The following is a 55,607-nucleotide window of genomic DNA, read 5'->3' as shown; positions in this document are numbered from 1 at the left end:
CAGTGTTCGCGCCGCGATGGCCGCACCCGCGGCGCGCGCCTGGTACTTGCCCTGATGCGTGAGCAGTGCGCGGCCGTTCGCGTCGCCGACCGCGTAGAGCCAGTCCGTCTCCGCGACGAGCATCGTGTCGTCGACCGCGAGCGGCGTGGAGAGACCGAGCTCCTCGAGCCCGAGCCCATCGGTGTTCGGCCGCCGCCCCGTGGCCACGAGGACCTCTTCCGCTGTGATCCGGGCCCCGTCTGCAAGTTCCACCGACACCGCCCCGTCCGACCCGCGGTCGACGCGCTGAGGAGCGACCCCGGTCCGCACTTCGACGCCCGCATCGGAAAGTCCCTCAGTGACCAGCGGCCCGACGAACGGCTCCGCACCACCCAGGATCCCGCTTCGCGACACCAGCGAGACGTGTGCGCCGAGTGATGCGAAGGCGAACGCCATCTCGGTGCCGGCCACCCCTCCGCCGATCACGATCAGGCTGCCCGGCACGCGGGAGGCGGAGGTCGCCTCCCGCGTGCCCCAGGGCGCGGCGTCCGCGAGTCCGTCGATGGGAGGGAGCACGGGAACCGAACCCGTGGCGAGCGCCACGGCCGAGCAGGTCAGCTCCCGCCCGTCGACTTCGACCCTGCCGCGACCGATGAGCCGGCCACGCCCCCGGATCAGTTCGATCCCTGCGCCGGCGACCCATTCGGCCTGGCCCGCATCGTTCCAGTGACTCGTGAACGACGTCCGGCGGTCCAGAACCGCCTGCACGTCGAGTTCGCCCGTTACTGCCTCGCGCGCGCCGGGAACGCGTCGTGCAGCGCTGAGCGCCTGGCCGCTCCGCAGCAGCGCCTTCGAGGGCATGCACGCCCAGTAGGAGCACTCCCCGCCGACCAGATCGGATTCGACGAGCGCAACCCGCAACCCGCGCTGCGCCGCCCCGTCGGCGACGTTCTCACCTGTGGGGCCTCCCCCGATGACGATCAGGTCGTAGTCCAGCTCGGAATTCGCTTGCGGTGCCATGCTGCATTCTCTCGCATCCCGACTGCGGTGGACAGGGGTCGCGTCAACACGTCTCGTAGGTGTAGCCGAGTTCGCCCGGTGCGACGAGCTCACGGTCGCGCAGGATCGTTGTGGGCGGGGTCTCAGGGTCCGCGCACACCTCGGCGAATGGCTTGGGCAGTTCGTCCGTGTACTCGATGTTCATCACGGCGTCCCCGTAGACATCGGAGTAGGCCGCGCACTCCTCGAACGCCGCGCACTCCTCGCTCACCGCGAAGTCGAACCCGGCCTGCTCGCGCAACCAGACGGCGTGCTCCGCCGCGTTCTTCTGTCCCGCGGCGAGATCTGCGGCGTGCGCCGCATCGACGAGGTCGGCAGCGACCAGCTCCGCATCGGCCCGGCTGATCGCCCCGTCCGATCGGGTGAAGGTATCCAGGTTGTCGAACTCGACCGCTGCAAACCCCGCCTCGTCGCACCCCGAAATCCAGTCCGAGACTCGAGCGACGACGATCTCGCGTCCGGCCTCCGTCGAGATGTCGAGCAGCGCCTCGTCGGGCCAATCCGGGTCGTACACGATGTCGCCATCGCTGCGCAGCACGGCCTCCTCTGGCCAGTCGTCGACCTCGCCCGGCTGCGTCTGGAAGCCGTTGAGGTAGCAGATCGAGTACGCGCCTGGCACCGCCGGAGCGGTTCGGTCGCGCGTCACCATGGTCACGCCGTCCGGCAGTGGGTACGCCGCGCCGAGCTGATAGTCGAACTCCGCGCCCACGGGAAAATCGAGTGCTGATCTGTCTGTCTCAGAGGATGGCACCTCCGGAGCGGCGGCCCCTGAGGAGCACCCAACCGCACCGAGGAGACACCCCAGCGCCACCGCGCAGATCAGTGGACGACTCAAGCGGTCCACCCTCATGTCAGCACACTCACCCTCGAACCCTTCACGGTTCGAGGCCCTGTTCCGTGCGCTCGCGAGCCACTCGCTCCCCCTCTTCCCAGGACCCCACGTGCTGCACGCGGCCCGCGAGCCCGTGGGCTTCGATGTCGGCAGCGCTGTAGATGCCTGCCGGGTCGATCACGTAGAGGTACTTCCCCTCCGAGCAGAAGGCACCGAGTACCTCCGACAGCATGAGCAGCGCGACCGACTTCGCCTCGATCACCTCTGCGAGGTCGACCACCACGTAGCGTTCGGACACGCTCTCGGACGACATACGGCGGACCACGGTTTCCGCTGCGACGAAATCGATGGTCCCCTGGAGCCGGAAGTACGCGGCGCTGCCGATGTCGTTCTCGACAGAGGTGTTGGTGACCGCCTCGCGCACCGCGAGATGACCGACCTCGGGAATGCGCATGAGATGCAGACCGAGGTCGCGCGAGAGCCGTTCGCAGGCGGCGACGGCGCGGACGCTGTTGCCGTGCCGATCCAGTCTCGGAGAGAACGCGGCGATGCCGATCCGCCCGGGTGAGGCGCCGACGATGCCCCCGCCGACGCCGCTCTTCGCGGGAAAGCCGACGGCAGAGACCCAGTCGCCCGCGGCGTCGTACATTCCGCAGGTGGTCATCACCGACAGCACGTGCCCCGCGGTGTCCTCGTCGATCACCCGCTCCCGGGTGACGGGCTGCACGCCGCCCGACGCGAGGGTCGCACCCATGACCGCGAGATCCTCCGTGGTCACGAGCACCGAGCTCTGCCGAACGTAGCCCTCGACCGCCACCGTAGGTTCCGCGGCGAGCGCCCCGCCGGCTCGCAGGATGTTGGCGATGCCGAGGTTGCGGTACGCGGTGTCCATCTCTGACGCGAAGACGTCCTCGGCAACGGACAGGGGGCGACCGGCGCATGCGGAGAGGAACTGCAGGACCTCCGCGAATTTCTCCTCCGCGCTCTCCCCCGGCACGAGCGCGAACGCGGCGATCGCGCCGGCATTGATCATGGGGTTGGCAGGACGACCGCGGTCGTCGACCGAGATCCGGTTGAACGCGTCGCCTGACGGCTCGACCCCGATATGCTCGAGCACGTGCTCGAGGCCCCGTTCGCGAATCGCGAGCGCATAGGTGAAAGCTTTCGCGACGGACTGGATCGTGAACGGGAGATCGGAGTCACCCGCCGCGTAGGTCTGCCCGTCGAGCATCGAGATCGCGATGCCGAACGGGGCAGGATCGACCTGCGCGAGTTCCGGGATGTAGTCGGCGAGCTCACCGTCCGTCCGCTCCGCGATGCTGTCGAGAACGTTCTGCAGGTACGGCTGAATCGGTGAGCGCATGCGTCCACTCTAGGCGGGGATCAGGCCCTCCGGGCTGTCTCCCCGTACAGTAGAGGCCGATGTTCCCCGATACGCGCTCCGTCACCGATCCGCCGACCGAGGCGGAGGGTCCAGACGCCGAACCGCAGACGACGCTTGTGCAGGCACCGCTCCTCGCCGAGCAGACCCGCGATGCGTTTCTCACCGAGATCGCGGGGAGCGGTCTGACGCTCGATCCGGCGCAGCGCGAGGCGGTCGCCGCTCTCAGGCGGCCGACAGTGCAGGGGTGGTACCTGTGGGGCGGCGTCGGGCGCGGGAAAACGATGCTCGCCGACGCGTACTTCCGGTCCATCCCGACTTCCGCAAAACGCCGCGTCCACTTCCACGCATTCTTCCGCGAACTGCACGCGCAGATCATCGCCGGGCGGCGGCCGATCGAGGAGACGATCGCCGAGATGCTCGCCGGCGACCGCGCCGTGCTCTTCGATGAGTTCCACGTCCACGACGTGGCCGACGCCGTCTACCTCGCGCGGACGTTCGAGGTGATCCTCGAACTCGACATCCTCGTGATCGCGACCTCGAACTACGCCCCGGCCGGACTGCTGCCCGACCCGATGTTCCACGACCGGTTCCTCACGACGATCGCGCTCATCGAGCAGCACCTCTCGGTCGTCGAGGTGGGCCAGGGGCCGGATCACCGTTCCGTCGATGTCGCGCCGCGCACGGGAGGTTTCGCCCGCAGCACGTGGACGGTGCGAGGCGGAGGGCCGGACGCCGGTGAGGCAGAAGTTCGAGACGGAGCGCCGACCTTCTCCTTCGCCGCGCTCTGCGAAGCTCCGAAGGGCGCCTGGGACTATCTCGAGCTCGCAGAGCGGCACCCGCGTATCGTCGTGTCGGGCATCCCGGAGCTTCACCGCCTCGACCCGCAATCCGCCGCCCGCTTCTGCGTGCTCATCGACATCCTCGCAGACGCCGATATCACCGTGGACTGCATCGCGTCGGGGCACTGGCGCGAGCTCGGGGACGTCGCTGAGCCGCCCGCTGACCTCCCCCGAACGATCAGCCGCCTCTCCCGATTCTCACTCGGCGCGTGATCCGCGCAGAGTCTTTCATGCTGACCGAGGCACCGCCCCGCGCCACGTCACGAGCGCCCAGAGCGCGAATACGAGCAGCGTGAAGCCGCTCGCGACGCCGCTGACCACCGGGATGAGGCCCACTGAGCCAAAGCCCCCGAGCCCGAAGCCCGCAACTCCGAGCAGCGTGATGACCGCGCCGAGGAGATGAAATCGAGCCAGGTCGAACGCCCGGGCCAGGGCGAAGAAGTGCGTGCCGACCACAACGGCGACCCACGCGACCCCGAACTCCGGGTACCCGAAGCGAGCGAGCAGTTGGGCACCGCCGATCAGCGCGATCGCTTCGATGCCGACGATGACCCAGTAGCTTCGCGGAAAGCCTCGTGAGCTCGCAGGCGGAGCATCCCCCTGTGGTGAACGCCGCCCCCGCCCCCGGGCAGAGAGGGCCCGCACGGCAAGCCACACGATCACCGCGAAGAGGACGGCGGCGCTCCCGATGACGAGCATCTGGAGCACACCGGGGAGCGTTCCGGAGTTCACGCCCACGAAGACGAGACCGAAAGAGCCCCCGATCATGGATCCGATCTCCACCCCGCGCACGGACGAGTCGGGGCGCTTGTCATCCATCGCGGGATCCCCTCCCCTCGCTCGCATCGCCCTCGAGCTGCTCGATCAGTTTCAGGATCCGGCGCTCCCGTGTCGCCTCGGTGGCGGCGGTGAGCACCGGATGCAGTGCACTGTATCGCGCACTCCCGGTCAACCGCTCGAAGGCCTGTCGTGCCCGTGGAGCCGCATCGAGCGCCGCCTCCAGCTCAGGAGGCGCTTCTGCCGACGCCGGCCCCGCGTACGCACGATCCCACCTGCCATCCGCCCGAGCGCGCTCGACCTCGGTGAATCCTCGGTCCCTGAGACGCCCCTCCGCGATGCACTGCGTCACGATCTCGACATTGCGCTGCGACCAGATCGACCGTGGCCTGCGCGGGGTGAAGCGCTGCAGGTAGGTGGTGGCGTCGCGCGATCGGCGCTGCCCGTCGATCCACCCGCTGCACAGCGCTTCGACAAGGGCCTCCTGGTAGTTCAGTCGAGTGGGCTGCGTCACGCCCTTCTTCGCGAGGAGCAGCCAGACTCCGTCCGAAACGTCCTCTGACTGGTCGAGCCAGTCGCGCCACGCGGCGGCATCGCGCACGGTGAGCGGACTGGAGACGGAGTACTCGGTCATGCCTCCAGGATGGCACGCGCGTACGACATCGGGCTCAGCCCTGCCTCCCCTTGAACCGCGGGTTCTGCTTATTGATCACGTATACCCGGCCGCGACGCCGGACGACCTGCGCTCCCGGTTGCTGCTTCAGCGATTTCAGCGATGCTCTGACCTTCACGACCGACTCCTTATTGATAATGGATATCATGAAGAAGATAGCAGAGTCATCAGCCGAGGAGAACACATGAGCAGTAGAGACGTGACCGTCGTCGTCGGGGCGTGCGGGCCAGAGCGCCAACGGCTCGCGAGAGCACTCGCGACGGAAAGCTCGCGAGTGCTCATTCCCGCCGGCCGTCTCACGCGCGAGACGCACCCGATCGAGGCCGCTGCAGCAGCCATCACCGACGCCGGGGCGGCCGCAGGCGTCGTCGTGGAATTCGACGCGACGACCGCGGTCACCGAAGTGATCGGAACACTCACCTCGCTCGAGGGGGGCGGCAGTCTCACGGGCGTGGTGTGCGTGGTCGACGCCCTGCACCTGCTCGACGACCTCGCCGTCGACGACTTCGTCGTCACCGAGGTCGACGCGGATGGCACCATGCTCGACTGCACTGCCCGAGCATTGCTGACGGTCACACAAATGGAGTTCGCCTCCGTCGTGATCATCGTGAACTGGGAGGCCATCGCCACCCGAGAACTCTCGATGATCATGGCCGTCGTCAGCCACCTCAGTCCACTCGCACGCCTGCGACTGGACGGGTCCCCGACCGCGACGGTCTTCGCGTCCGCCCCCTACCAACGGGAACAAGAACGGGCCGGGTGGATCGGAGTCCTCAACGGCGACGCGGAACCGCACATGACCGACCCCCGCGTCTCCGCGATCCGCTACGAGCACCTGCGCCCGCTCCATCCCGGCAGACTTCAGGCCTTTCTCGATCGCATCGAGGCCGGCGCATACGGGCAGGTCCTCAGGTCGGCGGGGTTCTGCCGATTCGCCACGCGGACGGGACGCGTCCTGTACTGGGATCACGTCGGGAGCACCATCGAGTTCCGTGAGGCAGTTCCAGACGACCATCACCCCGAACGCGACGACGGAGACTTCCCCGCCCCGGGCCAGGAGCTCGCGTTCATCGGCATCGACCTCGACCCGACGGCGATCCGACTGGCGCTCGATGCCGTCGCGCTCTCCGACGCGGAATTCACCGCAGGGCCGGGGGCATGGGCAGCATATAGCGATCCCTTTCCCCGCCCCGCGGAGGCACCCCAAGGAGACTGAGCACCGCTGTCACGCGCCCTGCGGCGGCTCTGCAGGAAGGCTCGATTAGACTGGATAGAGCATTTCCCTCAGCCCCCGGCCGTTTCCCTGGGGCGCGTGTACGACAGGCACAGGAGGCCTCCACGCCATGAGCACGACCGCTGACCGCGCGTCCACGAACTCACCGAACCCGGAGCACACCGCCCCGCAGGAACGACGAGAGATCAAGCCGCCGGCGGCGTCAGGCGTGTGCTTCGCCGATGGCGCACGCGTACCGAATGCGACGGCAGCGTCGCAGGACGGCCCCGAACACACGTCGATCCCGCAGCAGTACGACGCTGTGCTCCTCTCGGCGTTCGGCGGCCCCGAGGGGCAGGAGGACGTGCTCCCATTCCTCCGCAACGTCACCCGCGGCCGGGGAATCCCCGACGAGCGCCTCGAAGAGGTCGCCCATCACTACCGACACTTCGGCGGAGTGAGCCCGATCAACGGCCACAACCGCGAACTGCTGACGGTGCTCCGCAAAGCGCTCGCCGCGGCCGGCATCGATCTGCCCGTGTACTGGGGCAACCGGAACTGGGCTCCGTACCTCGATGACGCGCTCCGCGAGGCCGCAGCCGACGGGGTGCGGCGCATGATCGCCATTCCGACGAGCGCCTACTCGTCGTTCTCCTCCTGCCGTCAGTACCGGGAAGACTGGGCCGACGCACTGGAAGCGAGCGGCCTGCAGGAGACGATGCAGATCGACAAGGTGCGGCAGTTCTTCTCGCACCCCGGATTCGTCGAGCCGTTCATCGAGGGTGTCCGCAGCGGCGTCGCGCAGGCCATCGGGGCCGGGAATCGGCCGGAGGACATCGAGGTCATGTTCTCGACCCACAGCATTCCCTCTGCAGATGCCGACCTTTCGGGGGCCGGACTCTTCCCCGAGGTCGACGGTGGCGGCTACGCTGCGCAGCACCTCGCCGTCGCGGAACACGTCATGGCCGAAGCGGCTCCGAACATCTCCTGGCAGCTCGTCTACCAGTCCCGTTCTGGCCCGCCCTCGCAGCCCTGGCTGGAGCCGGACATCAACGACGCCATCGAGGCGCTCGCGGACCGCACGGCCGTCATCATCGTGCCGGTCGGCTTCGTCAGCGACCACATGGAGGTCATGTGGGATCTCGACAATGAGGCCACCGAGACCGCGACCGCGCGCGGCCTCTGGGTGACCAGGACCCCGACTCCCGGCGTGCACCCGGCGTTCGTCGACGCACTCGTCGACCTCGTCGAGGAGCGTGTGGTCGGGCGCCCCGTCGGTGAACGGGCGAACACCACGCGGATCGGTCCTTGGTTCGACGTCTGCCGACCGGGCTGCTGCGAGAATCCGCGCCTCGGCTTCAAGCCGGCGATCGCCGGGCTGCAACCGTAGGCCGTCGGAACTTCGCCTCGAACGGTCAGGCTCGTTCGCGTTCGAGCAGCGCTTCCTTCACCGGCGTCCCCCAGGCGAAGCCGCCGAGAGATCCGTCGTTCCTGAGCACGCGGTGGCACGGCACGAAGAGGGCTGGCGCGTTGCGGGCGCAGATCGACGCCGCAACTCGTGCCGCGGTGGGCTTGCCGAGGAGCGTGGCGAACCCCGTGTACGACAGCGGCGCGCCCGGCTCGATCCGACGCAGCGCCGCCCAGCCCTGCACCTGAAGCGCCGTTCCGTGCTGCCTGACCGGCACGGCGGTGATGGCAGCGACGTCGCCGGAGTAGTAAGCGGCGACGGCGTCCGCCGCGCCAGTGGTGCCGGTCACGAGCTGCGCGGGCCGCAGCGAAGCGTGCGCTCGGACGATGAGGTCGGCGACATCGGATGTCCAGCCCGAGGCGAGGACGCGTTCATCCTCGTCGCTCACGATGGTGAACGGCCCGTCAGGGGTGGCGACGGTCTGCACGGTGGCGGTTGCGGTGGCGGTGGCGGTCGTCATGGTGTCTCCTGTCGTGGAGTGACTGAGGTGGTCCCTGTCTCGCTCCAGAGCCGGGTAGTGAGATAACTGCGCCAGGGGGCCGCGCGCTCGGCCCAGGCCAGAAGCCCGCGCTGATCAGACGGAAGACCCCTGGCCCTGGCGCCGGCGCGCATCGCGCTGTCGCCGGCGAGGAGCACGTCGGGATCGCCGAGCACGCGCATGCGTACGTAGTCCGCTGTCCACGGCCCGATCCCCCGGCGCTCGAGCAGGCGACGACGCTGATCGCGGCCGTCGTCACCCTGACCGAGTTCGAGCGTCCCTGCGGCGAGCGCGGCTGCCGCGGCGGTCACGGCGCGTCGGCGGGCCTCTGGCCCCCTGAGGGTTTCATCGCCATGCTCGGCGATCTTGGCCATCGTCGGGAAGAGCGTGTCAGGGGTGTTCTCCCCCGGCTGTTCGGTCGCTCCTCGCGTCGGGGCCGGCCTGCCGAGCTCCGCCACGAGCCGCGTGAGGGCGGTCCGAGCCGAGGCGACGGAGACCTGCTGCCCGATCATGGTGCGGATGAGCGTCTCGTGCGCGTCGACGGTGCCCGGCACCCGCACCCCTGGCGTCTCGGCGATCAGCGGTGCAATGGCCGGGTGTCGGGAGAGCGCGGCATCGACTGCGAGCGGATCGGCATCGAGGTCGAGGAGACGCCTGGTGCGCGCGACGGCCGATCCCAGGTCAGCGAGGGTCGCGAGCGAGGCCCGCATGCGGACCTGTCCCGTCTGCCGACCGAGCTCGAGTTCCAGCAACCCCGGCCCGCCCGGCAGGTCGAGCGTGCGACGGTACCCGAAGTGGGTGACCTGCTCGACTCCGGGGATCGCCCGCGCCGCGAACCAGGCAAGGAGACCCGCAGCGTCGAAGGGCTCCCGTACCGGCAGCAGGAGCGTGATCGCCCCGGGGGCCGGATCCGCTCCGCGCCTCCGTGCCCTGAGTTCGGTCGGGGTCATCGCGAACACCTCGCGCACCGTGTCGTTGCACTGTCGCACGCTCCCGAAGCCTGCGGAGTACGCGACATCGGCGATCGGCAGGTCGGTGCTCACGAGGAGTGTGCGGGCGGTGTGGGCGCGGTGGGCGCGAGCCAGGGCGAGCGGCCCGGCACCGAGCTCGGCGATGAGGAGCCTCCCGAGATGGCGCGACGAATAGCCGAGGCGGGCGGCAAGGCCGCCGATACCCTCGCGCTCCACGACTCCGTCGGCGATGAGGCGCATGGCTCGGCCGACGGTATCGCCGCGCAGGTTCCACTCGGGCGACCCGGGCACCGCTTCCGGCAGGCATCGCTTGCAGGCCCGGAATCCGGCCTCGTGCGCCGCGGCGCTGGTGCGGAAGAACGTCACGTTCGACGGCTTCGGCGTCCGAGCAGGGCACGACGGCCTGCAGTAGATTCCCGTCGTCCGCACACCCGTCACGAACTGCCCGTCGAACCGGGTATCGCGCGCCTCGACGGCGCGGTATCGCTCGTCGAAGGTACTGGGTGTGCTGTGCATACGCCTAGCCTGCCATGGCCGACCGGCTCGGATCAGCGGGAATCGGACACCACGGCCTGAGCGATTCTCCGAAAAAACCGAAGTCGCGTGATCTGTTGCCGTCGCGGCCCGAGTCAGCAGTGAAAGCCCGGGATTCGGTCTCACCCGCTGCACGTCTGGAATCCTCGCGCGCGAATCAGCAGCGTCACGGCCCGATCCACGGACGGGTGCCACTTCCGCCGATCCGCGCGCTCGCCTACAGTCGGTCCGTGGCGCGCTCCGCGCCGAACGACGCCCTGGCCCAGCAAAGGAGCTCCCCGTGTCGGCCACCACCTCAGCACCACCGAACACCCACAGACGCGCCCTGAAGGGCGGGTTCGCCGCGCTCGTCGGCACGTCGATCGAGTGGTACGACTTCTACGTGTACGCGACCGCCGCGGCGATCGTGTTCCCCCACATCTTCTTCCCCGAGGATCTCGACCCGGCACTCGCCACGCTCGCCTCGTTCGGCACCTACGCCGTCGCGTTCTTCATGCGTCCGCTCGGCGGCATCATCTTCGGGCACATCGGCGACAAGCTCGGCCGGAAGCCTGCGCTCACGATGACCCTGCTCCTCATGGGCATCGCGACGACCCTCGTCGGCGTGCTCCCGACCTACGCCGTGATCGGCATCTGGGCCCCGATCCTGCTCATCATCTTCCGCATGTGCCAGGGCCTCGCGGTCGGTGGCGAGTGGGGCGGCGCAAGCCTCATGTCGGTCGAGAGCGCTCCGCCGAAGTGGAAGACGTTCTACGGCGGTTTCACTCAGGTGGGCAACCCTCTCGGCGCGCTGATGGCGACCGGTATGTTCTGGATCCTGACCTCGCTCGGCGACGACGTGCTCCTCACCTGGGGCTGGCGCATCCCGTTCCTCTTCAGCGTCGTGCTCATCGGCGTCGGATTCTGGGTGCGGTACCGCGTCGAGGAGACTCCGGTGTTCGAGGCGAAGGTCGAGGACCAGCAGCAGTCGACGCCGATCCTGTTCGCTCTCAAGAACAACTGGTTCCCGATCCTCATGGGCATCTGCATCGTCGCGATGTCGTCCGGCGGTTACGTGCTCGCCACCACCTTCGTGCAGAGCTACGCCGACAGCCCGCAGGTCGGCCTGGACCCGGCGATCATTCTGGGCGCGATGACCATCGCCTCGCTCGTCGAAATGCTCGTCACGCTGCCGATCGCCTACCTGGGCGACAAGATCGGACGCAAGGTGATCATGTACCTCGGTACGATCCTCTCCTTCTTCTGCATGATTCCGCTGGTCATCGCGATTCAGAACCAGAACGTCGTGCTGATCTGGACGTTCGTGATCCTCATCCGTGTCACGCTCAGCGGTGCGTGGGCCCCGCTCTCGGCGATCATGGCGCAGATGTTCCGCCCGCAGTCGCGGTACACCTCGATGTCGCTGTCGTACGGTGTCGGCGCCGCCATCTGGGGCGGTCTCTCGCCGGCCATCGCCTCGACGCTGCTCATCGCAACGGGCGACAACTTCTGGTCGGTCGTCGGCCTCTTCGGTCTACTGACCGTCGCGGCAGTGATCGGCACGCGGTTCGCCCCGCAGTACTCCGATGAGGCGCCGGTGACCGGATCGTTCGCACCGCGCCTCGACACCACCACCATCACCAACCCCGACGGGAAGTAGGTTCACCGCCGCTATGGAGACCACTCGGAAGCGCACGACCGGTTGGGTCGTCATGGAGACGATTCGCGGATACGGCGTCGACACGGTGTTCGGGATCCCCGGCACCCACAATCTCGAGTTCTACCGCGGTCTCGCGGAGCTCGACATCCGACCCGTGACCACGCGTCACGAGCAGGGCGCCGGGTACGGAGCCGACGGGTGGTCCCTCCAGACGGGTCTTCCCGGTGTGGTCATCACGACGAGTGGACCTGGACTGCTCAATGCGCTCTCCGCAGCGGGTACCGCATACTGCGAGTCGCGCCCGATGATCATTCTCGCGCCAGGCCCCGCCAGGGGCAGCGAGTTCGCGGACGTCGGCACCCTCCACGAGACGAAGGATCAGCTGAGCGCAGCGTCCGCGATCGTGGAGTGGGGCCGGCGGGTGGACTCCGCCGAGGAGGCCGTGACCGCGGTGCACGACGCGTTCGCGCTCTTCGCGACGAACCGGCCGCGCCCGGTCTACATCGAGGTCCCCCTCGATGTGCTCGAAGCAGAGGCCGAGATCGCCCCGGATGCGGTCGAGCCGCGGGCGTTCGCACCGATCCCGGCGCCGGACGCTGCCGCCGTCGCCGAGGCGGCGCGGTTGCTCGACGCGGCGGAGGACCCGGTCATCCTCGCGGGCGGCGGCTCCCGTGGGGCTGGCGCAGAACTCCGCTCGCTCGCCGAGCGGCTCGGCGCCCCGGTCGTGACGACGCTGAACGCGAAGGGTGTGCTCGACGAGCATCATCCGCTCTCGCTGGGATCGAACCTGCGCCTCGCCGCGGCCCGGAACCGTGCGCGTGACGCCGACGTGCTGCTCGTCGTTGGCTCGAAGCTCGGCGAAGCGGAGCTGTGGGTGGAGCAGCTGGAGGCGAGGGGCTCCGTGATCCGGATCGATCTCCTGGACACGCAGATCGACAAGAACCAGCCCGCGACGATCGGCCTCGTCGGCGACGCCGGGGCCGCTCTGAGCGCCCTCACCGCCGCCCTCGGCGCAGGCGCACCGCGAGACGCGGCGCAGGGGGTGTCAGAGACCCTGGCGGCGGTACGAACCGAGTGCGCGAAACTCTCCGCTGAGAACACGGCGCTCGCCGAGAGCATCGCGGAGGCCCTCCCCTCCGATGCGATGGTCGCCACCGACTCGTCGCAGATCGCCTACTGGGGACTGCTGAACACGCTCCGCGTCGCTTCGCCGAACTCGACGCCCTACATGGCGACGTACGCCACACTCGGATACGGCTTGCCCGCAGCACTCGGCGCCCGCGTCGCCGAGCCGAATCGCCCGTCCTTCGTGGTCGTCGGCGATGGCGCCCTGATGTTCTCGATGAACGAGTTCATCACGGTGGTCGAGCAGCAGGAGGACGTCACCGTCATCGTCGTCGACAATGGCGGGTACCAGGAGATCAAGCAGAACGAGATCGACGCGGGCATCGCGCCGGTCGCGGTCGATCTGGTGCAGCCCGACTGGGTCGCGGTCGCGAACGCCTTCGGCGGCACCGGTCGCGCGGCTCGGAGTGCCGCCGAGCTCGCCGACGCAGTTGCGAGCGCCGTGCGCGACGGTGGGCTGCAACTCATCCACATCGACCAGTCGACGTTCGCGAACTGAGGGAGACGACGATGAACCTCGCCTCTGCGCGTCCAGTGGCCGTCTACACGGACGTCGACGACACCGACCCATCGCTCGGCATCGAGCTGCTCGAGTCGCACGGATTCGAGGTCAGGGTGCTCGGCACTCGCGATGCCGGCGAGATCATCGCCGGAGCAGCCGATGCCACCGTGCTCCTTCCCGGTTACGCCGAGATCACGCGGGACATCATCGCTGCACTGCCCGACCTCCGGCTCATCTCGCTCATGTCCATGGGCTTCGACTACGTCGACGTCGATGCCGCGACCGAGCACGGGGTCTGGGTGACGAACGTGCCAGGCGCCGCGACCGAGGAGGTCGCCACCCACGCGCTGGCGATCCTGCTGAGTGCCGTGCGGCAGTTGGGGTTCTACACCGCGTCGGCAGGACCGAACACCTGGAACGAGCGAGCGGCTTCGGCCCCGCCTCGCCTCAGCGAGCTCACGCTCGGAGTCGTCGGGCTCGGCAAGATCGGCCGAGAATTGATCAGGCTCGCAGGGCCGCTGTTCGGCAGGATCCTCGGGTTCGATCCGTTCCTGCCTGACACCGCCGAGGTCCGTGCCGACCTCGACCGGCTCGGCGTCACCCGCACCTCGCTGGAGGCGGTGCAGGCGGAGAGCGATGTGCTCTCCCTGCATCTCCCCCTCACCGCGGAGACCGAGCGCATGGTCGACGCCGCGTTCCTCGCGGGTATGCCGCAGGGAAGCGTCCTCGTCAACGTCTCGCGGGGCGGCCTGATCGACTCGACCGCGCTCGCGGAGGCACTCGATCGTGGCCACCTCTCCGGCGCCGCTCTCGATGTGCTCGAGGAGGAGCCACCAGCCCACGGACACCCGCTCGTCGGCCGGGACGACGTGGTACTCACCCCGCACATCGCGTACTTCTCGGCCCGCACCGAGATCGAGTACGTGCGCATTCAAGCGCAGAACGCGGTCGCGCTCGCCGAGACCGGGCGTCCTGAGTCGCCGGTGAACCGGCCCGCCTGATCGGGGTTACGCGATGTCGAGCGAGCGCTCGTACTGCTCGAGCACGATGCGCGTGTGCAGCCAGGTCTCCGACATCGCGATCAGGCCCTCGTCGCGCAGTCGCTGCATAACACCGTGGAATCGATCCACCGAGCTGAAAGCGATCGTCGCCTTCAGGTCGTAGCGGCCGAGGGTTTGCGCGAGGAACTCGACCGCGACGCCCGAGTTGAGAATCGCATCGATCACACGCGCGTCATCCAGCACCTTGATGCCGAATCCGAGCAGCAGATCCTCGCTCGATCCGGTGTGCTGGTCGATCGCCCCGATCTTCATGACTCCTGAGTCGATGAGCTTGAGCATGCGGAGCCGCGTGCCGCTCGGCGAGAGCTGCACGCGGCTGGCGAGGTCGCCGAGCGGTACCCGCCCGTCCTGCTGCAGGGCTTCGAGGATCCGCAGATCCGTGCGGTCGAGGGAGATCGCCGCTGGGTCCGGTGTGGTCCCGCCGAAGAAACTGCTGAGGATCCGGTCGAACATCAGCACCTGCACGTCGACGACGCCGGGGATCGCGCGGATCGTGATCACCTGCTCGCGCAGTGCGGCAGTGTCGGTCAACCAGGTCTCCGTCGAGATCTGGAAGGCGCCCGTGACCTCTGAGATGAACGACATCGAATCGAATTCGACGAGCCGATCGATCACGGGCTGCGTCGGGCCGGTGACCCAGATCGAGAGATGCGCCGAGACCGGGAGCCCGACGGCGCCGGGGTGGATTCCCGCCACGATGCGCAAGCGCCCGCTGTCGGTGAGCGCGCGCACACGATCCGTCACGATCTCGCGGCTCACTCCGAGCGTGGCCGCGACGCGCGTGTACGCCATCCGACCGTCCTGACGGAGCATGCCGATGATCCGCTCGGTCAGATCATCCATGCTGCTCCGCTGGGCCCGAGCCGCCCGTCACTCACAGCACCCTCAGCTCGAGCACCCTCAGCGCCAGCGGTGCCACGCCGCCTGCCTGCTGACGGCGGCGATCTCGGCGACGCGGGCCCACGAGTTCTGCTCGGCGAGCGTGCGCGCGCTCGTGCCGAGGGCCTCACCGACCTCCGCTGAGAGGGCGAGGAGCGCGGAGAACGCGGCCGGGTCGGACGACAGCGAGAGGTCGCGAACTGCTCTCCTGGCTGCGGCCTGAGCCTCGGCGACCGGGACACCGGCGCCGGGGCTCTCGGCCGGGGGCTCCGCACTCGGCTCGCCCGCGTACCATCTCGTACCGTACGTGTCGCCCAGGTCGCTCGGCTGAGCGGGCGTCGCGGCGTCGTCGTCGAGGGTCACGATGTATGTCTCCTCCGTCGAGGTCATGCTCCTGGTCCAGCTGCCGGAGTGCCAACGGTACTCGACCTCTCCGAGGAGCGGCCGATAGACGGCAGTGTACAGGGTGCCGAACGCGCCGTCGTAGTCGTGGCTGAACACCTCGGGGCCGAGCATTGCTTCGGCTACGGATGCGACATCGCCATCGCGCTCCACGACGTCGGTGAGGACCTCCTGACGCTCGACGCTGCGGAAGCGGCGAGCGTGATCCGGATACTCGGGCGTGCGGCCCCGATGGTTCGTCGCCACCGGATCCTCGTGGACCTCGGGACGCATGCCTGGACCGACGTAGGCCGTCACCGAGCTCCCGCCGGCATCGACCATCGTGAGGTTGTAGAACATCGAAACCGGGATCGTCGCCAGCCGGCGCACCGCCTCCTCCACATCGCTCGAGACCTCGAGCAGGTAGCGCACGACGAGCGGAGCGGCGAACCCGTCCCCGTCCCCCGGTCGCCCGCCGAACGCGAGCGAGATCGCCAACCCGTCATCGTTCATGCCGTCGAGGAGCCCCCAGAGGCAGTCGGACGTGCCGATGACGCGTCGGCGCTCGAATCGGGTGGAGCTGTGGACCTGCTCGAAGAGTTCGAGTCCGTAGTCGTAGTTGCGGAGCAAGGCGGGTTCCGGGGCCTGCAGGGCGACCTGCGAGCAGCCGGGTAGAAACCGCGGCGGGTTCCAGAGCGTCAGCATCCGCGCCGCAGTTTCATCGTGCCCCGTCAATTCGACGAGCCGTTCCCAGGTCGGCACGAGCTCGGGCATGTGGAGACGGAGCTTGCGTTCCGCCGTCGCAAGGTCGGGGCGGGCCGCGTCACCATCGCGGAGGTACCAGGCCCGGTATCCGGGCCACACGGCGTCGAACAGTGCACGCCACCGGGGGCCGGGGCGGTCTTCGACGGTGCCGTAGAACGTGAACGCGTGCCTCATGGTGTCAACAATAGATTGACAGTGCGCGTCTGTCAACAACATTTTGACAGACCAGCCTGAGAGCAGTCCGCCTGTAAGGTTGATGTGGCAGCGTACTGAGAGAGGAGACGCAGTGACGTCAATGGAAGCGCACGGGAGATCAGCGGAGCAGCAGCGCGGCGAGAACGGACGATCCATTCCGGCGATCCTCGTCTACACCTTCCTGGCGTGTGCACTCGCGTGGCTGGTAGCCCTGCCGCTCTGGCTCGGGGACGGACTCGCCTCCCCCGCTGCACTTCCACTCATGCTGGTGATGATGTGCACGCCGACCATCGCGGCCCTCGCCGTGGTGTGGAAGGTCGACCGCCCGCGCCGCACCGCGCACGCTCTCGGGTTCGTTCCGGTGACTCCGGTCGGCCGGCTGATCGGGTACCTCGCACTGGGGCTGTTCCTGCCGATCGCGCTCTGCGTCCTCGCACTCGTCATCGGATCGCTCCTCGGGCTCTTCCCCGGCGATTTCACGCACTTCTCCGGCCTGCAGCAGATCACGGCTGCGCAGCTGGCCCAGGCGGGCGCCCCTGACATGGAGCTCCCCGTCGCCACCCTCATCGTCGGCCAGTTCGTGAACGTGTTCGTCGCAGCGCTCTTCATCAACATCATTCCCGCTCTCGGGGAGGAGATCGGGTGGCGCGGCTGGTTGCTGCCGAAGCTCATGCGCTTCGGACCGTGGGGCGCGATCCTGATCTCGGGGATCATCTGGGGCCTGTGGCACGCTCCCGTCATTCTGCTCGGCTACAACTACACAGGCACACCCGGTTGGCTCGCCCTGCTCGCGATGATCGGATTCTGCACCGTCATGGGCGGGCTCTTCGGCTGGCTGCGCCTGCGCAGCGGATCAGTCTGGGCTCCCGCGCTCGCGCACAGCTCACTGAATGCCGCGGCGACGCTCCCCCTCGTCTTCATCGCCGAGAATGGCGTCTACGACCCCCTGCACGCGAACATCACGGGCTGGAGCGGGTGGCTGCTCCCGGCTGCACTCGTCGTGGTGCTGGTACTCGCCGGCAGGTTCGCGGCGCGAGAGAAGTGAACGAACGCATCGACACGGACTCGCTGTCTTTTTCCCCCGCCCCGTACTAGCCTCGACTCCGGCGCCGTGAAGCCCGGGCGGCGTGCACCGAACAACGCACGGCTCACGAAGCAAGATCGAGGAGAGTCCGGTGGATGCACTGAGCGCGAGCGAGACCGCCGGCCGCGTGCGGTCGACTCTCGGCGGGATCCGGCATCGCCTCCGTTTCGCCGCCGGTCACGCCCCGGCACGTATCGCCATCACCATCTTCGGCTTGGCGACACTCCTGTTCACCGGACTGCTGATGACTCCGGCGGCCGGGGCACGCGGCGAACACACCGATCTCGCAGACGCGTTCTTCACCGCGGTCTCGGCCGTCACGGTGACCGGCCTCACGAGCGTGGACACGGCCGAGCACTGGTCGATGTTCGGCCAGATCGTGATTCTGCTCGCCGTGCAGACCGGTGCGCTCGGCGTCGTCACGATCGCACTGCTCCTCGCCCTCATGGTGAGCAGACGGCTCGGCGTGAGCACCAGAGTCTTCGCCCAGGAAGGCATCGGGTCCTCCGGCATGGGCGAGGTCGGCCATCTCCTGAGGGTCGTGGTCCTCACCACGTTCATCGTTGAGGGTGTGCTCGCCGCAGCTCTGATACCTGCCTTCACCGTCGCGGAGGGTTCATTCGGGTGGGGCCTCTGGTATGGCGTGTTCTACGCGATCTCCGCCTTCGGGAACGCCGGGTTCAGCCCGCACGACGGCGGACTGGCAAGCTTCGCGGACAACGGCTTCGTCCTCGTGCCCATCGCAATCGGGGTATTCGTCGGCAGTTTCGGTTTCCCGGTGTTCCTGAACCTCATTCGCGCCAGGTGGAGTCGTCGCAAGTGGACGCTCCACACCAAACTCACCATCATCACCACCGTCATCCTGCTGGTCGCCGGTGCCCTCGGCTGGGCCGCGTTCGAGTGGAACAACCCCGAAACCGTCGGCGGAGCGAGCTGGTGGCAGAAGCTCGGCAATGCGCTGTTCGCCTCGACGATGATGCGATCGGGCGGGTTCTCCATCATCGACATGGAGTCATCGACCGCGACGACCATGCTGATGAGCGACGCGCTCATGTTCGTCGGCGGCGGGTCGGCTTCGACGGCGGGCGGCATCAAGGTCACGACCCTCGCCGTGCTCTTCCTCGCGATCGTGGCCGAGGCACGGGGCACCCGCACGACGAAAGCGCTCGGTCGACAGATTCCGAACGGCACACTGCGGCTCGCCATCAGCGTCGTCTTCCTCAGCGCCACACTCGTCTTCGTCGCCGCCGGGCTCCTCACGGTCGTCAGTGATGCTTCACTGGATCGGATCCTGTTCGAGGTGATCTCCGCGTTCGCCACCTGCGGCTTGAGCGTGGGCATCTCCTCCGACATCGCCCCATTCGGGCAATACGTACTCTCCGCGCTGATGCTCGCCGGTCGTGTCGGTCCGATCGTCCTCGCATCCGCGCTCGCGGTGCGGCAGCGACAGGAATTCGTTACCTACCCGGAAGAACGACCGATCATCGGCTGACGAATCGCGCATGCTATTCTGTCCAGCAATGTCTCAGCACTGCCGCACTCCCCGAGCGATCGACTCGCTCGTGACCTGGGTGCTGCCCGGAGCCGGGACCAACGGCTACATCACCTCCTGGGGACCCGCCCTCTCGGGCGTGCCCGCCACCATCGTTCACGCGTAAGCGTCGAACCGAACGCGCTGCGGGCGCCATACGAGTGCAGACTCGTTACATGGTTCGACGAGTGAACTGTCACTTCGACCCCGGGCGGACCTTTGCTGATTCTCGCACTCGCGACCCTCGCACTCACCTGCATCATCGCTGCGCCGACGACGCGTCTGCTCGGGCGCAACGCCGGATGGGTGCTCGCGCTGCCCCTTCTGGGAGGCGCAGCGCTGGTACTCATGGCGGCGCCGGCTGCTCCGCTCGGCTTCACTGACGAGTTCGTTCCCTGGATGCCGACCATCGATGTGGGGCTCGCGCTTCGGCTCGACGGACTCTCGCTCGTCTTCTCTCTCATCGTCCTCGTCATCGGTGCTGGCGTGCTCGGGTATGCGACTCGGTACCTCGGTCGAGACGGTCGCCACGGATCGTTCTACGTGCTCATGACGACGTTCGCCGCCGCGATGCTCCTCCTCGTCCTCACCGATGATCTTGTGGTGCTGTTCGTCGCCTGGGAAGCCACGACGCTCTGCTCGTTCTTCCTGATTGCCCGCTCAGGAGCGCACGCCAGGGAACCAGCGATTCGTACGCTCCTCGTGACTGCCGCCGGAGGACTCAGCTTGCTCGCGGCGGTCGTCGTCATCATCGTCGGCACGGGAACCACCCGCATCAGCGAGGCTCTCGCGCACTCCGTCTGGCACGAGGGTGGCGCGTTTCCCGTTGCGGTAGCGGCTCTGCTCGCGGGAGCGGCATTCACCAAGTCGGCTCAGTTCCCGTTCCAGTCCTGGTTGCCCGACTCGATGGTCGCGATCACTCCCGTCTCCGCGTATCTCCACGCAGCGGCGATGGTGAAAGCGGGAATCTACCTGCTGCTCCGTTTTTCACCCGCACTCGCTGGCGAGCCGCTCTGGATGATCCTCCTCATCACTTCGGGCCTGATCACCGCGATCCTCGGCGCCGCTGCGGCGATTCGCCGGCACGATCTCAAGGAACTGCTCGCCTATTCGACGATGAGCCAGCTCGGCCTGCTCGTCACCATGATCGGCGTCGGCACCCCAGCCGCTTTGACGGCGGCAGTCGCGCACACCATTGCTCACGCGCTGTTCAAGTCGGCACTGTTCATGGTCGTCGGGGTCATCGATCACCAGGCGGGCACCCGAGACATCCGTATGCTCGCTCAGCGCCGCTTGCGCATGCCGGCGACCGCGACCACTCTGGCATTGGCGGCCGCGTCCATGGCGGGGGTTCCACTCTTGCTGGGGTTCGTGAGCAAGGAGCTGATGCTCACCGCATTCCTTGAGTTCCCCGGCCCCGTCGTGGCAGCCGTGGCGATCACGGTGGGGGCGGTCATCACTTCCGCGCTGACGTTCGCCTACTCCGCACGGATGCTCATCGGGGCGTTCCGCGGACGCGCGGGCGAACTCGTGCGCGAGGCGCCCGCGGCGTTCTGGATCGTTCCGGCCGCCGCTGCGAGTGCAGGCCTCGCCCTCGGGCTTCTGCCGTTCCTTCTCGATGGACTGGTCGACACGGCCGCGAGCGCCGCGAGCGGTGCAGAAGCGCACGCACATCTCGAACTCTGGCATGGCCTCACCCCGGCGCTCCTCGCCTCGGGGCTCATCATCGGTGCGGGGCTGACGCTGGTGCTCTGCCGACGTCAGGTCGACCGATTCGCGGCCCCGCTCGAACTCCCCGTCTCGGGACTCGCGGTGGTCGACGCGTTCAGGAGTGGAACGATCCGATTCGGATCGTTCGTGGGCAGCTGGGCGGGATCGCGCTCACCGCAGCTGCACCTGGCGATCCCCGCGGTGTGCCTGATCCTCATCGCCCTCGCCGGCGCCTTCACCGTCGGCGACCTTCCCGTGATGGTCGGGGACCCGACCGAACCCTTCGATTGGGCACTGATCGTGCTCGTACTCGCGGGGGTCGTGGCTGCGGTGCGGGCCCGCACGCGCATCTCTGCGATCGTCGTGACCGGAGTGGTCGGCTTCTCGATGACCGTCTGGTACTTCGTGCTCGGGGCGGCGGATGTCGCGATCACGCAGCTGCTCGTCGAGATACTGACGGTGTGCGTCATGGTTCTGCTGCTCCGTCGACTCCCGGCGAAGTTCAGCACGGCACCCTGGCGTAGGCGGATTCCGACCGGTGCGATCGCGATCGGCACGGGACTCGCAGCCGGACTCGGCGTCTGGGCCCTGACGGGCCGACGTGAGATGTCCGATGCTGCTGCGTTCTACCTCAGCTCAGGCGAAGAGCTCACGGGCGGTTCCAATATCGTCAACACCATTCTCGTCGACTTCCGCGCGCTGGACACCCTCGGAGAGCTCACGGTGCTCGGCGTTGCCGGGATCGCTGTGGCGGCGCTGCTGAATGCGCGCGGTCTCGCCCCGATCCGCCCCGAGGATCTGCGTTCGGAGACCCCCCTGTCGGACGCGCGCACGAACGGGGTGTTCGTGCGGCAGATCACCCGCCTGCTCACACCGGTGATCATCCTGATCTCACTTGTCCTCCTGTTCCGAGGGCACTACGAACCGGGTGGCGGGTTCATCGCCGCACTCATCGGAGGGGCCGGCTTCGCCCTGCTGTACCTCGCCGCTCCCTCGGATTCGGAGGCTCGCGTGAAACTGCCGTACCTGCTGCTCATCGGTTCCGGGATCGCAGTGGGCACCGGCACCGGCCTGCTCGGCTACCTCGAGGGGTCGTATCTCACTCCGGTCCACTTCGATGTGTTCGGCGTTCACTTCACGACTGCGATCATTTTCGACATCGGCGTCTATCTGGCCGTGATCGGCATCGTACTGACCTCGTTGAACCTGCTGGGCCGCCCCTACGCCGCAATCAGCGCCCGGACCGCACAGCGGCCCGTGACCGATCGGAGCAACCCATGACCCTCGCACTCACGGTGGCGGTACTCACCGCCGGAGGCATGTATCTCCTGCTGCAGCGCGAGATGCTCCGCGTGATCCTCGGATTCGTGCTCCTCGGGCACGCCGCCAACCTCATCATCATCTCGGCTGGAGGTGCGGATCGGAGAGGAATGCCATTCGGAACACCCGATGATCCGGGCAGCGTCGCGGACCCCCTCCCTCAGGCGTTCGTGCTCACCGCGATCGTGATCGCTTTCTCCATCACGATCGTCATGCTCGTGCTCTCCGCCACCGGCTCGCAGACCGATGACACGACCGATGACGACCCCGAGCCCGACTTCACCGAGATCGAACGGCGTGTCGACGCAGAGCGTCTGGCAGGTGCCGCCGTGTCGGGCCAGCCCACACACGAAGGGCACCAGGAGGCCCACGCATGATGGGCGCACTGCTTCCGCTGCTCGTCGCAGGTCCGCTCCTGGCGGCCGGCGTGCTCGCCATGTTCGGCCGTCGTCCAGCGGCTCACGCAATCATCATGTTCGTCGTGCTGATCGCTTCGACGGGAAGCGGCGTCGCACTGATCGCGAATTTTGGTGACGGTGGTGCGCTCGCCCACGGCGTCGGAGGATGGGCCTTCGGCATCGCGATTCCCTTCGCCGCCGACATGTTCTCGGCGCTCATGCTGACCGTCACCGGTCTCCTCGCGGTCACCTGCACCGCGTTCGCCGTCGCTTCAGGACGCGCGAACTCGCGATACTTCGCTCCCCTGATTCTCGTTCTCGTCGCCGGGGTCAACGGTGCTCTCCTCACGGCCGACCTCTTCAACCTGTTCGTGTTCATCGAGGTCATGCTGCTCCCCTCCTACGGACTCTTCGTGCTCGCGACGCAGGGCCGAGCGCCGCTCCGACAGGTCTCGGGCACGCGCCTGTACGTCACGCTGAACCTCTTGACCTCTACGATCTTTCTCGCGGGCGTCGGTCTGGTGTACGGAGCGGCTGGGTCGGTGAATCTCGCAGAGTTGGCCGGGCTCGCCTCGACGGACAGCACCGTCGCGATCGCCGCTGCCGTCTGCATCTTCGCGCTCGGCATCAAGGCCTCGGTGGTCCCCGTGCACGGGTGGCTGGCCCGGGCCTACCCCGCGACGTCGCCCGCGATCACTGCGCTGTTCTCTGGCCTGCACACGAAAGTCGCGATCTACGCCATCTATCGCCTCTACGCTGTACTCTTCGACGGTGACGCCCGATGGCTCTGGATCGGTGTCGTCGTGTGCTGCGCGACGATGATCATCGGGGTGCTCGGCGCCGTCGGCGAGCCGACGATGCGGTCGATTCTCGCGTTCCACATGGTCAGCCAGATCGGGTACATCCTCCTCGGCGTCGCACTCTTCACTCAGGCGGGCTTGACGGCCGGAATCTTCTACCTCCTGCACCACATGATCGTGAAGGCCTCCCTGTTCCTCTCCACCGGTGCCGTCGAAGTCGCATACGGCAGCGGAACGGTCGGCAACCTCTCCGGTATCGCGAAGCGGGAACCCTGGATCGCGGCCGCGTTCTTCGTCGCAGCGCTGTCCCTCGCGGGTCTTCCCCCGTTCTCAGGGTTCGTCGCCAAACTGACGCTCATTCTCGCCGCGCTCGAAGCCGGGCAGATCGCCGCGGTGGTGGTGATGCTCCTCGTCAGTCTGGTGACCCTCCTCTCTATGCTGAAGATCTGGGGCGGGGTCTTCTGGGGGCGGTCGGATGCCGGAGAAGGTTCGCAGCGCGCGGATCCGGCGCCCGATCCGGCACCTCAGCCATCGGCAGACGGCGTTCGCGCCGCGACGACCAGGACCACGACCGACGCAGTACCGCGTCGCCGGATCGGATTCGCACTCGCGGCCCCTGCGGTGCTCCTCGCCGCGGTCACCTGCGGCCTCGGTATCGGAGCCGAGCTCCTGCTCGATCTCTCCGATGTCGCCGCACGAGGGCTCCTCGACACTAGCGCGTACGTCGAGGCGGTGGTCAACGCATGACCTGGATCAGCTGGCCCGCTCGCCTCGCGACCTTCGGAGCGTGGTATGTGTGGCAAGTCCTCACCTCGAACGTCGCTGTGCTGCGCGACAACCTGACACCGGGCCAGCACTCTACGACCGGGATCGCGCGGTTCCGTACGCGATGCCGCAGCGACGGCGAGATCACTCTGCTCGGTGCCCTGATCACACTCACCCCTGGCACCCTGACCCTGGGAACGGACATCGAGGCCGACGGTCGGCGCGTGCTGTTCGTGCACGGACTGTACGCACCGAACGCCGACGCACTGAGGGCGGAACTCTCGCGAATGGAGTCGCGCATGTTGCACGCCGTACGGCGGAGAGGAGTGACGTCATGAGTATCGATATCGGCATCGTGCTGATGTGCCTCGCTTGCGTCGGAGCGACATACCGCATGCTCGCCGGCCCCACTGAGGCGGACCGGGCACTCGCCGGAGACCTGCTGCTGTTCGGCGTCGTCGGCCTCATCGCGCTGTTCGGTGTCCGCACCCACAACGCGTTCACCTTCGACATCGTGCTGATCGCCGCGCTCGTCGGCTTCCTCGGGGCACTGTCGCTGGCTCGCGCTCTGACGAGAGGGAAACGATGACTACGGCACTGGAACTGGTGGGGAATGCACTGATCCTCGTCGGCGCGCTCGTCTTCGCCACAGCGGCGCTGGGGGTAATTCGATTCCCCGACGCGTACACGCGAGCGTCCGCGATCGGCACCGCGGGCGGCGTCGGCATCATTTTCATCGTCGTCGGGGCGCTGACGCATCAGCCGACGGGCGCGGATACCGTCAAAGTTGCGCTGATCGTCGCGTTGCAGCTGGCGACATCCGCGGTCGGCACCATGGCGATCGCCCGATCGGCGTATCTCACGCGCACGCGCATGCACCGCCCCGCTTACGACGACCTCGGCGAGTACGAGGATGACCCGAAGAGCGACTCGCGAGCTTCGGCGGACTGAGGGATCTGACGATGCCGCCCCTCGCGCGAATGCGACGACAGATCCTCGACGGATGGCACCGCTGGGGGTGGGTTTCCGAGCGGGCGGGCCGGTACGGGTCGTCTTCGATCCTGCTCTGCATCTACCCGCCTGACAGCTCTCGATTCGAACGCCGCCTCGCTCGCCTCGCGCGTCTCTGGCCGCTTCTCAGCGTGAGTATCATCCTGGCGAAAGTCGGGACCTCCCATCTCCTCCCCGCGGTCTCGTATCTCATGGCGGGGTTGATCGGCCTGAGTTTCACCGCTGGGGTCGGCGTCGCTCTCACCCGAATGACGGCACCGGTGAGGCGCAGGGTGGTCGAGCACTTCGCGAGCGTGCCGCGATCTGCTTCGAGCACCGAGACGCATCGCTATCTTGCGATCGTCGAAGACTTCCACCAGCTCCGCCGAGCAGAACGCAGCTTCGACCGCGGTGCCGCGGATTGGCCCGAATTCCAGCACACCTGGAACGAGGTCTACGCCCGTTCGCGTACTCACGACGGTGATTGAGCACGCACCACCGGAGCTCGCCGCGGCTTCGCCGCTTCCGCACTGGAGCGCGTCAGCTACCCCTCGCTCGAGACCTCGGCGAGCACGCGCGGCCAGCGGCGGTCGAGCATGCGCCCGCCGAGCACGATGCCACCCCAGACGGCAGCGCCCCCGAGCAGGAGCGCGCACCCGAGGCTCACCCAGGCGAGCCAGGGGGTCCAGAGACTCGCGATCGCGAATCCGAGCGCCGGGCCGCCGATGACGAGCGCGATGGGGGTCACGATGATGAGGGCGAGGAATGACTGCGCTCCGCCCGCTGAGCCCCGCCCGAGCGGGTTCGCACCCGGCGGAGGCGCCCGGCCCGGAAGCAGCGCCCCCACGAACGATGCGGCCCCGGCGACGACGAGGGAGAGCCCGAACGTCGCGCCGAAGCTCGCCGGAAGCAGCTCCCACGCTCCGGTCACCAGGCAGGCGAGTACGCAGAGGATCGCGAGCAGCGGCACCGCGAGGATCGCCATGCCGAGCAGACGGCCGGCGCGATCCGCGACCCCGCGCACACCCGAGGTGATGTGCAGTGCGATGGCGTTGTTGTCGTAGGCGATATCCATTTGCACGATGGTGGCGAGGAGGAAGGCGTTGATCGCCGGGAGCAGGATCAGTGCGGGGCCGACGGACCAGCCTCCGCTGCTCAGGCTGTTCATCGCGACGACCGCCACCATCAGCAGCGGAAAGACGAGCAGCATCACCACGTTCACCAGGTGCCGAGGGTCCCGGCGACGGTAACGCAGCGTGCGGGCGGCGATCGCGCCGGCGGGAGTCGCCGGGAGCAGGCGGTCGATCACCCCTCCCGACCGGACGCGCCCGCCGCCGCTGCTCACGATCGGGTCGACGAGACGGGCGGCGAGCGAGCGCTCGGCGACGGCCCAGAGCGCGATGACGGTGGCGACCGCGACCAGCAGGCGCCCGGCACTCACTGCCCACTCTCCCGCAGCCGCCGCGGACGATACCCCGTACACGGCGCCGAGAGGTGTCCAGCCGAGCACCTCGGCCACGAGCCGGAACGATTCACCTGGCGACCCCAGCCGACCGACCAGAGAGGCGAGCAGATTGAAGAGGAGGCCGGACGACGCGAGCAGCAGCACGCCGACCGTCAGCACGAAGTCGCGTGTGCGCCGCCGAGCGAGCCACCCGGCGAGGAGCCCGCTCACGACGCGCGCACCGAGCACGCAGGTGAGGAGCGCAAGCGGCGCGAGCACGATCGCCGTCACGAGCGCGGCGGGCGAGACGGACCAGCCGACCCAGGTGAGCAGCAGCGCGAGCGCCGTGCCGATGCCACCGATCGTCGTCACCCCCGCGAGCACCAGACCGGGCAGGAGGCGTCGCGCCGTGACGGGGAGCAGGGCGAAGCGGTCCGGTGCCAGCGAGTCGTCGGCGCTGACGACGATCGATCCGACCCACCAGCCGGCCGTGATCACGGATCCAACGATGATGAGGATCGGGCCGACCAGATCGGGCGAGAGCACGCGCAGCGCTCCGAGCCCGAACGCCAGTGCGGTCAGCATGCCCGCGCCGACGAGCCCGCTGAAGACCAGCGCCACGATGAACCACGGGTTCCGGCTCAGCTGATGTCCGAGCTGGCGCCAGCGGAGGCCTACGAGGATCGCAACCACGCGAGCGTCCCCTCTCCGAGCTCGTGCGACCCGACGAGGTCGAGGAAGCGCTGCTGCAGGCTCACCCCGGCCCGAACCTCATCGAGGTCGCCGTGAGCGAGCAGCCGTCCCTCGGCCAGAATCGCCACGCGGTCGCAGAGCGACTCCACCAGTTCCATGACGTGGCTCGAGAGCACGACCGTCCCTCCGCCGGCGACGAACGCGCGCAGGATCTGGCGAATCGTCTCGCCGGAGACCGGGTCCACCGCCTCCAACGGTTCGTCGAGGATCAGGAGCCGCGGAGCGTGGATCAGCGCGCAGGCGAGTCCGATCTTCTTCTTCATGCCGGCCGAGTAGTCGACCACGAGCGTGCTGCCGGCCTCGGCGAGTCCGAGCGCGTCCAGCAGCTCGCCCGCCCGTTCAAGCACCTCGGCTTCTGCGAGGCCGCGCAGCAACCCGCTGTAGCGCAGCAGTTCCGCTCCGGTCAGCCGGTCGAACATCCGGATGCCGTCCGGCAGCACGCCCATGCGGGCTTTCGCGCCCGCCGGATCCCGCCACACGTCGGCGCCGAGCACCCACGCGCTCCCCGCGTCGGGTTGCAGCAGGCCGGTCGCCATCGCGAGCGTCGTGGTCTTCCCCGCGCCGTTCGGCCCGAGCAGACCGAGCATCGTGCCCGCAGGCACGTCGAGCGAGAGATCGTCGACGGCGACGTGCTGGCCGAACTGCTTGCGAAGGCCTCGGATCGCGAGGACCGGAGTGGCGGCGTCTGACGTGGTCATGCCTCCATCACACCATCTCAAGCGACAGCGGACAACGCGGGCGGCGTTTCACTCATCTCACGCCGGGGCGCAGCTCACCCGCCTCGATGCGCACCGGTAGGCGGTTCTCCGCCGGCGGCAGCGGGCAGGTCGCGCTCGCCGAATAGGCGCACGGCGGATTCACGGCGCGGTTGAAGTCGATCACGACGGTCTCGGCATCGACACGCACGGCCTGAGCGAACCGCGCAGCCGGGAACGTGACGTCGGTCCCCGTTGCATCGGCGAAGATGGCCTGGAGTGTGGGCGACTCCTCCTCTCCGAAGAGTGTGAGCGCCACAGGCACGCCGTCGACCGTGAACTCCGCACGCCCCGGCGAGGCGTACTGCTGAGTGCGCCCGGCCGCCGCGGAGTCCACCACGACCGTCTCCGGGTCTCGCGGCACGTAGCGCGCCGTGACGATCCAGTCGGGATCGGCGGGAAAGGTCTCGGTCCCCGCATACTCCGCCCGATCCGGCGAGGCGGGATCACGGGGACGCAGGGCGATTCCATCACCGCGGGCCGCGACCTCGATGCGACGCTCGCCCCATTCGAGTACGACGGAATCGGTACCGCTGAGAGGACCGAGCGTTACCGCGCCCTGTGCCGCCGCACCGTCGAGCGTGACTCCGTCACCCGACACGAACCAGGCGGTGACGATTCCGGCGCCGTCAGTGCTCCACAGCCCCGGTACCCCCGGAAAATCCTGCGGTTCCGCGCCCAGCCAGTACAGGGCGGTCGCGCTGAGCGGCCCGTAGGGGGCGGTGCGCTGGGTCTCGATACTCGCGTGCCACGCCGCATGCGCGTCGGCGAACGTCAGCTCGGTGGTGTGCGGCATGTCTTCCTCCCGCAGTGATTGAAAAGGTGTGGTGATACCCAGCATTCATGAGACGAATGGGTTTCGCGCGAGTGTGACGCCCCATTGCAGCGCAAGACACCCAGAGTGAAATGTTGTTTTTGCTTTGCTTGTTTCTGTTTATGTGGCATTATGTGAGTGTGTACGCCGCCGAACGCCAGCAGACGATCCTCGGTTCCGCGCGCGCCGATGGCCGCGTCGAGGTTGCGTCGCTCGCCAAGCGACTCGGGGTCACCTCCGAGACGATTCGCCGTGATCTCACCGCACTCGAGGCGCGCGGCCTGCTCACGCGAGTGCACGGCGGCGCGATCCCGGTCGAAGCATTCACACGCGAACTCGGCATGGCCGAGCGCATCGGTCGACGCGCGGCAGAGAAGCGCCGCATCGCCCAGCGCGCAATCGAAGAACTTCCCGAGGGCGGCACCCTGTTGCTCGACGCAGGCACGAGCACGCTCGCCATCGCGCAGGCTCTCCCCGCGGACACCCCCTACACGGTGGTCGCGAACAGTCCGGCGATCTGCTCGATCCTGACGGCGATGCCCGAGGTGACGCTGCTGCAGATCGGCGGGAGGGTCCGAGCCACGACCGGGGCCGCGGTGGGCAGGTGGGCGTGCGACGCCCTCGACGAGCTCACCGTCGACGTCGGATTCATCGGCACCAATGGATTCGACGCGATCCGAGGACTCTCGACACCCGACGAAGCCGAGGCGGCGACCAAACGCGCCATGGTGCGGGCTTCCCGCACCACTGTCGTCGCCGCCGACTCGAGCAAGGCCTCCTCCGTCCACCTCCACCGCTTCGCCGATCTCGACGACATCGACCTGGTCATCACGGACACCGGTCTCGACGAGGACACCGCGGATGCCATCCGCGCGGCCGGACCGAAAGTAGTTGCCGTATGATCACAGCACTCACCCCGAATCCCAGCGTCGATCGAGCCGTCTCCGTCGGCGACCTGGAACGCGGCCAGGTGCTGCGCGCCACCTCATCTCGGGTCGACCCGGGCGGCAAAGGTGTCAACGTCGGCCGAGCAATCGCGGCGATGGGCGGGGATCCGCTGGTCGTGGTGCCCTCCGGCGGCCCGGAAGGAGCGCTCTTCGAGGCGCTCCTCGCCCAGACCGATGTCACCGCGAGCGTCGTCGAGGTCGCCGGGAGCGTGCGGATGAACATCAGCGTGCTCGAACCAGACGGAACCACGACGAAACTCAACGAGCCGGGGCCCGATCTCAGCGAGGCGGAGGTGAACGCGCTCATGGAAGCGACGCTCGAACGCGCGACACCCGGATCGTGGGTCGCCGGATGCGGCAGCCTCCCCCCGGGCGCCCCCTCCGACCTCTACGCCCAGCTCGTGCGCGAAGCCGTCGCCAGAGGCGCCTCGGTCGCCATCGACTCCTCCGGGTCGCCGATGGCCGAAGCCGTCGCCGCGCGTCCCACGCTCATCAAACCGAACCGCGAAGAACTGGCCGAGCTCACCGGCAGAACTCTCGACACTCTGGGTGCCGTCATCGACACCGCGCGCGAGCTCGTGCGCAGCGGCGTCGCGTACGTCGCCGTCAGCCTGGGACGCGACGGAGCGGTCCTCGTGACGGCATCGGACGTCAGCCACGCGCGCGCGATCATCACCGAGCCCGTCTCGACGGTGGGCGCGGGCGACTGCATGCTCGCTGGACTGCTCTTCGGCCTCGACAGCGGCCTGGACCCGGCTGAGGCCCTCCAGCAGGGCGTCAGCTGGGGTGCCGCTGCCGTGCGCCTTCCCGGAACGGAAGTGCCGACCCCGGCCGACCTCGACGGCATCGACGTCGCATTCACCCGGTCCCCGGGTCGCGACATGCCCCTCGACGACTGAACCGGCCCCGCGCCGAACCCCGAATTCACCCTACGAAAGGAATCGACATGCCCCTCATCAATGACGATCAGGTGGTGCTCGACCTCACCGGCGACGACCGCCACGAGGCCACGCGTGCGCTCGCAGAACGACTGGTCGCGACCGGGCGGTGCACCGACCTCGATCAGTTCGTCGCCGACGTCCGCGAGCGCGAGTCGAAGACCGCCACCGGCCTTCCCGGGGGCATCGCCATCCCCCACGCCAGGAGCGCCGCGATCACGGAGCCCTCGCTCGTGTTCGGCAGAATCGCCGACGGCATCGACTGGGGTGCCAAGGACGGTCCGGCCAGACTCGTCTTCCTCATCGCCGCTCCAGCCGACGGCGGGGATGCGCACATGCAGGTCCTGCCGCAGCTCGCGCGTGCGCTCATGCGTGAGGACTTCCGCGCCGCCCTGCTCGCCGCGACGACGGCAGCCGAGGTGGTGGAAATCGTCGAGCAGCACGTGCAGCTCGACACCCCTGCGGTCCAGTCAGAGGCCGACTCCCCCGCGACTCAGCCAGAGGCCGAGAGCGCTCCGGCCGGCCGCACCCTGCGGTTCGTCGGCGTGACCTCGTGCCCCACCGGCATCGCGCACACGTACATGGCCGCCGAGGCGCTCGAGAACGCGGCGCGGGAAGCCGGCCACGAGATCACTGTCGAGACGCAGGGATCCGCCGGATCCACTCCGCTCAGCGCCGCACAGATCGCCGACGCCGACGCCGTCATCTTCGCTCACGATGTCGAAGTGAAGGAACGCGGGCGCTTCGCCGGGAAGCCGACCATCGACGTCGGCGTGAAGAAGGCGATCTCGGACGGCCCCCAACTCATCGAGCAGGCGGCGGAACTCGCTGCGGCCTGGGAAGCGGACCCCTCCCGGGCGCGAACCGACGCGCATCCCGTCGATTCCAGCTCCGAGGACGACCAGTCCGCCCGCGTCGGTTTCGGCACGAAGCTCCGTCAGTGGCTCATGACGGGCGTCTCGTACATGATCCCCTTCGTCGCGGCAGGCGGAATCCTCATCGCCATCTCGTTCATGCTCGCGCAGATCGCGCTCGGCGAGAACGGCGCCATCGAGATCGTCAAGTACAGCCTCATGGGCGATGACCAGTACAACATCGCGCAGAACTTCAACCCGGCGAGCCTCACCTCGTGGGCGGCGCTCGCCAACGTCATCGGGTCGGCCTCGTTCGGGTTCCTCGTGCCGATCCTCTCCGGCTACATCGCCTTCGCCATTGCCGACCGGCCAGGGCTCGTGCCCGGCATCGTCGGCGGATCGATCGCCATCACCATGGACGCCGGCTTCCTCGGCGGCATCGTGACGGGTCTTCTCGCGGGTGCCGTCGCACGCTGGATCTCGAGCTGGAAGGTGCACAAGGGAGTGCGCGGCGTCATGCCCGTCGTCGTGATCCCGCTGCTGTCGTCGCTCGTGACCGCCGGGCTCTTCATCACGGTACTCGGCCGCCCGATCGTCGCCCTCATGAACAGCCTCAACGACGGTCTCAACAGCCTCACCGGCGGCGGCGTGCTCGTGCTCGGCCTCATCCTCGGCGCCATGATGGGCTTCGACCTCGGCGGCCCCGTGAACAAGGTCGCCTACGGCTTCGCCACCGCCGGACTCTCCGCCGCAGGAACCGCCATGGACGCGCCGCAGCTGAAGATCATGGCCGCTGTCATGGCGGCGGGCATGGTGGCTCCACTCGCACTCGCACTCGCCACGGCGGTCGCCCCTCGCCTGTTCTCAGCTCCCGAGCGGGAGAACGGCAAGGCCGCATGGCTGCTCGGCGCCTCCTTCATCTCCGAGGGAGCGATCCCCTTCGCCGCGGCCGACCCCATCCGCATCATCATCGCCTCGACCATCGGATCTGCGGCCACCGGCGGCCTTGTCATGCTGTTCGGTTCGACGCTGCTCGCACCGCACGGCGGCATCTGGGTCCTCCCCCTCATCGGACAGCCGCTGCTCTTCGTCGTCGCCCTGGCGGTCGGCGTCGTGATCACGGCGGCGCTCGTCGTGCTCTTCAAAGCGATGGGTGCCCGCCGCAAGGCGGCGAAGGACGCCGCTGAAGTACGGACGGGCGCACCTGCGGCCGCCTGACACCCCGACTCATCAATCGTTCGCACGTTCGTCACCCGGCGAGCTACGCTGGACCCAAGCAACCAAGGAGACATTATGGCAACTCGTTCCGTCACCATCGCATCGTCCGTCGGCCTGCACGCCCGACCCGCTTCGCTCTTCGTCGAAGCCGTCGGCGACTCGGGCCTGGATGTGGAAATCGGGAGGCCGGGTGAGGCCGCGGTCGACGCCGGCAGCATTCTCGGCGTCATGGCGCTCGGAGCCAAGCACGGTGAAGAGGTCGTGCTGACAGCGGAGGGCGACGACGCTGACGCCGTGCTCGACCGTCTCGCAGAACTGCTCGCCACAGATCTGGACGCGCAGTGAGTGCGGCCGGCGACGACACCGGAGCTCTCGGCGGCGGGCAGACCGCCGAGGAGCGACACGGCATCGGGGTGAGCCCCGGCTCCGCCTACGGCCCCGTGGTGCAGGTGGCGTCGCCGGTCGGCCCTCCGAAAGACGAACCCGCCGCGGCGGATCCCGCGGCCGCAGCCGAGCAGGCGATCGCGAGCTTCATGCACGTCGCCGAGTCCCTCGACGCCAAGGCCGCGCAGGCCGACGCATCGGCCCGCGACATCCTCAAGGCGACGGCGATGATCGCTCGCGATCGATCGCTGCACCGCGCCGTCACGAAGCACCTCTCCGCAGGTTTGGGTCCGGCCAACGCCATCGCGCAGGCGATCGATGAGTTCGCGGAGCAGTTCGCAGCGCTGGGCGGCTACTTCGCCGAGCGCGTCACCGACCTCCGCGACGTGGGTTCCCGAGCGATCGCCGCCGTACTCGGCGAACCGGCACCAGGAGTGCCCGACTTCAGCGAACCGAGCATCGTCGTCGCGGAAGACCTCGCGCCCGCCGAAACGGCCACGCTCGATCGCTCGCTTGTGCTCGGCATCATCACCCGAGCCGGCGGGCTCACCAGCCACACCGCGATTCTCGCAGCGCAGATGGGGATCCCCGCGGTCGTCCAGTTACCCGAGGCGACCTCGATTCCGAGCGGCACGCCCGTCGCACTCGACGGTGGCTCGGGCACCGTGATCCTGAACCCCGATCCCGCTCTCGTCGACGCGCAGCGCGAACGACGCGAGCGGCTCGCCGAGGCCCTCGCCGACGTCACGGGTCCCGGCGAAACCGCTGACGGGCATCACGTCGCCCTCCTCGCCAACATCGGCGGAGTACAGGACGCCGAGCTCGCCGGGGCGGAAGACGTCGAGGGCGTCGGCCTGTTCCGCACCGAATTCGTCTTCCTCTCCGCCGATCAGGCACCCACCGTCGAAGAGCAGACCGAGATATACCGACAGGTCTTCGCACCGTTCGGTGAGCGGCGAGTCGTCGTGCGCACGCTCGACGCCGGCGCAGACAAGCCCCTCGCGTTCGCCGATCTTGGGCCCGAGGAGAACCCGGCGCTCGGGCGCCGCGGCCTGCGACTCTCCCAGGCGCGGCCCGACATCCTGTCGACGCAGCTCGAGGCGCTCTCGGCCGCAGCGGAGGCGACGGGAGCCGACGTGCGCGTCATGGCCCCCATGGTCGCGACCGCATCGGAGGCGCGCTGGTTCGCGGAGGAGGTGCGCGCGAACAATCTGCCGTCGTCCGGCGTGATGATCGAGGTACCTGGCGCTGCCCTCCGCGCTTCGCAGGTGCTCACCGCCGTCGATTTCGGCAGCCTCGGCACCAACGACCTCGCGCAGTACACCATGGCGGCAGACCGCATGGAGGGTGAGCTCTCCGACCTGCTTGATCCGTGGCAGCCCGCGGTGCTCGACGTGATCGCGGCGGCCGCGAACGGTGCACGCGAGGCGGGCAAGCCGCTCGGCGTGTGCGGCGAATCGGCTGGCGACCCCTTCCTCGCCCTCGTTCTCGTCGGTCTCGGCGTGACGAGCCTCTCCATGGCGACCGGCAAGGTCCGAGCGGTGCGACTCGCGCTGCGCAGCCACACCCTGGAGCAGTGCGAGGCGCTCGCCCGTGAGGCTCTGGCGGCCGAGTCCCCCGAGGGCGCCCGACAGGCGGTACGCGCCGCGGCCGCACCGGAAGTCGCCGAGCTCCTCTGAGGCTGGTTCGGTCGCGAGATCGCCTCGCGACCGAACCAGTGCGTCAGTTCGCCGAGCGCCAGCGCCCTTCGTCGCCCATCGCCGCGAGAATCCTGCGGCTGCTCTCCCCCAGCTGACGCGCCTGCGACGGTGAGAGCGAGGCGAACACGAGCCTGCGCACGAGAGCGACGTGTCCGGGCGTCGCCGACTGCGCGGCGTGCGCGCCCGCCTCGGTGATGGCCGCGACGGTCGCCCGCCCGTCCGAAGGGTCGGGATCGCGCTTCACCCACCCCCGGCGCTCGAGCCTGACAACCGCGCGCGACAGACGCGACAGGGTGCTGTTCGCGTAGGAAGCGAGTTCGCTCATGCGCAGCACGCCCTGCTCCGACCGCGACAGTGCGAAGAGGATGCCGTACTCGAAGTGGCTGATGCCCGATTCCTCCTGCATCTGAGCATCCAGGGCGGCGGGAAGCCACTCGAGGAGTGTCGCGATCGACGACCAGGTGTCGAGTTCCTCCGCCGTGAATCGATCGTCTGGACGTGCTTCGCTCATGGCCCCACCGTATCACTTCAGTTGCCCAGGAAAGTAAATGTCGCTAGCATTCACTTGCCCAAGCAAGTAAATGCGCGTGCGGACGTCACGCAGAAGAGGATGACCGACTATGGACCTGAAACTGAGCGGCAGCACGGCATTCGTCAGCGGTTCCACCCAGGGGATCGGCTACGCGGTGGCCGAAAGGTGTGCCGCGGAGGGAGCCACGGTCATTCTGAACGGACGAGACCAGGAGCGGACCGCAGCGGCTGCCCAGCGCCTCCTCGCCTCACGACCCGGGAGCCGAGTCTCGGCGGCGGCGGCCGACTGCTCGAACTCGGATCAGGTCGCCGAGCTACTCGACCGCCTCGGCGAGGTCGACATCCTGGTGAACAACGTCGGGCACTTCGACGTCGCGCCGTTTGCCACAATCTCCGATGACGAATGGGTGCGCTACTTCCAGGTGAACACATTGAGCGGCGTCCGGCTCGCGCGGGGCCTCCTCCCCGGAATGCTCGATCGCGGTCGGGGGCGCATCATTTTCATCGGCACGGAGTCGTCTGTCGATGTTCCCGCCGACATGATCCACTACGGTGCCAGCAAGGCGGCGGCTCTGGCCTGCGCCAACGGACTCGCCAAACTCACTCGCGGCACCGACGTCACGGTCAACACGGTCCTCGGCGGCCCCACGTACTCGGACGGCGTGGCACGCGCGGTGGAGCAGATCGCGGCAACTCAGTCGATCGCCCCGGAAGAGCTCGCCGAATCGCTCGTGCGCGACGCCTCACTGCTCGAGCGGTTCATCTCACCCGATGAGATCGCGAATCTCGTCGCCTTCCTGGCGAGCCCGCTGTCCTCCGCCATCAACGGCGCTGCACTGCGCGCTGAGGGCGGCGTGTTGCCGACCATCGTGTGAACCCGCACGGTCAGCGCAGACTCTCCGCGGACCCCGATCCGGACCCCTCAGCACCCGATCACGAGTGAGCGGCGTCGCGCTGCTCGCCGATGAGGTTCTGCTGGAGCAGTGCACGCAGCCGCTCTCCGGAGTACCCAGCGCGCCGCAGCGCCCGGAGCTTTGCGATCGCCGCCTCTGCGGTGAGGTCTGCACCGCCGATCACGCCCGCATCGCGCAGCGCGGCTCCCACGGCGTAGCGGGAGAGGTCGATCGCACCGTCTTCGCAGCGCGAGATGGCGAGCACCGGAACCCCGCGGGCCCCGGCATCCCGGATCACCGCGAGCGTCTCCGGAGTGGCGAACGGGGCGGTGCCTGCGCCGTAGCACTCGAGGACGAGCCCGTCCGAAAAGGCGTCGAGCGCGGCGTCAACGAGTGCCGTCGGCAGCCCCGGCACCGCGGTGAGCATGCCCACGCGAGGCGCGGTGGCACCGGAGGCCGCGACAAGGGCGGCCGGCACGTCACCGGGGAGCGCCGCTGAGCCCGCTTCGAGTGGCCGTCTCGCGATGAAGGCGTCCGCGTGCTCGCTCGAGCGCTTCACAGCGCGCACCGCGGGCAGCACTCGTCCCCCGAAAGCGATGCTGACTCCGGTGCTTCCGCTGTCGAGTGCGGCGTCGCAGGCGTCCTGGAAGTTCCGCTCGGCGTCTCCGCCCGCAACTCCAAGCGGGTACTGTGCACCCGTGAAGACGATCGGCGTCCCGAGATCCGCCAGGGCGAACGCCGCCTGTGCGGCACCGTGGGCCAGCGTGTCGGTGCCGTGGACGACCGTCACGCCGCTGAACGGTGCGCCGGCATCGTCTGCACGGCGGCACTGCTCGCGGATGAGGTCGGCTACCTCGAGCGCTGTTCCGTGGTCCGCCGCGGCGCTGTCGATGATCCGATCGGGCCTGGCGAGCACGCACGAGAACGGTGCGTCCCTGCGCTCCCCCGCAGCGCTGATGAGCTCGGCCAGCTCGGCGTCGAGGTCGTCTCGAGCGACGAGCCCGGCGGTCGAGGGGCGCATTCCGAAGGTACCGCCGCAGTAGACGAGGAGGAGCCGGCTATCCGTCCGCGCGCTCGTCTCGTGCAACCGTTGTCTCCCGGTTCTTCCCATCCGACTCCCGCGACTATCTGTCCGGCTGTCTGACAGGTTACCGGATTGTCGGAAAATCTCAATAGTCTGTTCCTCGGAGTATTTTGGTCGCGTGAGCGATCCCCTCACTCCCGCGTCTTCGCACCGCACCCGAGAAAGGCCTCAGATGCACTCCCCCGTACACCGCGTGAGCGCGACCGAAGCTACCTTCCGCGCCATCCGCGACCTCATCGAGGACGAGTCGATCTCGCCGGGTGACCGCCTTCCCGGCGAGATCACTCTCGCCAGCCGGTTCGCCGTCAGTAGATCCGTCGTGCGCGAGGCGCTCCACGCCTGCGCCACGCTCGGCCTCACCGAGACCCGCAGCGGCAGCGGCACGTTCGTCATCTCGAAGACGCCCACCGGCGCCGCCGAGTTCGGCGGATACGACCCCGACGACCTCATGGAAGCGCGCATTCACATCGAGGTGCCGACGGCAGGACACGCCGCGGATCGACGCACCCCCGAGGAACTCGAACGCATGCGCGCGCTGCTTGCGCGAATGCGCAGCACCACGGTGATCCACGAGTGGGTGCGACTTGACCACGACTTCCACACGCTCGTGGCGGAGGCGAGCCGCAATTCGGTTCTCATGAGCATCAGCGCCTCGATGCGCCGGGCTCTCGACCCGCAGTCCGAGTTCCTCAACATCACGCAGGCGCGTCAGCACGACTCGGACGCGGAGCACGCCGACATCCTCGCCGCGATCGAGGCGGGCGACCGGGAAGGTGCCGAACGCGCTGCCAGACAGCACATCGACGGAGTCGCGGCCGCGGTGCGAGCCAATCGGTAGACTCTCAAGCGAGGTTCAGGTGTGAGCCGAGGAGGTCCCGTTGTCCGCGAAGCACGAACCCGAAGAGCTGCTCTCGATCGGGGAGATGAGCCGGCGCACCGGTGTTGCGCTCTCGGCGCTCAGGTACTACGAGGAGCTCGGTCTCATCGCCTCGCAGCGCACGGCGGGCAATCAGCGCAGGTTCGCGCGGCACATGCTGCGCCGCATCTCGCTCATCTCGGTCGCCAAGAACCTGGGTATCCCGCTCCACGACGTGCAGCAGGCCTTCGCGGACGTGCCGCTCGATCGCACGCCAACGCACCAGGACTGGCAGCGCGCTTCGCGCCAGTGGAAGCGACAGATCATCGAGCGTCGCCGGGGTCTCGAGCGGCTCGAGGCGGAGCTCACCGGGTGCATCGGCTGTGGGTGCCTGTCGATGAAGGCGTGCCGCCTTCTGAACCCCGACGATGCACTGGCGGAGACCGGTGCAGGTCCACGCCGGCTGGACATCATGACGAATGATGACGACGACGACTTGACCTCAAGTTAGCTTGAGCTTTTATGGTGGGAGCACCTGTTGAAAGGAACCCCATGAGCACCTACACGCTTCCCGACCTCCCCTACGATCCCGCCGCGCTCGAGCCGCACATCTCGGGCCGGATCATGGAACTGCACCACTCCAAGCACCACCAGGCCTACGTCACCGGCGCCAACTCCGCCCTCGAGCAGCTCGAGGCCGCACGGGCGGAGGGGAACTTCTCCGCCATCAACAAGCTCGAGAAAGATCTCGCGTTCAATCTCGGCGGGCACGTCAACCACAGCGTGTTCTGGCAGAACCTCTCGCCCGACGGCGGCGGCGCTCCCGAGGGCGAGCTCGCCGCAGCGATCGACGACCACTTCGGCTCGTTCGATGCGTTCCGCGCGCACTTCACCGCGACCGCCCTGGGTGTGCAGGGCTCGGGCTGGGCGGTCCTCGCGTGGGACGGTGTCGGGAAGAAGCCCGTGATCTTCCAGCTCTTCGACCAGCAGAGCAACGCTCCCCTCGGCGTCACCCCGCTCCTGCAGCTCGACGTGTGGGAGCACGCGTACTACCTGGACTATCTCAATGTGCGCGCCGACTACGTCAAGGCGTTCTGGGAGATCGCGAACTGGGAGGACGTGGCCAGGCGGTTCGCCGAGGCGACCGCATGAGCGCGACGACGACCGCTCCCTCGCTGATCGACAGCTTCGCTCTCTACGGCAGCGGGGTCACGCTGATCAGCGTCCGCGATGACGACATCGATCGCTTCTTCGTCGCCGGGTCGGTGCTGACCGCATCGGTGGACCCCTTCGCGCTCGCCGTATCGGTCGGGCAGGGACGAGACGCCCTCACCCCCATCACCTCGGGGGCTCCGTGGGCGGTGTCGGTGCTCGCGACCCAGCACCTCCCGCTCGTGCGCGCCTTGACCGCGCGGAACACGCGCCAGGAGCGTCTCGAGGCCCTCGGCGCGGCTGGTGCCGAGACCTCGCCGGAAGGTCCCCTCTGGCTTCCCGACGCCCTGGTCACCCTCTGGTGCACGGTGCACTCGACCACCCCAGTGAACGACCAGGTCCTCCTCGCGGGCGAGGTGACGCGAGGCAGCCTCCACGACGAGGGGGATCCGCTACTCCGATGGAACCGCGGATTCCGCACGGCAGTGGAACTGGGCTAGCCGATCACGCAGTCGGCTGGCGCGCCTCCCAGGAGCGCGCCAGCCGCTCCAGTCTGATTCGGCGCCACTGCCACATCACCGCGAGCACGGGCCAGAACAGCGGAGCGACCGTGCCCGAGACGCTGAGCTCATCGCGCCATATCGCCCCCCGTGCCGTCACCGGCAGGATGGTGATCCGATGGTGCCAACCCGAGAGCAACGCGAGCGGACCCGAGAGCGGTCGACCGACATCGTGCATGGTCCGTCCGCCGGCCGAGCCGTCCTCCGCCCCCGAATCCTCGATCGAGATCAACTGCGCGCCGATCGGCAGCCGACCCCAGAGCCGCAGACGGACGCGAACCCGATCCCCCGAGTCGAATCGATCCGGGAGGTCGCTCTCAGGCCGCATGACGATCAGCGGGGCGTACAGGCGTGCCGCAACAGCGGGCGCGTGCACCGCCGCCCACGCGGTTTCTGCGGAGCACGGAACCGCGAACTGCGTTCGCACGCGCACGGCGCTACCCGTTCCGGTCGCTCCCACGACGCCCGAGAAGGGGGCCGCCGAAGCGTTGGAGTGCGAGGATCGCCGCCGCCAGTCCGCCGACCGTCACGGTCAGGCCTGCGAGCATCCGCAGCAGGACACCGGCGAAACGCAGCGCGACGAGAGCGATGCCGAGCGTCACGATCGTGAGGAGCCCGAGCGCCAGCACCTTTCGCCAATCCTGCATGATCGCGGAGAGCGAGCCCGACGTTGAAGTGAGTTCAGATGATGTGCTCATATTCCGACATTACCCGCACTCCCCCGAAGGGCAATCACCTACACCCGAGGATCGCGGAACGCATATGACATACTTTTGATGCATGGGCTTGGGGAAGCCTATGAGGCTGGCCCGCTCGCGTATCCGAGCGGGCATCGAGGAGGACGCCACAGATGTCGGAAGTCGCACCGCACGTTCTGGTCGTCGATGACGATCCCGATGTCGCACTGCTCGTGCGGATGATGCTGGAACGGCGAGGCGGTTGCTCCGTCGATGTCGCGGAGGACGGCGAGACCGCGCTCGCGAACGCGACAGCTCGCACTCCAGATGTCGTCGTCACCGACATCGAAATGCCCGGCATCAGCGGACTCGAGCTCATCGAGCAGCTCCGCGCCCGGGTCCCCGATGTGCCGGTGGTCGTCATGACGGCGCACGTCTCCGTCGACTACGCGGTCTCGGCGCTGAGGGCTCAGGCCGACGAGTTCCTGACGAAGCCGCTCGACGCGACCCGACTCGTGGAAACCGTGACGCGTCTCGCCGCGGAGAACCGTGCACGGAGAGACGCCAGACCGCACCGCGAGGTCGTACTCGCGATCGGCGCGCACCCCGACGATGTCGAGCTCGGCGCCGGTGCCACTCTCGCCGCGCACGCCGCGGCGGGTGACGCGATCACGATCCTCACCCTCACCCGGGGCGCCAGAGGCGGTGACGCCGACAGTCGGCAGGACGAGTCGCTCGCCGCCGCGGAGATGCTCGGCGCGCGCCTGTTCCTGAAGGACCTCGTCGACACCGAGATCCCGAGCGGCGGCCCGACAGTCCGCCTCATCGAGGAGGTCGTGCGCGAGGTCGAGCCGACGATCGTCTACACGCACTCGATCCACGACCGCCACCAGGACCACCGTGCCGTGAGCGAGGCGACCGTCGTCGCAACGCGGAGGGTCGCAACGGTCGCCTGCTACCAGAGTCCCTCCGCCACCATCGACTATCGGCCGACGAAGTTCGTTCGGGTGGAGCAGTTCTTGGAACGCAAACTCGAACTGCTGCGGTGCTTCGACTCCCAAACCGCGAGCCGCGACTATCTCGACCCCGACTTCGTGAGCGCGACGGCCCGCTACTGGACGCGATTCGGGGGCGGAACAGCGGTCGAGCCCCTCGAGGTCGTCCGTGAGAGCTCCGAGCCCGCGCGAGCGTTCGAACACCACCGACTGGAGACCTGATGACTGCACGCGTACTCGTGACCGGTGCCGGTGGCCCTGCGGGGGTGGCGGTGATCCGATCCCTGCTGCATCGCAGCGATGTGACGGTATTCGCCGCGGATATGGACGGCTGGGCGAGCGGCCTCTACCTCGTGCCCCCCGCGCACCGTAGGCTCCTCCCCCCTGGCAAGGACACGACATTCGTGACCGCGATAGCCGACATGGTCGCAGCGGACGACCTGGATCTCGTGATCTCGACGGTCGACGTCGAACTCCTCGCACTTGCGGGTCGACGCGAAGAGCTGAAACCCGCGGTGCTCGCCGCACCCTCCGCCGACACCTTGGAGGTCTCGCTCGACAAGCTCGCCCTCGCCGAACGGTGCGCGAGCACTGGCCGGGCGCCGCGCACCGTACTTGCCGGCCCCGATGCACTCGCGGTGGACTGGGAGTTCCCGGTGTTCGCGAAGCCCCGGCAGGGCGCAGGGAGCCGGGGCATCCGACGCGTCGAGGATCGCGCAGCGCTCGAAGCTTTGCCGACCGACGAGGGGCTCATCGTTCAGGATCTCCTGCCCGGTGAAGAGTACTCGGTCGATGTCATCGCCGACGCCTCGGGTTCGGTCGTGGCCGCGGTGCCGCGCACCCGGGCGCGCGTCGACTCGGGCGTCTCGATCGCCGGGCGCACCGTGCGGGATCCGGAACTCGAAGAAACGGCCGCCGCGGTCGCGCGCGCCATCGGCCTGGTCGGAGTAGCCAACGTGCAGCTGCGGCGCGATCGCGCCGGCCGTGCCATGCTGCTCGAGGTGAACCCCCGCTTCCCCGGCGCGCTTCCGTTGACGATCGCCGCTGGTGTCGACATCCCGTCGCTCGTCGTCGATCTGTTCCTCGACCGCGAGATCCCGGCTCGCGTCGATTTCCGGGAGATCGCGTCCGTCCGCTTCCTCGAGGACGTCATCGTCGAGGTCGCCGACGTCCTCGAGTCGCCTCACGCCGGCCATCAGGACGACGCGTGAGCACGGCGGCCCTCCTCCGCGGCGATCACCACGTCCACTCGACGTTCTCCGACGACGCGGTCTCCACGCTCGCCGAGAACGTCAGCGCGGCGCATGACGCCGGACTCGATACGCTCCGCCTTGTCGATCACGTGCGCGTGAGCACCACCTGGGTGCCCGAGTTCGTCGCCGCGGTCGGCGCCCTCACGGTGCCGGAGGGCCTCACGGTCGTCACCGGCGTCGAAGCGAAGCTCCTCGACACGACCGGCGGACTCGACGCCCCCGCGCTTCCCGCAGGCATCGACCGGATCCTCATCGCCGATCATCAGTTCCCGACGTCCGCTGGTCCGATCGGCCCCGGTGCCGTCCGCGAGCGTCTCGCGGACGGGTGGCAAGCGGAGGACGCCCTCGACACGCTGGTCGAGGCCCTGATCACGGCCATGGAGCGATACCCGGGGAATCAGCTCGCCCACTGCTTCTCGATCCTGCCGAAGGTGGGGCTCTCCGAAGCTCAGCTCGGCGGCGAGCGCATCGCCGCCTGGGCGAGCACTGCGGCGCGCACGGACACGCTCGTCGAGGTGAATGAGAAGTGGGGCTGCCCGACTCCGGATTCGCTCCGAGCGCTCCGTCAGGCCGGCGCCGCGCTCGTCGCCTCGACCGACAGTCATGTCGCGGCGGATGTGGGGCGCTACGACCGCGTGCGCACCCTGCTGGATGATCCTGGTGGGCAGGCATGAGCGAACTGACCGGTTTCGAGATCGCGTACGTCGTCTTCCTGCTGGCGTGCGTGCTCGTCGGTACCACTCCGGTCTTCAACACGCTCTACCAGTTCCTGGTGCTCCCGCTCCACGCGTTGAAGAATCACTACCGTCGCGCGGCACCGTATGCCCCGCGCGTCGCCGTGATCGTGCCGGCGTGGAACGAGGGGCTCGTCATCGGCGCTTCGATCGAACGCATGCTGAGCCTCGAGTACCCGGACGATCGGTTGCGGATCTACGTCGTCGATGACGCGTCCACCGACCACACGCCCGATGAGGTGCTGCGGCGCGCCGCAGCACACCCCGGCCGGGTCTTCCACCTGCGGCGCGACGTCGGCGGCGAGGGGAAAGCGCACACGCTCAATCACGGGATCTCGCGAGTCCTTGCGGAGGACTGGGCCGAGGCGGTGCTCATCATGGACGCCGATGTCATCTTCGCGCGCGACTCGCTGCGGAAGATGACGCGGCACCTCGCCGACGAACGGGTTGGGGCGGTCACCGCCTACATCGCCGAAGGCAGTCAGGATCGCAACTATCTCACGCGGTTCATCGGTATGGAGTACGTGCTGGCGCAGCTCGGATCGCGACGCACGCAGAACGTGCTCGGTGCCGTGGCATGCCTCGCGGGCGGTGCCCAGTTGCACTCGCGTGCGAATCTCGAGGCGATCGGCGGGCGCATTCCGACGGGCACCCTCGCCGAGGACACCATGACGACGTTCGAGGGGCAACTGCACGGGCGGCGCATGGTGTTCGAGCCGCACGCCGTCGTCCTCGCCGAGGAACCGCGCACCGTCGACGCGCTATGGAAGCAGCGCCTGAGGTGGGCGCGCGGCAACGTGCAGCTCACGTCGATCTACCGCAGGCTGTGGTTCAGGCCGAGCCGTGCGCACCGGCTCGGCAGCCTCTCGTTCGGGATCAGCTGGTTCAGCATCCTCCTACTGCCCGTGTTCATGCTGCTCGCAGCTGCCGGGCTGATGACGCTGCTCGTGCTGCACAGCGACATCGCGGAGCCCGTCTTCCGCTTCATGTGGATCCTCGCAGCGTGCACGTATCTCTACTCGATCATCTTCGCCGTGCAGCTGGATGGACGCACGGGACGGAGCTCGTGGCGTGAAGCGCTGCTCTTCCCCGGACTCGGCGCGATGATCCTCATGGCGATCGCGATCTTCCCGAGCGTCTTCGAGACGCTGCTCGTGGACTGGATCGGCGCACTCACTCCGCGCGACCGGTTCGTGGTGAGTGCGATCCTCTATCTCTGGGGCCCGCTCTCGCTGCTGGGAGCCTGGGCCGCGCGGTGGCTCGAGCGCCTCCCGGGAGGCAGGTTCCTGGCAGGGCTCTGCATCTACGTGTTCGGGTACGGCTCACTGCTCTGCGCGATCACGGTGGACTCGTACATCAAGGAGTGGCGCCGGGCCGATGCGTCGTGGGTGAAGACGGAGAAAGTCGGGAGAGTGGTCTCATGAGCGATGGCAGGCACCGGGCTCCCGAGCCGGAATCGGTCGCGGGGATCGACGAGTCGATCGAGATCGACGCTGATCGCCGGAGCGAGTGGCGCCTCATTCCCCAGGCCCTCATCGCGCTCGTGGTGGTCGCGGGCATCGTCGTGCTCAGAGGGTGCTTCCTGTGACCCGCACGGCTCCGCCCGAAAGCCGCTGGCACCGCTTCCTCGATCAACCGACGCCGCTCCTCAAGCAGATGCCGTCGTTCCTGGCGCTGCTGCTCGCGGTGATCCTCACCTCGTTCGTCCCCGACATCGACTTCTCGTCGGAGCCGGTGGCCTTTGCCGGGATCGGCTTGATCGTCGCGGTCACCGTAGTCGCCGCGGTCATCAGCGCACGTGGAGTGGTTCCGGGCAAATGGGTGTACATCATCCCGATGGTCGACATCATCGCGTTCGGGTTGTTCCGCGCGGGGACCGGGGGTGCGCAGTCGCTGTACGGCGCACTCGTCTTGATTCCGGTGGTGTGGCTCGCCGCCGCCCCCGGCATCAGATACGTCTTCGTGATCGTCGGGTTGACCTCGTTCATGATCCTGCTCCCCTACATCGCAAACCCTCCAGAGAGCGCGGCGGACTGGTTCCGCGGGGTGGTGTCGCCTCTGGTCTTCGCGACGGTGGCTGGCGTGGTGAATGAGCTCTCTCGTCAGCAACGCGCTCGCACGCGACAGGCCGAAGCGCTCGCGAATGAGCGGGCACAGGCGCTCACCGAGAACCAGGCGATGGTGCAGCGCCTGCGCGAAAGTCAGGCCGAGTACCAGGCGCTCCTCGCGTCCTTCGAAAGCCTGTGGGACTCCATCACCGCGCAGGCGGTCATCGCGGTCGACGCCGATGGCCGGATCACGGCATGGAACCCTGGCGCCGAGCACCTGTTCGGCCGCGCTGCCGCCGAAGCGCTCGCCGGAGGAACAATCACTGACCTGTTCCCCGACCGTTCGCTCCGCGCACTCGTCGACGATCGCGAGTGCAATGCGTCATCGGAGTCTGTGCCAGGTTCGTCACCCAAGACCGGTGCGCAGGTCCTCTTCGAACGGGTTGAGGCCGGCGAGCACGTCGAGCTCGACATTCCGATTCTCACATCGAGCGGCTCAGAGGTTCCCGCGCGCCTCACCGTCACCCGTCGCACCGGGGGCGACGGCCACCAGCACGGCTACCTCCTCGTCGTGACCGACGAGACGAGGACCGTCGAGGTGGTCAGAATGAAGGACGAGTTCGTGGGCATGATCTCTCACGAGCTCCGCACCCCGCTCAGCTCGATCATCGGCTTCCTCGATCTCCTGCGCGACAACCCCGGCGCACCGCTCACCGCCGAGCAGCTGAGCTTCGTCGATATCATCGAGCGAAATGCCGGCCGCCTCCTCGCGCTCGTCGGCGATCTCCTCTTCACCGCCCAGGTCGAATCGGGTCGTTTCCCCCTCGACCCCGTGGACACCGACGTCGCTGCGCTCGCCTCGACGGCCGTCACCTCGGCCGCACCCCACGCGGACCGGCAGGGCGTCGCACTCGTGCTCACTGTCCCCGACCACCCCGTGCAGCTCCAGGCAGACCCGGGCAGACTCGGGCAGGCGATCGACAATCTGCTATCCAATGCCATCAAGTTCACTCCGGCCGGCGGCGAGGTGCGCGTCACCGTGACCGACGAATCGCGGACCTCGGAGATCTCCGTCCGCGACACGGGCATCGGGATCCCCGCCGACGAGCAGGGCCAGCTCTTCACCCGGTTCTTCCGGGCGTCGACCGCCACGCGAAACGCCGTGCAGGGCGTGGGGCTCGGACTCACCATCACGCGCGCGATCGTCCTCGCGCACGGCGGTCAGATGGACGTCTCGAGCACTGAGGGCGAGGGAACGGAGTTCCGGATCAGGCTCCCCCGCACCTGAGCCGGGAGATCGTCACCGACCCGAGGTATCACTCGAGGGACTCGGCGGCCGCCTCGGTGATCACCCGAGTGAGCGCGTCGAGCATCGGCGATTCGAGGTTCCACCGCTGCCAGTAGAGGGCGAGCGCGATCGAGGAATCAGCGCCGAGCTCGACGAGACTGCCCTGCGCCAGCTGCGCGTCGCACTGCGCCGCCGGGAGCATGCCCCACCCCATGTCCAGCTCGATGGCTCGCGCGAACTCGGACGAAGAGGGCACGAAATGCCTGGGAGGATCGATCGCGGCCCGGGTGATGCGCCTGACGAACCGCTGCTGGAAGACATCGTGCCGGTCGAACTCGAGCATGGGCGCGGTGGCCAGCGCGCTCGGCGTCACGCCCTCACCGAAGTGCGCTGCGGCGAAGGCTGGGCTCGCCACGGCCCGATAGCGCATCCGTCCCAGGCGATGCGAGACGCACCCTGGCACGGCCGCTCGTGTGGCGGTCACCGCCGCCATGGCGGCGCCGCGGCGCAACTGCTCGGTCGAGACGGTCTCATCGGCGCGGAGCACCTCGAAGCGCGCGTCAGTCTCGCGTGCCGCTCGCGCCAGCGCCGGCATGAACCAGGTCGCCAGCGAATCGGCGTTCACCACGATCGGTACCACGGCGCCGCGCACTGAACCGTCGCCGAGCTCACGGGCGACGTCGTCGACGACGCGGTCGATCTGCCGGGCGGCGCGCAGGAGTGTCGCTCCGGCTTCCGTCACCGCGACGGGCCGGCTGCGCTGCAGCAGGACCGATCCCACTCGCTCCTCCATGAGGCGGACGCGCTGACTGATCGCAGAAGGGGTCACGCGGAGTGCGCGGGCGGCACCCTCGAAGCTCCCCTCTCGCACGATGGTCGCAAACGTACTCAGATACTCGATCGGGAGCTGCATGCGTCCTAGTGAAGCAGAATTCATGCAACTGTAGAAAGTTTAGGTATGCTGCAGATGCGAGACACGGGCCTCGGACCGTAACGTCGTCTCCGTGTTCACCCCATTTCTCCTCGGCGCCGGCAGCGGACTCTCGCTGATCGTCGCGATCGGCGCCCAGAACGCGTTCGTCCTCAGGCAGGGCATCCAGCGCCGCCACGTTCTCCCGGTCGTGCTCATCTGCGGCCTCACCGATGCTCTGCTCGAGTTCGTCGGCGTCGCCGGGATCGGTTTTGTGGTCGCACGCGCTCCCCTCGTACTCGATGTCGTCCTGTGGGGCGGCGTGCTCTTTCTGCTCGGATACGCCGTGACCGCGGCGCGACGAGCCATGCGCCCCGCAGCAATGGTCACAGGCGCCGGCGAGTCGCGTTCTTTACGGCGCACCGTGCTCGCCTGCCTCGCGATCACGTACCTCAACCCGCACGTGTACCTCGACACCATGGTGCTCATGGGCTCCATCGGCAATGCCCAGGGAGACCCAGGGCGGTGGTGGTTCGTCGCCGGAGGCGCCGCCGCCAGCCTCGCGTGGTTCTTCGCCCTCGGCTACGGGGCGCGCGCGCTGACGCCCCTGTTCGCGAACCCGCGCGCCTGGAGGATCCTCGACGCCGGAGTCGCCATCGTCATGCTCATCATCGCCGGGAGGCTGGTGCACGAGTTCTTCACGGGGTAGGCGCGGGGTCGGATCGGGGCGGGCGGAGCGTCGCTACACTTCTCCTATGACCGACCTCGTCATCACTCGAGCGCGGGTCGTGCGCCCCGAGGGCGGCGGGCCCCTCGTCGATCTCCGCGTGACCGGCGGCGTCGTCAACGAGATCGCACCGGCCGGTGCGCTCGCCCCGGCGCCGTCCGGAGGCGTGCTCGACGCCGATGGCCGATGGCTGATCCCCGGCCTGTGGGACCAGCACGTCCACATGACGACCTGGGCCGCTTTCTCCGACCGTCTGGATCTGACCGGAACGACGTCGCCTGCTGACCTCCTCGGGCGCGTCGGCCCCGCGGTCGCCGCGCTCGACGCGTCAGGGGTCGGTAAGGACCGCGCGCTCATCGGAATGGGGTACCGGGCATCGCTGTGGCAGGAACCGGCGACGGTGGCTGCACTCGACGACGTGACCGGAGCGCGACCCGTGGTCCTCATCGGCGGCGACGCGCACAACGGCTGGGTGAACTCCGCGGCGCTCCGGGCACTGGGCCTCCCCGTCCGGGCAGGAATTCTCGATGAGAACGACTGGTTCCCCGTCATGGCGAGGCTCGCCGAGCTCGGCGAGGGGGTGCGCAGCGAGCACGAGCAGTTGCAGAGCGCGCTGCACGGTGCCGCCTCGCGAGGCATCGTCGGCATCACCGACTTCGAGTTCGAGTCGAGCCACCGCACCTGGCCGGACCGGGTCGCCGCCGGGCTCGGCGGCCTCCGAGTGCGCACCGGATTCTACGAGGACGCGCTCACCGAGGTACTCGACTCCGGATTGCGCACCGGTGACCCCCTCGCCGACCTCGTGACGCTCGGTCCGCTCAAGATCATCTCGGACGGATCGCTCGGCACACTGACCGCGAACTGCTGCGACCCCTACGTCGCGGGGAGCCCGCACCCGCGGGGCAAGCGGAACATCTCGCAGGATCACCTGGTGGAGCTCCTCGCCACGGCGAGCGCGGCCGGCCTCGACGTCGCACTCCACGCGATCGGCGACCGAGCGGTGTCGGATGCGCTCTCGGCCTTCGAGCAGACCGGCGCGAGGGGCAGCATCGAGCACGCGCAACTCATGCGCCGCTCGGACGTCGGGCGCATGGCCGCACTGCCCCTCCGGGCGAGCGTCCAGCCCGCCCACCTGCTCGACGACCGCACCGTGACGGATCACGTGTGGGCGGATCGCGCCGACCGAGCGTTCATGCTGCGCAGCCTGAGCGACGCGGGAGTGCCGCTGGCGCTGGGCTCCGACGCTCCCGTCTCGGCCCTGGACCCCTGGCTCGCCATCGATGCCGCCGTTTGGCGCGCAGACGAGGGCGATGCGCCCTGGTACCCCGACGAGCGCATCGATACGACTCGGGCCCTGTTCGCATCAACGAACGGGGCAGGCCCCGTCAAAGTCGGGTCGCGCGGTGACCTGGTACTGCTCGACAACGACCCCTTCGCCACGCGCCCGCGTCACGTGCGGGTGGCGGCGACCATCGTCGACGGCGATCCGGTGTTCATGACCGTCGACTCCTCGTACTGAGCGCGCGGCGCAGACGCCGATGACCAGAGGTCGACGACAACGGCCCATGACAGCGGCAGATCCTCAACCGCCGGTGACCGCCGCGCGCACGCGTGCGAGGTCCGCGGGCTTCGGCCGGCGGAACGTGCCGCCTGCAGCGATGTAGGCCTCGCCGTGCGTCTCGAGGTGCCGCGCGAACAGCGGGCAGACCGGGACCACCGTGATCCCCGCCTCCCGGCTCGCACGGAGGGACTCGCGCACGAGCAGACCGCCGAGTCCACGCCCGCCGTACGCCTCGTCGACCTCGGTGTGGAAGAAGACGCGCTCCGGCTCCGAGCCGGCACCGTCGATGAACTGGGCCTTGCCGACAGGCTCTCCGGTGCCGAGGCTCACCGTGAAGGCGCTGATCGGATTGCCGTGCCGCAGCTCCACCGACACCGGGGCGCCGGTGCGATCGGTCAGGTTCTCGGTCATGTCAGTACCTCCCACTGCCGGTCGATGCCCGGCCTCGCGGACACTCTACGCCTCCGCCGCCGCGGATTCCGGTGCCGGTGCATGCGCAGCCACCAGTGCCCGCAATGCAGTGAGATCCACGTTCGCGCCGAATGCCGGTGCTCCGGGTTCGAGCGCGGCACCGGCCTCGAGAACACCGAGGTCGAGCGGGTCGAATCCGAGCGAGTCGACGACCCGCATCACTCGCTCACGATCGGCCTCCGACCCGCCGGCCACCGCGATGGCCCGACGCTCGGGATCGCCGGCGGCACGCGCACCTCCCTCGAGATCGTGATACCCCATATGGTTCAGCGCTTTGACGACGCGCGCCCCAGGCAACTGCCGCTGCACGAACGCACTCGTGGAGAGCCATGACGGCAGGGTGTCCTCGCGCGGACCGTCGATCTCCCACCAGTGGTTCATCGCGTCCAGAACGAGCGCGCCGTCGAAGGCGGTGGGGTCCAGGTCGCCGAGGCGGCCGAGCGGGAGGGCGAGGATCACGGCGTCGGACCCCGTGATCGCCTCGATGCCGCGCACCGCCGTCGCACCCGGGGTCAGCACTTCGACGGTCAGGGCGATGCGCTCGGGGTCGCCGGAGCCGGCGATGAGCACCCGGTGCCCTGCTGCGAGCGCGAGCCTCGCGAGCACCGTCCCGAGCTTTCCCGCTCCGACGATACCGATGGTGAGGGGCGACGCACCGAAGGGCGGCGCGGTCACGAGCGCTCTCCTCGCGTTCGGGCACCGTCGTCGGCGAGGAGTTCGCGCACCCGGGGAATGACCTGAGTACCGTAGAGCTCGACGGATCGGCGCCGCGCGTCGGCCGACACCGTGCCGGCGGCCGAGTAGATCATGTCGAATCTGCCCGCGTCGAGAGCGCGAATCGCGTGCGCCATCTTCTGAGCGACCGTCTCGACGGATCCGACATAGAGCGATCCGCTCGCGACCTCGGCCTCGAACTGCCCCCGCTGCAAGGGTGGCCACCCGCGCTGCGCGCCGATGCGGTCGTGGATCTCGCGGTACCCGGGGTAAAAGTGCTGCTTCGCCTCCTCGTCCGTTTCGGCGACGAACCCTGGCGAGTGCATGCCGATCGGCTCGGCCGTCGTGCCGAGCTGCTGGTGCGCGCGCCGGTAGAGATCCACATAGGGGGTGAAGCGCTCGGGCGACCCGCCGATGATCGCGAGCATGAGCCGGAAGCCGTACTTCGCCGTTCGGATCACGGACTGGGGCGTGCCCCCGACGCCGACCCAGGTGGAGAGGCGACCCGACTCGGTCTTCGGGTAGACGTCGGCCTGGTGCAGGGCGGGCCGCGTGGTGCCCTCCCAGGTGACCGGCTGTTCGTCGAGGAGCCGGTGGAAGAGCTCGATCTTCTCGTCGAAGAGCAGGTCGTAGTCCTTCAGGTCGTAGCCGAACAACGGGAACGACTCCGTGAACGAGCCGCGTCCGAGGATCACCTCCGCGCGTCCATGGGAGAGCGCGTCGACAGTGGCGAAGCGCTGGAAGACCCGCACGGGGTCGTCCGAGGAGAGGACTGTGACGCCTGAGGCGAGCCGAATCCTGCGGGTGGCGGTCGCGATTCCCGCGAGCACGGTCTCGGGGCTCGAGATCGCGTACTCGGGACGATGGTGCTCGCCCAGCGCGATGACATCGATGCCGATCTCGTCGGCAAGGATGGCCTCCGAGACGGCGATCCGGATCGCCTCTGCCTGCGACACCACCTCGCCGCGCGCATTGCGCGGTCGCTCCCCGAAACTGTCGATGCCAAACTCGATGCGCGAGGCGTCCATGAGTCGTTCCCTTCCGCTCTGCGCGGGCCGATGTGGAACCGCTCCCAGCACCCGACCGCCATGTAATTGACATGTGAATTATCCCTCCATATGATTGACATGTCAACTACTGAGGATGCCGATCATGAGCCCGCAGCACCGCTTGCCCACCAGCCGAGAACTTGCCGTGTGGCGCGTCTATCTCGAATCCTTCGAGGCCGTGCGCGCGCGCATCGAAGCGCAACTGCACCGGGATTCCGATCTTTCGAGTGGCGACTACAAGATCCTGCTGGCGCTATCCGAAGCCGATCCGCACGAGATGCGCTCCTCCGAGCTGGCGGCGCACATCCACTGGGAGCGCAGCCGCCTCTCCGCGCACCTCGGTCGCATGGAGAAGCGCGGACTCATCCACCGGGCGCCCTGCCCGGAAGACGCGCGTGGGTCGCTCGCCGTCCTCACCGAGGCGGGGGCACGGGCGTTCCGGGACAGCACGATCCCTCACCTCGCCGCGATTCGCAGCGTCTTCGTCGACGCGCTCTCCGCCGACCAGCTCGCAGTGATGGGCGAAGCGGCCGAAGCACTGCGAGATCACCTCGCCGCAGACGGAACGCCTACCCCCTGACATCGCGACCTCCCGAGCGGATAGCCTGGGAGGATCATCCGATGAATGGGAGACGCATGACCACCACTGGGAACGCAGCCGCACCCGCCCGACGCCAGCGACGACCGCAGATCGTACTGGAGGTGCTCGAACGGGAGCAGCTGAGCCCGCATCTCGTGCGCATTCACGCGGGTGGGCCAGGCATCTCGGCCGTCGAGGACAACGGCAAGACTGACGCGTACAGCAAGATGCTGTTCCCGCACCCCGAGACGTCGCTCACTCCCCCGTACGACCTGGAAGCACTCAGGGCCGAGTTCCCGGTCGAGCTCATGCCATCGATCCGCACGTACACGGTGCGCCGATTCGACCTCGAGAACGATCGCATCTGGATCGACTTCGTGACCCACGGCGACAACGGGGTGGCCGGCCCCTGGGCGGATCGCGCGGAGCCGGGCGACCCTGTGGTACTCATGGGCATCGGGGGCCTCTACGCGCCAGACCCCGACGCCGACTGGCACCTCCTCGCCGGCGACGACGCAGCACTTCCGGCGATCGCATCCGCTCTCGAAGCCATGCCGCGCGAGGCGGAAGGCGTCGCGTTCATCGAGGTGAGCGACGAGCGGGACCACCTCGAGCTCGACGCTCCAGCGGGTATCGACGTGCACTGGCTGCACCGCGGCGAGCGCGAACCGGGCACCACGACACTGCTCGTCGACGCGGTCAGAGAGTCCCCGTGGCGCGACGGGCGAGTGCAGGTCTTCGCGCACGGCGAGCGAGGTGCCATGAAGTCGCTGCGACCGTATTTCACCGATGAACGCGGACTCGAACGGTCCCAGCTCTCCCTGTCGGCGTACTGGGCCTACGGGCGCATCGAGGACACGTTCCAGGCCGAGAAGCGCGAACCCATCGGCGAGATCTGAGGGCCAGCACCCCCACGGAGGCCCGATGCACCGAGCGGGGCGCGATCCCGCAGGTACGCGCCGGGGGTCAGGCCGGTCTCGACGCGAAACGCGCGACCGAATGCACTCGGATCGGCGTAGCCCACGAGCTGCGCGACCGAGCCGGGCGCCTCACCCTGCGCGAGAAGGCCCCGCGCGGCGCGCATCCGGCATCTGGCACGCCACTCCCGAAAACTGAGTCCCGTCTCATCCCGAAAACTCCGCTCGAGCGTCCGCACTGAGACGTGTCCCGCGGCGGCCCACTCGCGCGCTGAACGGCGGTCTCCGGGGTCCCGCCGCAGCGCCAGGGCGGCGTGCCGAGCCGCCGGACTCCCCGGTACCGTGAGCGCCGGATCGGCGAGCGCCACCTCGATGATGCGGAGCAGTTCGTACTCGAGATTCGAGTCCGAGCGCACGAACATCGAGCGCATCTGCGCCAGGAGCAGGCAGAGTCTGCGCATCTCGTCGGTCACCTCGACGATGCCAGGCCCGTGAGCTTCAGTCGGACGCGTGTCGACGTCGAAGCCGAGTGGGCAGAGCACCGAGTCCGGCCCGACCGAGATCGCGTAGGCGACACCGGCCGGCACCCAGAGCGCCTCGTCGACGGTCAACCGGTGGGCGAGGCCTGCGATCCGGCACTCCCCCGCACCGCGCTGCTGCCAGAACAGCAGATGCACGTTCGGATCGACACGGTCAGCGTCCATCGAGAGTGCATCCATTCGAGCGCCCTTTCGACTGTCGTGTTCGGTCTATCGCGTGTCGCATCTCGCACATCAGATGTTACTCAGCGTAGCCTACCCTTATTCTGGTGCCCCGTCTGGGAGGCATCCTGGGAGCAGCCAAATAGCGCTCCGTCAGTGGCTCTGAGAATGATCCAGGAGTACCGTGCAGATGAATCGCACATCGCGCTTCGCCGTCGTCGGCATCGCCGCCGCGCTGACCCTCACCGGTTGCGCGGGCCAGACCGAGGGGAATGGAACCGCTGCAGCAGCTGACAGCCTCCTCCCCGCCGCGGAGGGGGCGACCGAGTACCCGTTGACGCTCGACACCGCGTGGGGCGAGACCACGCTCGAGGAACGACCCGAGCGGATCGTGACACTCACCGCTGACGGCACCTCGACCGAAGAGCTGCTCGCGCTCGGCGGAGTACCCGCAGCCTCGACGGCGATCGAGGACACCTTCGTGTGGCTCGACGCCGAACTCGTCGAGCGAATCGAGACGCAAGTGCCTGCGGACCCGCAGGCCGATCCCTACCCCCTCGAGACGATCGCCGCAGCCGATCCCGATCTGATCGTCATCAACGACGATCTCACCGATCATTACGAGCAGCTCAGCGAGATCGCCCCCGTTCTCAGCGTCGACCGCAACAGTGTCCCCGAGGGCGAGAACCGGTGGGAGACGACGATACCGGCGCTCGGCGAGGCACTCGACCTTCAGCAGACCGCGGC

59 protein-coding genes (2 of these 59 running past the window's edge) are annotated in these 55,607 nt (G+C 68.4%); 37 read left to right on the top strand and 22 right to left on the bottom strand.

Annotation, left to right across the window (positions count from 1 at the left end):
• From K8P10_RS05120 to glsA, 3 genes are all read right to left on the bottom strand, one after another.
• On the bottom strand, positions 1–999 hold the 5' portion of the coding sequence (locus K8P10_RS05120; protein WP_224780727.1) for an NAD(P)/FAD-dependent oxidoreductase. 438 nt of this gene lie to the left of the window's left edge; only the first 999 of its 1,437 coding nucleotides appear in the window; it begins with the start codon at positions 997–999; its stop codon lies beyond the left edge, outside the window.
• Between the two features lie 43 nt (positions 1,000–1,042).
• Positions 1,043–1,747, bottom strand: coding sequence for an endo alpha-1,4 polygalactosaminidase (locus K8P10_RS05115; RefSeq protein ID WP_224780726.1), 705 nt, complete (start codon positions 1,745–1,747; stop codon positions 1,043–1,045).
• A 166-nt stretch (positions 1,748–1,913) separates the two neighbouring features.
• Complete coding sequence (gene glsA, locus K8P10_RS05110; RefSeq protein ID WP_224780725.1) at positions 1,914–3,233, bottom strand: glutaminase A; 1,320 nt, start codon at positions 3,231–3,233, stop codon at positions 1,914–1,916.
• Positions 3,234–3,292: 59 nt separating this feature from the next.
• Between glsA and zapE the strand changes: the two genes are divergently transcribed.
• Positions 3,293–4,306 (top strand): cell division protein ZapE, encoded by a 1,014-nt coding sequence (gene zapE / locus K8P10_RS05105; protein ID WP_224780724.1) that lies wholly within the window; start codon positions 3,293–3,295, stop codon positions 4,304–4,306.
• A 15-nt stretch (positions 4,307–4,321) separates the two neighbouring features.
• Here the strand turns inward: zapE and K8P10_RS05100 are convergent, their stop codons facing one another.
• From K8P10_RS05100 to ykgO, 3 genes are read right to left on the bottom strand one after another with little or no spacing between them, the layout of a single operon-like run.
• Positions 4,322–4,912 (bottom strand): hypothetical protein, encoded by a 591-nt coding sequence (locus K8P10_RS05100; protein ID WP_224780723.1) that lies wholly within the window; start codon positions 4,910–4,912, stop codon positions 4,322–4,324.
• The gene (locus K8P10_RS05095) at positions 4,905–5,504 is read right to left on the bottom strand and encodes a YdeI family protein (protein WP_224780722.1); all 600 of its coding nucleotides are present in this window, start codon (positions 5,502–5,504) and stop codon (positions 4,905–4,907) included. Before K8P10_RS05095 ends, K8P10_RS05100 begins: the two co-directional genes overlap by 8 nt.
• A gap of 34 nt (positions 5,505–5,538) precedes the next feature.
• Positions 5,539–5,661, bottom strand: coding sequence for a type B 50S ribosomal protein L36 (gene ykgO / locus K8P10_RS05090; protein ID WP_053388021.1), 123 nt, complete (start codon positions 5,659–5,661; stop codon positions 5,539–5,541).
• 66 nt (positions 5,662–5,727) lie between these two features.
• Between ykgO and K8P10_RS05085 the strand changes: the two genes are divergently transcribed.
• Entirely contained in the window at positions 5,728–6,759 is a 1,032-nt protein-coding gene (locus tag K8P10_RS05085; RefSeq protein WP_224780721.1) for a GTP-binding protein, read from the top strand.
• A gap of 127 nt (positions 6,760–6,886) precedes the next feature.
• Positions 6,887–8,146: a ferrochelatase gene (locus tag K8P10_RS05080; protein ID WP_224780720.1), complete on the top strand. Its 1,260-nt coding sequence runs from the start codon at positions 6,887–6,889 to the stop codon at positions 8,144–8,146.
• Between the two features lie 25 nt (positions 8,147–8,171).
• Here the strand turns inward: K8P10_RS05080 and K8P10_RS05075 are convergent, their stop codons facing one another.
• Both K8P10_RS05075 and K8P10_RS05070 read right to left on the bottom strand, forming a co-directional pair.
• Positions 8,172–8,684, bottom strand: a complete 513-nt coding sequence (locus K8P10_RS05075) for a methylated-DNA--[protein]-cysteine S-methyltransferase (protein ID WP_224780719.1) — start codon at positions 8,682–8,684, stop codon at positions 8,172–8,174.
• Complete coding sequence (locus K8P10_RS05070; RefSeq protein WP_224780718.1) at positions 8,681–10,189, bottom strand: DNA-3-methyladenine glycosylase 2 family protein; 1,509 nt, start codon at positions 10,187–10,189, stop codon at positions 8,681–8,683. The genes K8P10_RS05075 and K8P10_RS05070 overlap by 4 nt, the downstream gene beginning before the upstream one ends.
• Before the next feature lie 298 nt (positions 10,190–10,487).
• Here K8P10_RS05070 and K8P10_RS05065 point away from each other — a divergent pair, with 298 nt between their 5' ends.
• From K8P10_RS05065 to K8P10_RS05055, 3 genes are read left to right on the top strand one after another with little or no spacing between them, the layout of a single operon-like run.
• A complete protein-coding gene (locus K8P10_RS05065) occupies positions 10,488–11,846 on the top strand; it encodes an MFS transporter (protein WP_224780717.1) in 1,359 nt (452 codons plus the stop codon).
• A 13-nt stretch (positions 11,847–11,859) separates the two neighbouring features.
• On the top strand, positions 11,860–13,470 hold the full coding sequence (locus tag K8P10_RS05060; protein WP_224780716.1) for a thiamine pyrophosphate-binding protein: 1,611 nt from the start codon (positions 11,860–11,862) through the stop codon (positions 13,468–13,470).
• An 11-nt stretch (positions 13,471–13,481) separates the two neighbouring features.
• Positions 13,482–14,474: a C-terminal binding protein gene (locus tag K8P10_RS05055; RefSeq protein WP_224780715.1), complete on the top strand. Its 993-nt coding sequence runs from the start codon at positions 13,482–13,484 to the stop codon at positions 14,472–14,474.
• Positions 14,475–14,480: 6 nt separating this feature from the next.
• Here K8P10_RS05055 and K8P10_RS05050 read toward each other — a convergent pair whose 3' ends face one another.
• On the bottom strand, positions 14,481–15,377 hold the full coding sequence (locus K8P10_RS05050; protein WP_224780714.1) for an Lrp/AsnC family transcriptional regulator: 897 nt from the start codon (positions 15,375–15,377) through the stop codon (positions 14,481–14,483).
• Between the two features lie 57 nt (positions 15,378–15,434).
• Positions 15,435–16,733, bottom strand: a complete 1,299-nt coding sequence (locus tag K8P10_RS05045; RefSeq protein ID WP_224780713.1) for a C45 family autoproteolytic acyltransferase/hydolase — start codon at positions 16,731–16,733, stop codon at positions 15,435–15,437.
• A 121-nt stretch (positions 16,734–16,854) separates the two neighbouring features.
• On the opposite strand from K8P10_RS05045, the gene K8P10_RS05040 reads away from it, so the two are divergent.
• The 10 genes from K8P10_RS05040 to K8P10_RS04995 all read left to right on the top strand — a co-directional run bounded on the left by K8P10_RS05040 (position 16,855) and on the right by K8P10_RS04995 (position 25,840).
• Positions 16,855–17,799 (top strand): CPBP family intramembrane glutamic endopeptidase, encoded by a 945-nt coding sequence (locus K8P10_RS05040; RefSeq protein ID WP_224781217.1) that lies wholly within the window; start codon positions 16,855–16,857, stop codon positions 17,797–17,799.
• Positions 17,800–17,929: 130 nt separating this feature from the next.
• Entirely contained in the window at positions 17,930–19,330 is a 1,401-nt protein-coding gene (locus K8P10_RS05035; RefSeq protein WP_224780712.1) for a TrkH family potassium uptake protein, read from the top strand.
• 28 nt (positions 19,331–19,358) lie between these two features.
• Positions 19,359–19,496: a hypothetical protein gene (locus tag K8P10_RS05030; protein ID WP_224780711.1), complete on the top strand. Its 138-nt coding sequence runs from the start codon at positions 19,359–19,361 to the stop codon at positions 19,494–19,496.
• A gap of 92 nt (positions 19,497–19,588) precedes the next feature.
• A complete protein-coding gene (locus K8P10_RS05025; protein ID WP_224780710.1) occupies positions 19,589–22,360 on the top strand; it encodes a DUF4040 family protein in 2,772 nt (923 codons plus the stop codon).
• Positions 22,357–22,776: a sodium:proton antiporter gene (locus K8P10_RS05020; protein ID WP_224780709.1), complete on the top strand. Its 420-nt coding sequence runs from the start codon at positions 22,357–22,359 to the stop codon at positions 22,774–22,776. The genes K8P10_RS05025 and K8P10_RS05020 overlap by 4 nt, the downstream gene beginning before the upstream one ends.
• Entirely contained in the window at positions 22,773–24,344 is a 1,572-nt protein-coding gene (locus K8P10_RS05015) for a monovalent cation/H+ antiporter subunit D family protein (RefSeq protein ID WP_224780708.1), read from the top strand. Before K8P10_RS05020 ends, K8P10_RS05015 begins: the two co-directional genes overlap by 4 nt.
• Positions 24,341–24,700 (top strand): Na+/H+ antiporter subunit E, encoded by a 360-nt coding sequence (locus K8P10_RS05010; RefSeq protein ID WP_224780707.1) that lies wholly within the window; start codon positions 24,341–24,343, stop codon positions 24,698–24,700. Before K8P10_RS05015 ends, K8P10_RS05010 begins: the two co-directional genes overlap by 4 nt.
• On the top strand, positions 24,697–24,951 hold the full coding sequence (locus tag K8P10_RS05005; RefSeq protein ID WP_224780706.1) for a monovalent cation/H+ antiporter complex subunit F: 255 nt from the start codon (positions 24,697–24,699) through the stop codon (positions 24,949–24,951). Before K8P10_RS05010 ends, K8P10_RS05005 begins: the two co-directional genes overlap by 4 nt.
• A complete protein-coding gene (locus tag K8P10_RS05000) occupies positions 24,948–25,313 on the top strand; it encodes a monovalent cation/H(+) antiporter subunit G (protein WP_224780705.1) in 366 nt (121 codons plus the stop codon). The genes K8P10_RS05005 and K8P10_RS05000 overlap by 4 nt, the downstream gene beginning before the upstream one ends.
• A gap of 11 nt (positions 25,314–25,324) precedes the next feature.
• Positions 25,325–25,840: a DUF6611 family protein gene (locus K8P10_RS04995; protein ID WP_224780704.1), complete on the top strand. Its 516-nt coding sequence runs from the start codon at positions 25,325–25,327 to the stop codon at positions 25,838–25,840.
• Between the two features lie 56 nt (positions 25,841–25,896).
• Here the strand turns inward: K8P10_RS04995 and K8P10_RS04990 are convergent, their stop codons facing one another.
• From K8P10_RS04990 to K8P10_RS04980, 3 genes are read right to left on the bottom strand one after another with little or no spacing between them, the layout of a single operon-like run.
• Positions 25,897–27,489 carry a hypothetical protein gene (locus K8P10_RS04990; protein WP_224780703.1) on the bottom strand — a complete coding sequence of 531 codons (1,593 nt, stop codon included), beginning with the start codon at positions 27,487–27,489 and terminating at the stop codon, positions 25,897–25,899.
• Complete coding sequence (locus K8P10_RS04985) at positions 27,471–28,247, bottom strand: ABC transporter ATP-binding protein (protein ID WP_224780702.1); 777 nt, start codon at positions 28,245–28,247, stop codon at positions 27,471–27,473. The genes K8P10_RS04990 and K8P10_RS04985 overlap by 19 nt, the downstream gene beginning before the upstream one ends.
• Positions 28,248–28,299: 52 nt before the next feature.
• Complete coding sequence (locus K8P10_RS04980; protein ID WP_224780701.1) at positions 28,300–29,100, bottom strand: DUF1684 domain-containing protein; 801 nt, start codon at positions 29,098–29,100, stop codon at positions 28,300–28,302.
• 152 nt (positions 29,101–29,252) lie between these two features.
• Between K8P10_RS04980 and K8P10_RS04975 the strand changes: the two genes are divergently transcribed.
• The 5 genes from K8P10_RS04975 to ptsP all read left to right on the top strand — a co-directional run bounded on the left by K8P10_RS04975 (position 29,253) and on the right by ptsP (position 35,138).
• A complete protein-coding gene (locus K8P10_RS04975; protein ID WP_370631969.1) occupies positions 29,253–30,020 on the top strand; it encodes a DeoR/GlpR family DNA-binding transcription regulator in 768 nt (255 codons plus the stop codon).
• Positions 30,017–30,964 carry a 1-phosphofructokinase gene (gene pfkB / locus K8P10_RS04970; RefSeq protein WP_224780700.1) on the top strand — a complete coding sequence of 316 codons (948 nt, stop codon included), beginning with the start codon at positions 30,017–30,019 and terminating at the stop codon, positions 30,962–30,964. The genes K8P10_RS04975 and pfkB overlap by 4 nt, the downstream gene beginning before the upstream one ends.
• Positions 30,965–31,011: 47 nt before the next feature.
• The gene (locus tag K8P10_RS04965; protein WP_224780699.1) at positions 31,012–33,075 is read left to right on the top strand and encodes a fructose-specific PTS transporter subunit EIIC; all 2,064 of its coding nucleotides are present in this window, start codon (positions 31,012–31,014) and stop codon (positions 33,073–33,075) included.
• Positions 33,076–33,150: 75 nt separating this feature from the next.
• On the top strand, positions 33,151–33,420 hold the full coding sequence (locus K8P10_RS04960) for an HPr family phosphocarrier protein (protein ID WP_224780698.1): 270 nt from the start codon (positions 33,151–33,153) through the stop codon (positions 33,418–33,420).
• Positions 33,417–35,138 carry a phosphoenolpyruvate--protein phosphotransferase gene (ptsP, locus tag K8P10_RS04955; protein ID WP_224780697.1) on the top strand — a complete coding sequence of 574 codons (1,722 nt, stop codon included), beginning with the start codon at positions 33,417–33,419 and terminating at the stop codon, positions 35,136–35,138. The genes K8P10_RS04960 and ptsP overlap by 4 nt, the downstream gene beginning before the upstream one ends.
• A 43-nt stretch (positions 35,139–35,181) precedes the next feature.
• Here ptsP and K8P10_RS04950 read toward each other — a convergent pair whose 3' ends face one another.
• A complete protein-coding gene (locus K8P10_RS04950; protein WP_224780696.1) occupies positions 35,182–35,670 on the bottom strand; it encodes a MarR family winged helix-turn-helix transcriptional regulator in 489 nt (162 codons plus the stop codon).
• A 109-nt stretch (positions 35,671–35,779) separates the two neighbouring features.
• Here K8P10_RS04950 and K8P10_RS04945 point away from each other — a divergent pair, with 109 nt between their 5' ends.
• Entirely contained in the window at positions 35,780–36,565 is a 786-nt protein-coding gene (locus K8P10_RS04945; protein WP_224780695.1) for an SDR family NAD(P)-dependent oxidoreductase, read from the top strand.
• A 58-nt stretch (positions 36,566–36,623) separates the two neighbouring features.
• On the opposite strand, the gene K8P10_RS04940 is transcribed toward K8P10_RS04945, so the two are convergent.
• Positions 36,624–37,670 (bottom strand): asparaginase domain-containing protein, encoded by a 1,047-nt coding sequence (locus K8P10_RS04940; protein ID WP_224780694.1) that lies wholly within the window; start codon positions 37,668–37,670, stop codon positions 36,624–36,626.
• Between the two features lie 169 nt (positions 37,671–37,839).
• On the opposite strand from K8P10_RS04940, the gene K8P10_RS04935 reads away from it, so the two are divergent.
• Genes K8P10_RS04935 through K8P10_RS04920 form a run of 4 tightly spaced genes read left to right on the top strand, consistent with a single transcriptional unit; the run spans position 37,840 to position 40,175 of the window.
• On the top strand, positions 37,840–38,505 hold the full coding sequence (locus K8P10_RS04935; protein WP_224780693.1) for a FadR/GntR family transcriptional regulator: 666 nt from the start codon (positions 37,840–37,842) through the stop codon (positions 38,503–38,505).
• 40 nt (positions 38,506–38,545) lie between these two features.
• On the top strand, positions 38,546–39,034 hold the full coding sequence (soxR, locus tag K8P10_RS04930) for a redox-sensitive transcriptional activator SoxR (RefSeq protein ID WP_255596835.1): 489 nt from the start codon (positions 38,546–38,548) through the stop codon (positions 39,032–39,034).
• Between the two features lie 41 nt (positions 39,035–39,075).
• Positions 39,076–39,675 (top strand): superoxide dismutase, encoded by a 600-nt coding sequence (locus tag K8P10_RS04925; RefSeq protein ID WP_224780692.1) that lies wholly within the window; start codon positions 39,076–39,078, stop codon positions 39,673–39,675.
• Positions 39,672–40,175, top strand: coding sequence for a flavin reductase family protein (locus tag K8P10_RS04920; protein WP_224780691.1), 504 nt, complete (start codon positions 39,672–39,674; stop codon positions 40,173–40,175). The genes K8P10_RS04925 and K8P10_RS04920 overlap by 4 nt, the downstream gene beginning before the upstream one ends.
• A 4-nt stretch (positions 40,176–40,179) precedes the next feature.
• Here K8P10_RS04920 and K8P10_RS04915 read toward each other — a convergent pair whose 3' ends face one another.
• Positions 40,180–40,662 (bottom strand): hypothetical protein, encoded by a 483-nt coding sequence (locus K8P10_RS04915; RefSeq protein ID WP_224780690.1) that lies wholly within the window; start codon positions 40,660–40,662, stop codon positions 40,180–40,182.
• Between the two features lie 10 nt (positions 40,663–40,672).
• Positions 40,673–40,933 (bottom strand): hypothetical protein, encoded by a 261-nt coding sequence (locus K8P10_RS04910; RefSeq protein WP_224780689.1) that lies wholly within the window; start codon positions 40,931–40,933, stop codon positions 40,673–40,675.
• A gap of 152 nt (positions 40,934–41,085) precedes the next feature.
• Here K8P10_RS04910 and K8P10_RS04905 point away from each other — a divergent pair, with 152 nt between their 5' ends.
• Genes K8P10_RS04905 through K8P10_RS04880 form a run of 6 tightly spaced genes read left to right on the top strand, consistent with a single transcriptional unit; the run spans position 41,086 to position 47,230 of the window.
• Positions 41,086–42,129, top strand: a complete 1,044-nt coding sequence (locus K8P10_RS04905) for a response regulator (RefSeq protein ID WP_224780688.1) — start codon at positions 41,086–41,088, stop codon at positions 42,127–42,129.
• Entirely contained in the window at positions 42,129–43,118 is a 990-nt protein-coding gene (locus tag K8P10_RS04900) for an ATP-grasp domain-containing protein (protein ID WP_224780687.1), read from the top strand. The genes K8P10_RS04905 and K8P10_RS04900 overlap by 1 nt, the downstream gene beginning before the upstream one ends.
• A complete protein-coding gene (locus tag K8P10_RS04895) occupies positions 43,115–43,834 on the top strand; it encodes a PHP domain-containing protein (RefSeq protein ID WP_224780686.1) in 720 nt (239 codons plus the stop codon). The genes K8P10_RS04900 and K8P10_RS04895 overlap by 4 nt, the downstream gene beginning before the upstream one ends.
• The gene (locus K8P10_RS04890; RefSeq protein WP_224780685.1) at positions 43,831–45,318 is read left to right on the top strand and encodes a glycosyltransferase family 2 protein; all 1,488 of its coding nucleotides are present in this window, start codon (positions 43,831–43,833) and stop codon (positions 45,316–45,318) included. Before K8P10_RS04895 ends, K8P10_RS04890 begins: the two co-directional genes overlap by 4 nt.
• A complete protein-coding gene (locus tag K8P10_RS04885; protein WP_224780684.1) occupies positions 45,315–45,482 on the top strand; it encodes a hypothetical protein in 168 nt (55 codons plus the stop codon). Before K8P10_RS04890 ends, K8P10_RS04885 begins: the two co-directional genes overlap by 4 nt.
• Positions 45,479–47,230, top strand: coding sequence for an ATP-binding protein (locus tag K8P10_RS04880; protein ID WP_224780683.1), 1,752 nt, complete (start codon positions 45,479–45,481; stop codon positions 47,228–47,230). Before K8P10_RS04885 ends, K8P10_RS04880 begins: the two co-directional genes overlap by 4 nt.
• Before the next feature lie 28 nt (positions 47,231–47,258).
• Here the strand turns inward: K8P10_RS04880 and K8P10_RS04875 are convergent, their stop codons facing one another.
• Positions 47,259–48,143 (bottom strand): ArgP/LysG family DNA-binding transcriptional regulator, encoded by an 885-nt coding sequence (locus K8P10_RS04875; RefSeq protein ID WP_224780682.1) that lies wholly within the window; start codon positions 48,141–48,143, stop codon positions 47,259–47,261.
• A gap of 91 nt (positions 48,144–48,234) precedes the next feature.
• On the opposite strand from K8P10_RS04875, the gene K8P10_RS04870 reads away from it, so the two are divergent.
• Together K8P10_RS04870 and K8P10_RS04865 are read left to right on the top strand one after the other, a co-directional pair.
• A complete protein-coding gene (locus K8P10_RS04870) occupies positions 48,235–48,849 on the top strand; it encodes a LysE/ArgO family amino acid transporter (RefSeq protein WP_224780681.1) in 615 nt (204 codons plus the stop codon).
• A 46-nt stretch (positions 48,850–48,895) separates the two neighbouring features.
• Complete coding sequence (locus K8P10_RS04865; RefSeq protein WP_224780680.1) at positions 48,896–50,386, top strand: amidohydrolase; 1,491 nt, start codon at positions 48,896–48,898, stop codon at positions 50,384–50,386.
• 63 nt (positions 50,387–50,449) lie between these two features.
• Here K8P10_RS04865 and K8P10_RS04860 read toward each other — a convergent pair whose 3' ends face one another.
• Genes K8P10_RS04860 through K8P10_RS04850 form a run of 3 tightly spaced genes read right to left on the bottom strand, consistent with a single transcriptional unit; the run spans position 50,450 to position 52,641 of the window.
• Positions 50,450–50,839, bottom strand: a complete 390-nt coding sequence (locus tag K8P10_RS04860; protein ID WP_224780679.1) for an N-acetyltransferase — start codon at positions 50,837–50,839, stop codon at positions 50,450–50,452.
• A 45-nt stretch (positions 50,840–50,884) separates the two neighbouring features.
• Positions 50,885–51,574 carry an NADPH-dependent F420 reductase gene (locus K8P10_RS04855; RefSeq protein ID WP_224780678.1) on the bottom strand — a complete coding sequence of 230 codons (690 nt, stop codon included), beginning with the start codon at positions 51,572–51,574 and terminating at the stop codon, positions 50,885–50,887.
• Positions 51,571–52,641 (bottom strand): LLM class flavin-dependent oxidoreductase, encoded by a 1,071-nt coding sequence (locus tag K8P10_RS04850; protein WP_224780677.1) that lies wholly within the window; start codon positions 52,639–52,641, stop codon positions 51,571–51,573. Before K8P10_RS04850 ends, K8P10_RS04855 begins: the two co-directional genes overlap by 4 nt.
• 124 nt (positions 52,642–52,765) lie before the next feature.
• Between K8P10_RS04850 and K8P10_RS04845 the strand changes: the two genes are divergently transcribed.
• Both K8P10_RS04845 and K8P10_RS04840 read left to right on the top strand, forming a co-directional pair.
• Positions 52,766–53,242, top strand: coding sequence for a MarR family winged helix-turn-helix transcriptional regulator (locus tag K8P10_RS04845; RefSeq protein ID WP_224780676.1), 477 nt, complete (start codon positions 52,766–52,768; stop codon positions 53,240–53,242).
• Positions 53,243–53,298: 56 nt separating this feature from the next.
• Positions 53,299–54,141 (top strand): siderophore-interacting protein, encoded by an 843-nt coding sequence (locus tag K8P10_RS04840; protein WP_224780675.1) that lies wholly within the window; start codon positions 53,299–53,301, stop codon positions 54,139–54,141.
• On the opposite strand, the gene K8P10_RS04835 is transcribed toward K8P10_RS04840, so the two are convergent.
• Positions 54,081–54,878 carry an AraC family transcriptional regulator gene (locus K8P10_RS04835; protein ID WP_224780674.1) on the bottom strand — a complete coding sequence of 266 codons (798 nt, stop codon included), beginning with the start codon at positions 54,876–54,878 and terminating at the stop codon, positions 54,081–54,083. The two genes, K8P10_RS04840 and K8P10_RS04835, sit on opposite strands and share 61 nt — an antisense overlap.
• 172 nt (positions 54,879–55,050) lie before the next feature.
• Here K8P10_RS04835 and K8P10_RS04830 point away from each other — a divergent pair, with 172 nt between their 5' ends.
• Positions 55,051–55,607 carry the 5' portion of an ABC transporter substrate-binding protein gene (locus K8P10_RS04830; protein WP_224780673.1) on the top strand. The gene runs 517 nt beyond the window's last position, so 557 of the gene's 1,074 nt are visible here — the first part of the coding sequence; the start codon lies at positions 55,051–55,053; its stop codon lies beyond the right edge, outside the window.

The organism is Leucobacter sp. Psy1 (assembly GCF_020096995.1).
GTDB lineage: Bacteria > Actinomycetota > Actinomycetes > Actinomycetales > Microbacteriaceae > Leucobacter.
The sequence above is the reverse complement of the archived record's forward strand: the minus strand, read 5'-3'. Positions and strand labels throughout refer to the sequence as shown.

Coding starts and splice junctions, on each gene's coding strand:
- K8P10_RS04850 (WP_224780677.1), bottom strand. CDS start 52,641: ATGGACGCCTCGCGCATCGAGTTTGGCATCGACAGTTTCGGGGAGCGA.
- K8P10_RS04875 (WP_224780682.1), bottom strand. CDS start 48,143: ATGCAGCTCCCGATCGAGTATCTGAGTACGTTTGCGACCATCGTGCGA.
- K8P10_RS04985 (WP_224780702.1), bottom strand. CDS start 28,247: ATGACCACGTCAGACGCCGCCACTCCGGTCCTCGCGATCCGAGGCCTT.
- K8P10_RS04900 (WP_224780687.1), top strand. CDS start 42,129: ATGACTGCACGCGTACTCGTGACCGGTGCCGGTGGCCCTGCGGGGGTG.
- K8P10_RS05055 (WP_224780715.1), top strand. CDS start 13,482: ATGAACCTCGCCTCTGCGCGTCCAGTGGCCGTCTACACGGACGTCGAC.
- K8P10_RS04865 (WP_224780680.1), top strand. CDS start 48,896: ATGACCGACCTCGTCATCACTCGAGCGCGGGTCGTGCGCCCCGAGGGC.
- K8P10_RS05030 (WP_224780711.1), top strand. CDS start 19,359: ATGTCTCAGCACTGCCGCACTCCCCGAGCGATCGACTCGCTCGTGACC.
- K8P10_RS05015 (WP_224780708.1), top strand. CDS start 22,773: ATGATGGGCGCACTGCTTCCGCTGCTCGTCGCAGGTCCGCTCCTGGCG.
- K8P10_RS05020 (WP_224780709.1), top strand. CDS start 22,357: ATGACCCTCGCACTCACGGTGGCGGTACTCACCGCCGGAGGCATGTAT.
- K8P10_RS04905 (WP_224780688.1), top strand. CDS start 41,086: ATGTCGGAAGTCGCACCGCACGTTCTGGTCGTCGATGACGATCCCGAT.
- K8P10_RS04945 (WP_224780695.1), top strand. CDS start 35,780: ATGGACCTGAAACTGAGCGGCAGCACGGCATTCGTCAGCGGTTCCACC.
- K8P10_RS04980 (WP_224780701.1), bottom strand. CDS start 29,100: ATGCCGCACACCACCGAGCTGACGTTCGCCGACGCGCATGCGGCGTGG.
- K8P10_RS04965 (WP_224780699.1), top strand. CDS start 31,012: ATGCCCCTCATCAATGACGATCAGGTGGTGCTCGACCTCACCGGCGAC.
- K8P10_RS04835 (WP_224780674.1), bottom strand. CDS start 54,878: ATGGATGCACTCTCGATGGACGCTGACCGTGTCGATCCGAACGTGCAT.
- K8P10_RS04890 (WP_224780685.1), top strand. CDS start 43,831: ATGAGCGAACTGACCGGTTTCGAGATCGCGTACGTCGTCTTCCTGCTG.
- pfkB (WP_224780700.1), top strand. CDS start 30,017: ATGATCACAGCACTCACCCCGAATCCCAGCGTCGATCGAGCCGTCTCC.
- K8P10_RS04840 (WP_224780675.1), top strand. CDS start 53,299: ATGACCACCACTGGGAACGCAGCCGCACCCGCCCGACGCCAGCGACGA.
- K8P10_RS04935 (WP_224780693.1), top strand. CDS start 37,840: ATGCACTCCCCCGTACACCGCGTGAGCGCGACCGAAGCTACCTTCCGC.
- K8P10_RS04995 (WP_224780704.1), top strand. CDS start 25,325: ATGCCGCCCCTCGCGCGAATGCGACGACAGATCCTCGACGGATGGCAC.
- K8P10_RS05085 (WP_224780721.1), top strand. CDS start 5,728: ATGAGCAGTAGAGACGTGACCGTCGTCGTCGGGGCGTGCGGGCCAGAG.
- K8P10_RS05070 (WP_224780718.1), bottom strand. CDS start 10,189: ATGCACAGCACACCCAGTACCTTCGACGAGCGATACCGCGCCGTCGAG.
- K8P10_RS05000 (WP_224780705.1), top strand. CDS start 24,948: ATGACTACGGCACTGGAACTGGTGGGGAATGCACTGATCCTCGTCGGC.
- K8P10_RS05080 (WP_224780720.1), top strand. CDS start 6,887: ATGAGCACGACCGCTGACCGCGCGTCCACGAACTCACCGAACCCGGAG.
- K8P10_RS05100 (WP_224780723.1), bottom strand. CDS start 4,912: ATGGATGACAAGCGCCCCGACTCGTCCGTGCGCGGGGTGGAGATCGGA.
- glsA (WP_224780725.1), bottom strand. CDS start 3,233: ATGCGCTCACCGATTCAGCCGTACCTGCAGAACGTTCTCGACAGCATC.
- K8P10_RS05075 (WP_224780719.1), bottom strand. CDS start 8,684: ATGACGACCGCCACCGCCACCGCAACCGCCACCGTGCAGACCGTCGCC.
- K8P10_RS05095 (WP_224780722.1), bottom strand. CDS start 5,504: ATGACCGAGTACTCCGTCTCCAGTCCGCTCACCGTGCGCGATGCCGCC.
- K8P10_RS04950 (WP_224780696.1), bottom strand. CDS start 35,670: ATGAGCGAAGCACGTCCAGACGATCGATTCACGGCGGAGGAACTCGAC.
- K8P10_RS04885 (WP_224780684.1), top strand. CDS start 45,315: ATGAGCGATGGCAGGCACCGGGCTCCCGAGCCGGAATCGGTCGCGGGG.
- K8P10_RS05050 (WP_224780714.1), bottom strand. CDS start 15,377: ATGGATGATCTGACCGAGCGGATCATCGGCATGCTCCGTCAGGACGGT.
- K8P10_RS04845 (WP_224780676.1), top strand. CDS start 52,766: ATGAGCCCGCAGCACCGCTTGCCCACCAGCCGAGAACTTGCCGTGTGG.
- K8P10_RS04910 (WP_224780689.1), bottom strand. CDS start 40,933: ATGAGCACATCATCTGAACTCACTTCAACGTCGGGCTCGCTCTCCGCG.
- zapE (WP_224780724.1), top strand. CDS start 3,293: ATGTTCCCCGATACGCGCTCCGTCACCGATCCGCCGACCGAGGCGGAG.
- K8P10_RS04960 (WP_224780698.1), top strand. CDS start 33,151: ATGGCAACTCGTTCCGTCACCATCGCATCGTCCGTCGGCCTGCACGCC.
- K8P10_RS05010 (WP_224780707.1), top strand. CDS start 24,341: ATGACCTGGATCAGCTGGCCCGCTCGCCTCGCGACCTTCGGAGCGTGG.
- K8P10_RS05040 (WP_224781217.1), top strand. CDS start 16,855: ATGGAAGCGCACGGGAGATCAGCGGAGCAGCAGCGCGGCGAGAACGGA.
- K8P10_RS04920 (WP_224780691.1), top strand. CDS start 39,672: ATGAGCGCGACGACGACCGCTCCCTCGCTGATCGACAGCTTCGCTCTC.
- K8P10_RS04860 (WP_224780679.1), bottom strand. CDS start 50,839: ATGACCGAGAACCTGACCGATCGCACCGGCGCCCCGGTGTCGGTGGAG.
- K8P10_RS04925 (WP_224780692.1), top strand. CDS start 39,076: ATGAGCACCTACACGCTTCCCGACCTCCCCTACGATCCCGCCGCGCTC.
- K8P10_RS05005 (WP_224780706.1), top strand. CDS start 24,697: ATGAGTATCGATATCGGCATCGTGCTGATGTGCCTCGCTTGCGTCGGA.
- K8P10_RS05060 (WP_224780716.1), top strand. CDS start 11,860: ATGGAGACCACTCGGAAGCGCACGACCGGTTGGGTCGTCATGGAGACG.
- K8P10_RS05045 (WP_224780713.1), bottom strand. CDS start 16,733: ATGAGGCACGCGTTCACGTTCTACGGCACCGTCGAAGACCGCCCCGGC.